General features: G+C 66.9%; 43 protein-coding genes and 1 pseudogene. 13 read left to right on the top strand and 31 right to left on the bottom strand.

The features are described from left to right. From HTA01S_RS24035 to HTA01S_RS24020, 4 genes are all read left to right on the top strand, one after another. Nucleotides 1–289 (top strand): methyl-accepting chemotaxis protein (locus HTA01S_RS24035; protein WP_245638190.1); only part of this gene is annotated, 289 nt, incomplete at its 5' end. Next, entirely contained in the window at nucleotides 286–1,851 is a 1,566-nt protein-coding gene (locus tag HTA01S_RS26200; protein WP_068176476.1) for a methyl-accepting chemotaxis protein, read from the top strand. The genes HTA01S_RS24035 and HTA01S_RS26200, both read left to right, overlap by 4 nt. A gap of 226 nt (nucleotides 1,852–2,077) precedes the next feature. Further along, nucleotides 2,078–3,580, top strand: coding sequence for a M20 family metallopeptidase (locus tag HTA01S_RS24025; protein WP_068176475.1), 1,503 nt, complete (start codon nucleotides 2,078–2,080; stop codon nucleotides 3,578–3,580). A 25-nt stretch (nucleotides 3,581–3,605) separates the two neighbouring features. Beyond that, entirely contained in the window at nucleotides 3,606–4,463 is an 858-nt protein-coding gene (locus tag HTA01S_RS24020; RefSeq protein WP_068176472.1) for an alpha/beta hydrolase, read from the top strand. 15 nt (nucleotides 4,464–4,478) lie between these two features. Here HTA01S_RS24020 and HTA01S_RS24015 read toward each other — a convergent pair whose 3' ends face one another. Then, entirely contained in the window at nucleotides 4,479–5,654 is a 1,176-nt protein-coding gene (locus tag HTA01S_RS24015; protein WP_068176468.1) for an MFS transporter, read from the bottom strand. Between the two features lie 130 nt (nucleotides 5,655–5,784). Here HTA01S_RS24015 and HTA01S_RS24010 point away from each other — a divergent pair, with 130 nt between their 5' ends. After that, entirely contained in the window at nucleotides 5,785–6,798 is a 1,014-nt protein-coding gene (locus HTA01S_RS24010; protein ID WP_068176464.1) for an extracellular catalytic domain type 1 short-chain-length polyhydroxyalkanoate depolymerase, read from the top strand. Here HTA01S_RS24010 and HTA01S_RS24005 read toward each other — a convergent pair. Then, nucleotides 6,785–7,513, bottom strand: a complete 729-nt coding sequence (locus HTA01S_RS24005) for a 16S rRNA (uracil(1498)-N(3))-methyltransferase (protein ID WP_068176461.1) — start codon at nucleotides 7,511–7,513, stop codon at nucleotides 6,785–6,787. The genes HTA01S_RS24010 and HTA01S_RS24005 overlap by 14 nt on opposite strands. Nucleotides 7,514–7,529: 16 nt before the next feature. Next, complete coding sequence (locus tag HTA01S_RS24000) at nucleotides 7,530–8,630, bottom strand: aminoglycoside phosphotransferase family protein (protein ID WP_068176458.1); 1,101 nt, start codon at nucleotides 8,628–8,630, stop codon at nucleotides 7,530–7,532. Nucleotides 8,631–8,917: 287 nt separating this feature from the next. On the opposite strand from HTA01S_RS24000, the gene HTA01S_RS23995 reads away from it, so the two are divergent. From HTA01S_RS23995 to rsmA, 3 genes are read left to right on the top strand one after another with little or no spacing between them, the layout of a single operon-like run. Then, nucleotides 8,918–11,290 (top strand): LPS-assembly protein LptD, encoded by a 2,373-nt coding sequence (locus HTA01S_RS23995; RefSeq protein ID WP_245638189.1) that lies wholly within the window; start codon nucleotides 8,918–8,920, stop codon nucleotides 11,288–11,290. A gap of 3 nt (nucleotides 11,291–11,293) precedes the next feature. Next, nucleotides 11,294–12,691 carry a peptidylprolyl isomerase gene (locus tag HTA01S_RS23990; RefSeq protein ID WP_068176456.1) on the top strand — a complete coding sequence of 466 codons (1,398 nt, stop codon included), beginning with the start codon at nucleotides 11,294–11,296 and terminating at the stop codon, nucleotides 12,689–12,691. A 31-nt stretch (nucleotides 12,692–12,722) separates the two neighbouring features. Continuing rightward, nucleotides 12,723–13,499, top strand: coding sequence for a 16S rRNA (adenine(1518)-N(6)/adenine(1519)-N(6))-dimethyltransferase RsmA (rsmA, locus tag HTA01S_RS23985; protein WP_068176453.1), 777 nt, complete (start codon nucleotides 12,723–12,725; stop codon nucleotides 13,497–13,499). Nucleotides 13,500–13,784: 285 nt separating this feature from the next. Here rsmA and HTA01S_RS23980 read toward each other — a convergent pair. The 5 genes and pseudogenes from HTA01S_RS23980 to bfr form a co-directional block, all read right to left on the bottom strand. Then, nucleotides 13,785–14,219 (bottom strand): annotated as a pseudogene (locus HTA01S_RS23980) (barstar family protein); the annotation flags it as partial. Nucleotides 14,220–14,234: 15 nt separating this feature from the next. Further along, nucleotides 14,235–14,663, bottom strand: coding sequence for a ribonuclease domain-containing protein (locus tag HTA01S_RS23975; RefSeq protein WP_068176438.1), 429 nt, complete (start codon nucleotides 14,661–14,663; stop codon nucleotides 14,235–14,237). Nucleotides 14,664–14,872: 209 nt separating this feature from the next. Further along, on the bottom strand, nucleotides 14,873–17,200 hold the full coding sequence (locus tag HTA01S_RS23970; RefSeq protein WP_068176435.1) for an NADP-dependent malic enzyme: 2,328 nt from the start codon (nucleotides 17,198–17,200) through the stop codon (nucleotides 14,873–14,875). A gap of 295 nt (nucleotides 17,201–17,495) precedes the next feature. Continuing rightward, nucleotides 17,496–17,735 (bottom strand): (2Fe-2S)-binding protein, encoded by a 240-nt coding sequence (locus HTA01S_RS23965; RefSeq protein ID WP_068176433.1) that lies wholly within the window; start codon nucleotides 17,733–17,735, stop codon nucleotides 17,496–17,498. Between the two features lie 151 nt (nucleotides 17,736–17,886). Next, on the bottom strand, nucleotides 17,887–18,363 hold the full coding sequence (gene bfr, locus HTA01S_RS23960) for a bacterioferritin (protein ID WP_068176430.1): 477 nt from the start codon (nucleotides 18,361–18,363) through the stop codon (nucleotides 17,887–17,889). Nucleotides 18,364–18,605: 242 nt separating this feature from the next. Between bfr and HTA01S_RS23955 the strand changes: the two genes are divergently transcribed. Both HTA01S_RS23955 and HTA01S_RS23950 read left to right on the top strand, forming a co-directional pair. Continuing rightward, on the top strand, nucleotides 18,606–18,911 hold the full coding sequence (locus HTA01S_RS23955) for a hypothetical protein (RefSeq protein WP_157572259.1): 306 nt from the start codon (nucleotides 18,606–18,608) through the stop codon (nucleotides 18,909–18,911). An 87-nt stretch (nucleotides 18,912–18,998) separates the two neighbouring features. Further along, nucleotides 18,999–19,466 carry a hypothetical protein gene (locus tag HTA01S_RS23950; protein WP_068176423.1) on the top strand — a complete coding sequence of 156 codons (468 nt, stop codon included), beginning with the start codon at nucleotides 18,999–19,001 and terminating at the stop codon, nucleotides 19,464–19,466. 42 nt (nucleotides 19,467–19,508) lie between these two features. Here HTA01S_RS23950 and HTA01S_RS23945 read toward each other — a convergent pair whose 3' ends face one another. The 5 genes from HTA01S_RS23945 to HTA01S_RS23925 all read right to left on the bottom strand — a co-directional run bounded on the left by HTA01S_RS23945 (nucleotide 19,509) and on the right by HTA01S_RS23925 (nucleotide 21,750). Further along, a complete protein-coding gene (locus HTA01S_RS23945; RefSeq protein ID WP_068176420.1) occupies nucleotides 19,509–19,871 on the bottom strand; it encodes a hypothetical protein in 363 nt (120 codons plus the stop codon). A 16-nt stretch (nucleotides 19,872–19,887) separates the two neighbouring features. After that, nucleotides 19,888–20,292 (bottom strand): GFA family protein, encoded by a 405-nt coding sequence (locus HTA01S_RS23940; protein ID WP_068176418.1) that lies wholly within the window; start codon nucleotides 20,290–20,292, stop codon nucleotides 19,888–19,890. Nucleotides 20,293–20,460: 168 nt separating this feature from the next. Continuing rightward, nucleotides 20,461–20,730, bottom strand: a complete 270-nt coding sequence (locus HTA01S_RS23935) for a hypothetical protein (RefSeq protein WP_068176415.1) — start codon at nucleotides 20,728–20,730, stop codon at nucleotides 20,461–20,463. A gap of 73 nt (nucleotides 20,731–20,803) precedes the next feature. Continuing rightward, nucleotides 20,804–21,328: a DUF1993 domain-containing protein gene (locus HTA01S_RS23930; RefSeq protein WP_068176413.1), complete on the bottom strand. Its 525-nt coding sequence runs from the start codon at nucleotides 21,326–21,328 to the stop codon at nucleotides 20,804–20,806. Nucleotides 21,329–21,357: 29 nt separating this feature from the next. Continuing rightward, the gene (locus HTA01S_RS23925) at nucleotides 21,358–21,750 is read right to left on the bottom strand and encodes a hypothetical protein (RefSeq protein WP_157572258.1); all 393 of its coding nucleotides are present in this window, start codon (nucleotides 21,748–21,750) and stop codon (nucleotides 21,358–21,360) included. 148 nt (nucleotides 21,751–21,898) lie between these two features. Between HTA01S_RS23925 and HTA01S_RS23920 the strand changes: the two genes are divergently transcribed. Then, entirely contained in the window at nucleotides 21,899–22,291 is a 393-nt protein-coding gene (locus HTA01S_RS23920) for a GFA family protein (protein WP_068176483.1), read from the top strand. 15 nt (nucleotides 22,292–22,306) lie between these two features. On the opposite strand, the gene HTA01S_RS23915 is transcribed toward HTA01S_RS23920, so the two are convergent. From HTA01S_RS23915 to HTA01S_RS23880, 12 genes are all read right to left on the bottom strand, one after another. Beyond that, nucleotides 22,307–22,726 carry a DUF3052 family protein gene (locus HTA01S_RS23915; protein WP_068176406.1) on the bottom strand — a complete coding sequence of 140 codons (420 nt, stop codon included), beginning with the start codon at nucleotides 22,724–22,726 and terminating at the stop codon, nucleotides 22,307–22,309. A gap of 77 nt (nucleotides 22,727–22,803) precedes the next feature. Next, a complete protein-coding gene (locus tag HTA01S_RS25705; RefSeq protein ID WP_174545219.1) occupies nucleotides 22,804–23,148 on the bottom strand; it encodes a hypothetical protein in 345 nt (114 codons plus the stop codon). A gap of 55 nt (nucleotides 23,149–23,203) precedes the next feature. Then, the gene (locus HTA01S_RS23905) at nucleotides 23,204–23,722 is read right to left on the bottom strand and encodes a hypothetical protein (RefSeq protein ID WP_068176401.1); all 519 of its coding nucleotides are present in this window, start codon (nucleotides 23,720–23,722) and stop codon (nucleotides 23,204–23,206) included. A gap of 63 nt (nucleotides 23,723–23,785) precedes the next feature. Then, nucleotides 23,786–24,061, bottom strand: a complete 276-nt coding sequence (locus HTA01S_RS24990; protein ID WP_084236553.1) for a barstar family protein — start codon at nucleotides 24,059–24,061, stop codon at nucleotides 23,786–23,788. 250 nt (nucleotides 24,062–24,311) lie between these two features. Continuing rightward, nucleotides 24,312–24,671 (bottom strand): DUF6232 family protein, encoded by a 360-nt coding sequence (locus tag HTA01S_RS23900; RefSeq protein ID WP_068176399.1) that lies wholly within the window; start codon nucleotides 24,669–24,671, stop codon nucleotides 24,312–24,314. A 123-nt stretch (nucleotides 24,672–24,794) separates the two neighbouring features. Next, on the bottom strand, nucleotides 24,795–25,241 hold the full coding sequence (locus tag HTA01S_RS24985; protein ID WP_084236551.1) for a DUF1810 domain-containing protein: 447 nt from the start codon (nucleotides 25,239–25,241) through the stop codon (nucleotides 24,795–24,797). A 1-nt stretch (nucleotide 25,242) separates the two neighbouring features. Then, nucleotides 25,243–25,725, bottom strand: a complete 483-nt coding sequence (locus HTA01S_RS26305) for a DUF4760 domain-containing protein (protein WP_456318564.1) — start codon at nucleotides 25,723–25,725, stop codon at nucleotides 25,243–25,245. A gap of 77 nt (nucleotides 25,726–25,802) precedes the next feature. Further along, nucleotides 25,803–26,063 carry a hypothetical protein gene (locus tag HTA01S_RS25460; RefSeq protein ID WP_157572257.1) on the bottom strand — a complete coding sequence of 87 codons (261 nt, stop codon included), beginning with the start codon at nucleotides 26,061–26,063 and terminating at the stop codon, nucleotides 25,803–25,805. 643 nt (nucleotides 26,064–26,706) lie between these two features. Further along, entirely contained in the window at nucleotides 26,707–27,729 is a 1,023-nt protein-coding gene (locus HTA01S_RS23895; protein ID WP_245638188.1) for a DUF1513 domain-containing protein, read from the bottom strand. A gap of 181 nt (nucleotides 27,730–27,910) precedes the next feature. After that, the gene (locus HTA01S_RS23890) at nucleotides 27,911–29,044 is read right to left on the bottom strand and encodes an imelysin family protein (RefSeq protein WP_068176394.1); all 1,134 of its coding nucleotides are present in this window, start codon (nucleotides 29,042–29,044) and stop codon (nucleotides 27,911–27,913) included. Then, complete coding sequence (locus HTA01S_RS23885; protein ID WP_068176390.1) at nucleotides 29,041–30,546, bottom strand: di-heme oxidoreductase family protein; 1,506 nt, start codon at nucleotides 30,544–30,546, stop codon at nucleotides 29,041–29,043. The genes HTA01S_RS23890 and HTA01S_RS23885 overlap by 4 nt, the downstream gene beginning before the upstream one ends. A gap of 139 nt (nucleotides 30,547–30,685) precedes the next feature. Next, nucleotides 30,686–31,873 carry an imelysin family protein gene (locus HTA01S_RS23880; RefSeq protein ID WP_068176387.1) on the bottom strand — a complete coding sequence of 396 codons (1,188 nt, stop codon included), beginning with the start codon at nucleotides 31,871–31,873 and terminating at the stop codon, nucleotides 30,686–30,688. Nucleotides 31,874–32,126: 253 nt separating this feature from the next. On the opposite strand from HTA01S_RS23880, the gene HTA01S_RS23875 reads away from it, so the two are divergent. Both HTA01S_RS23875 and HTA01S_RS23870 read left to right on the top strand, forming a co-directional pair. Further along, a complete protein-coding gene (locus tag HTA01S_RS23875; protein ID WP_068176383.1) occupies nucleotides 32,127–32,618 on the top strand; it encodes a hypothetical protein in 492 nt (163 codons plus the stop codon). Nucleotides 32,619–32,626: 8 nt separating this feature from the next. Then, a complete protein-coding gene (locus HTA01S_RS23870) occupies nucleotides 32,627–33,922 on the top strand; it encodes a DUF2325 domain-containing protein (RefSeq protein WP_157572256.1) in 1,296 nt (431 codons plus the stop codon). A 16-nt stretch (nucleotides 33,923–33,938) separates the two neighbouring features. On the opposite strand, the gene HTA01S_RS23865 is transcribed toward HTA01S_RS23870, so the two are convergent. From HTA01S_RS23865 to HTA01S_RS23840, 6 genes are all read right to left on the bottom strand, one after another. Then, entirely contained in the window at nucleotides 33,939–34,898 is a 960-nt protein-coding gene (locus HTA01S_RS23865; protein WP_068176377.1) for a 1-phosphofructokinase family hexose kinase, read from the bottom strand. Further along, complete coding sequence (locus HTA01S_RS23860; protein ID WP_068176372.1) at nucleotides 34,895–35,716, bottom strand: ABC transporter ATP-binding protein; 822 nt, start codon at nucleotides 35,714–35,716, stop codon at nucleotides 34,895–34,897. The genes HTA01S_RS23865 and HTA01S_RS23860 overlap by 4 nt, the downstream gene beginning before the upstream one ends. Continuing rightward, entirely contained in the window at nucleotides 35,709–36,776 is a 1,068-nt protein-coding gene (locus HTA01S_RS23855; protein ID WP_068176368.1) for a FecCD family ABC transporter permease, read from the bottom strand. Before HTA01S_RS23855 ends, HTA01S_RS23860 begins: the two co-directional genes overlap by 8 nt. After that, nucleotides 36,773–37,876 (bottom strand): ABC transporter substrate-binding protein, encoded by a 1,104-nt coding sequence (locus tag HTA01S_RS23850; protein WP_068176365.1) that lies wholly within the window; start codon nucleotides 37,874–37,876, stop codon nucleotides 36,773–36,775. The genes HTA01S_RS23855 and HTA01S_RS23850 overlap by 4 nt, the downstream gene beginning before the upstream one ends. After that, a complete protein-coding gene (locus HTA01S_RS23845; protein WP_068176361.1) occupies nucleotides 37,877–38,980 on the bottom strand; it encodes an ABC transporter substrate-binding protein in 1,104 nt (367 codons plus the stop codon). 103 nt (nucleotides 38,981–39,083) lie between these two features. After that, on the bottom strand, nucleotides 39,084–40,478 hold the full coding sequence (locus tag HTA01S_RS23840) for an aminopeptidase P N-terminal domain-containing protein (protein WP_068176358.1): 1,395 nt from the start codon (nucleotides 40,476–40,478) through the stop codon (nucleotides 39,084–39,086). Between the last annotated feature and the right edge of the window lie 143 nt (nucleotides 40,479–40,621).

Here is a 40,621-nt window from a genome sequence, read left to right as displayed (position 1 = left end):
TGCCGGCAGCCGGCTGGTGGCCGAGGCGGGCAGCACCATCGGCGAGATCGTGGCCAATGCCGAAAAGGTGGCGGCCTTCATCAGCGACATCACCACCGCCGCGAACGAACAGTCGCAAGGCATCGGCCAGGTCAACACGGCGGTCGGCCAGCTTGACCAGATGACGCAGCAGAACGCCGCGCTGGTCGAACAGAGCGCGGCCGCCGCCGAGAGCCTGAAGGACCAGGCCATCAAACTCGCAAGCGTGGTCGCCACGTTCCGGCTGGAAACCGCGAGGGGCACTGTATGAACACGCTCGTCAACACCATGCGCCGGTTCCGCATCCGCACCCGCCTGATCGGCATGCTGGTGCTCATGCTGGCCCTCGCCTGCCTCGTGGGGGCGACGGGGGTGTTGTCGATGTGGCAGCAGAGCCAGCGCACCGACCAGTTCATCACCCGCTCGCTGCAGCGGGCGCACGCACTGAGCGACGTCAACCGCCAGGTCGGGGATGTCAATCGGGCGGAAAAGGACATGATCATCTATTACGACGACCGCATCACGCTCAACCAGCACCGCGACCGCTGGACCGCAGCGGTCGCGGCGGCGGAAAAGCAGCTGGGTGCGATGCGCGCCGACGCGAACGGCCGGGAAGCACCGCTGCTCGACGAGGCGCTGGCGCGGCTGACGGCCTACGCGAAGGCGACCCAGGAGATCGTGCTGCAGGTGGAGGACGGCGCCTACGACAACAGCCACACGGCCGACAAGATGCTGGGCAACGCCAAGGAGCACATGCGCGCGCTCGACGCCACGCTGCTCAAGACCGCCGAGGTGCTCGACGCGGACGCCGCCGAGGCGCGCAGCGCGCGCGAGGACGGCGCGGCCCAGGCCACCTGGCTCAACCTGGGCGTGCTCGCCGGGGTGGGCTTGCTGCTGGTGCCGTTCACCTGGCTCAACCTGCGCAGCATCTGCAACCCCCTGGACCGCGCGCGCGAACTGGCCTCGGCCATCGCCGCGGGCGACCTGACGCGCCGCATCGACATCGAAGGGCGCGACGAGACCGCGCTGATGATGGAGGCCCTGCGCTCCATGCAGTCGTCGCTGCAGAACACCGTGGGTCAGGTGCGCAGCGCCACCGACAGCATCAACACCGCGTCGGCGGAGATTGCCTCGGGCAACCAGGACCTGAGCGCGCGCACCGAACAGGCCGCGAGCAACCTGCAGGAAACCGCCGCGAGCATGGAGCAGCTCAACAGCACCATGCGCCAGAGCGCGGACGCCGCGCGCCAGGCCAGCCAGATGGCCGTGGCCAACGCCGAAGTGGCCGCGCGCGGCGGCCAGGTGGTCGGCCAGGTGGTGGCCACCATGGATGAAATCAACCACAGCAGCCAGAAGATCAGCGACATCATCGGCGTGATCGACGGCATCGCCTTCCAGACCAACATCCTGGCCCTGAACGCGGCGGTGGAAGCCGCGCGCGCCGGCGAACAGGGCCGGGGCTTTGCCGTGGTGGCGGCCGAGGTGCGCAACCTCGCACAGCGCAGCGCCGAAGCGGCCAAGGAGATCAAGGGCCTGATCGGCACCAGCGTGGACAAGGTGGCGGCCGGCACGCGCCTGGTGGCCGAAGCGGGCAACACCATCGGCGAGGTGGTGGCCAACGCACAGCGCGTGGCCGACATCATCGGCGAGATCACCGCCGCCAGCGGCGAGCAGAGCAGCGGCATCGGCCAGGTCAACACCGCCGTGAACCAGCTCGACCAGATGACGCAGCAGAACGCCGCGCTGGTCGAGCAGAGCGCGGCGGCGGCCGAGAGCCTGAAGGACCAGGCTTCGCGCCTGTCCCAGGTGGTACACGTGTTCCGGCTGGCCTAGGGCCGCCGAACCGTCCCGCCAGGCGGATGACCGGTGACGGTTGTCCGCCTTTTCCGCTTTTTTTCCGTCTTCCTGGGGCCGTGTGCAGCGCGGTCGACGCCGATGGCCGTGCCTGCCTATACTTCCTGAACCGTGGGCCGACCCGCGTCGGCACCCCCCCGCCATTCCTGCTTCGCCGCCGCTGCGCCGGTGGTGGTCGGGCAGTCCGCACCTGGAGACCGATGACATGAACGCTCGTCTGCCCCTTCCCTTGCCCCCGCTGGACCCGACTGCCTTGCAGGCGCATGTCGACGCGGCCTGGTCCCGCAGCATCGTTCCCGAGCTGGTGCGCTACATCGAGGTGCCGGCCAAGTCGCCCGCGTTCGATGCCGACTGGGCCGCGCACGGCCTGCTCGACCGTGTGCTGCACAGCGCCGCCGACTGGGTGCGCGCGCAGCAGGTCGAGGGCCTCACGCTGGAGATCGTGCGCCTGAACGACGCCCACGGGGTGCCGCGCACGCCGGTGCTGTTCTTTGAAGTGCCGGCCAGCGCTGGCAACAAGGACACGCCAGTTCCAGCCACGGGCCAGACCGTGCTGATGTATGGCCACCTGGACAAACAGCCCGAGTTCACCGGCTGGCGCAGCGACCTCGGCCCCTGGACACCCAAGATCGTGGAGGGCAAGCTCTATGGCCGCGGGGGCGCCGACGATGGCTACGCGGTCTACGCCAGCGTCGCCGCCATCCAGGCGCTCAAGGCGCAAGGCGCGGCGCACCCGCGCATCGTGGGCCTGATCGAAACCGGCGAAGAGAGTGGATCGCCTGACCTGCTGCCCTATGTGGATGCCCTGCGCCCGCGCCTGGGCGACGTGGGCTTGGTGATCTGCCTGGACAGTGGCGCCGGCAACTACGACCAGCTCTGGCTCACCACCAGCCTGCGCGGCATGGCCAGCGGCGTGCTCAAGGTGGAGATCCTCACCGAGGGCATCCATTCGGGCGACGCCTCGGGCCTGGTGCCGTCGAGCTTTCGCATCATGCGCCAGGTGCTGGACCGGCTGGAAGACAGCGCCACCGGCCGTCTGCTGCCGGCCAGTTTCCACTGCGAGGTGCCGGCCGAACGCATCGCGCAGGCCCGGGCCACCGCCGCCATCCTGGGCGACGAGATCCACCAGCGTTTCCCCTGGGCCCACCACGACTGTGGCGGCTCCACCGTGTTCGCCCTGCCCACCACCACCGACCCGGTGGAGGCCCTGCTCAACCGCACCTGGCGCCCCACGCTCTCGGTCACCGGCGCCGAAGGTTTTCCCACGCTGCAGAACGCCGGCAACGTGCTGCGGCCCTACACCGCCTTCAAGCTCAGCCTGCGCCTGCCGCCGCTGGTGGACGCGGCTGCGGCGACGCAGCAGCTCAAGGCCCTGCTCGAAGACAACGCGCCCTACCAGGCCCACGTCACTTTCGAGGGCGAGGGCTCGGCCAGCGGCTGGAACGCCCCCAGCACCACGCCATGGTTCGAGCAGGCGCTGCAGGACGCGTCGCGAGCGCACTTCGGCGCCGGCTGCGGCACCATCGGCCAGGGCGGCACCATTCCGCTCATGAACCTGCTCAGCCAGGGCTTTCCCCGCGCGCAGATGATGGTCTGTGGCGTGCTCGGGCCCAAGAGCAACGCCCACGGCCCCAACGAGTTCCTGCACTTGGACTACGCACGCCGGCTCACCGCCAGCGTGGCCCAGGTGATCGCGCGCATGCCCTGACTCTCTCTACCTTGGCGCCCCGACCATGTCCGACACCACCCAGGCCCCCTTCACCCTGCGCGACGGCCTGAACCTGGCCATCTACGACTGGCCGCTGCCCAGGCGCTCGCGGCCACGTGGTGTGGTGCTCATCGTGCACGGACTGGGCGAACACGCCTGGCGCTACGACCCGGTGGCCCAGCGCCTGAACGAATGGGGCTTCTGCGTGCGCGCCTACGATCAGCGGGGCCACGGCGAGTCCGGCGGGGCCCGGGGCGTGCTGCCCGATGACGACGCCCTGCTGGAGGATCTGGCCGAGGTGCTGGACGACACGCGGCGCCACATCGCCGAGCCCTGGTCCTGTCCGCTGATCCTGCTGGGCCACAGCATGGGTGGGCTGGTGGTCTCGGCCTTCGTGCAGCGGGTCATGGCACCGGTGGACGCGCTGGTGCTGTCCTCGCCCGCGCTCGACACCGGCATTGGCGCCTTCATGAAGACGCTGCTGGCCCTGCTCTACCGCTTCGCGCCCAACCTGGCCCTGGGCAACGGCCTGGACGCCACCCGGATCTCGCACAGCGCGGCCACGGTGGCGGCCTACCAGAAAGACCGGCTGGTGCACGACCGGATCACCGCCCGGCTCGCGCATTTCATTCACAGCAACGGGCCCCGCGTGGTGTCGGCCGCGGCACGCTGGACGGTGCCCACCCTGCTGATGTTCGCCGGCGATGACAAACTCGTGAGCCCCGCCGGCAGCCGGGCATTCGCCGCCGCGGCACCGCCCGTGCGGGTGAGCAGCCAGTGTTTCGAGGGCCTGTACCACGAGATCTTCAACGAGGAAGACCCGTCCCCGGTGTTCGGCACGCTCAAGGCCTGGCTGGACCGGCGTTTTCCCGCCGGCGGCTGATCCCGCAACCCCGGTTCAGGCCGGACGGGGCGCGGCGCGGCGGGCCCACCCCAGCCAGACCAGCGCCAGTCCCGTGAGCGCCACGGGCACCAGCGAACCCAGGTTCAGCATGGCCCATCCCTGGGTGGTGACCAGGGCGCCGGAGGCGAACGAGGTGAGCGCCATGGTGGCGAACACGAAGAAGTTGATGGCGGCCTGGGCGCGGTCTTTTTCCTCGGGCCTGTAGGCCTGCAGCGACAGCGTGGTGCTGCCGGTGAAGAGGAAATTCCAGCCCACGCCGAGCAGGAACAGCGCGATCAGGAACTGGTGCAGTTCCACGCCCGAGAGCGCCACCAGGATGCAGGCGAAGTTGAGCACCACGCCCACGCCCATGATGGTCAGCGTGCCGAAGCGCTTGATCAGGTGGCCGGTGAAAAAGCCGGGCGCGAACATGCCGATCACGTGCCATTCGAGCACCAGCGCGGCGTCGTCGAACGGAAAACCGCAGACCTGCATGGCCAGCGGCGTGGCCGCCATCAGCAGGTTCATCACGCCGTAGCCCAGCGCCGCGCCGGCCGCCGCCACGATGAACACCGGCTGGCGCATGATCACCGACAGCGGGCGGCCCCGATCGGCGTCTGCGGCCCGGGGCGGCACCGGCGGGAAGTGCATGAACGCCATGACCACCATGGAGAGCAGGGCCACCCCCGCCAGCGCCAGGTAGGCGCCGGCAAATGGCACGGCCAGCCAGTCCTTGGTGCGCACCGCCAGGTTGGGCCCCAGCACCGCGCCGGCCAGCCCGCCGGCCAGGACCAGCGAGACCGCCTTCTCGCGAAACGCCGGCGCGCTGAGCTCGGCCGCCGCAAAGCGGTAGAGCTGGCCGTTGGCGCTGTAATAACCCGCGATCACGGTGGCGGCCACCAGCAGCCAGAAGTTCCCGTCCGCCGCGGCCCAGTAGCACAGCAAGGCAGAGGCCAGCGCCACCAGCAGCCCGATCTGGAACGACGCCTGGCGACCGAAGGCGCTTTGCGTGCGCGCCACCAGCGGCGTGGACAGCGCGCCGCCCACCACATAGCCCATCACCGGCAGCGTGGCCATCCAGCCCAAGGGCGCCAGCGAGAGCCCGACCAGCCCGTTGATGGCGATGAAGACCACGTTGTTGGTCAGGAACAGGCCTTGCGCGGCGGCCAGCAGCCAGAGGTTTTTGTTCATAAGGCGCTGTTTATACAGCGGCGCCATGGCCCCTGCGGGCCGGGGTTTTTGCGGTGCATGGTCGGCAGGGGGATGGCGCCGGCCCATTCCTGCGGCAAGATCGCGCCATCACCGTTTGTCGGGAGCGCACATGACATCCACCAAAGCCTGGGGGCTGGCCCTCGCTCTGTTGATCCTGGGAGCCGGGCTGGCGCCACCGCCGGCCAGCGCGCAGGAGCGCCCCGAGCGCATGACGCCGTTGCGCGACTGGCTGCAGCAGCGCCAGGACCGGGCGCCGCAGCCGACCGCGCCGGTGCCGATCACCCGGCCCGGTGAGCACCGCTTCAGCCTGCGCCACGGTGGCCTGACGCGCGAGTACCGCGTGCACGTGCCGGCGCGCTACGACCCGGCCACACCGATGCCGATGGTGCTGTCCTTCCACGGGGGCGGCGGCAACATGGACATCCAGGCCGACGACCGTTATTACGGGCTGGTCTCGCACGCCGAGCAGGCTGGCTACGTGGTGGTGTTTCCCAACGGCACCAGCCGCCTGCGCTCGGGCAAGCTCGCCACCTGGAACGCCGGCCTGTGCTGCGGCCAGGCGCGCGACCGGCAGGTCGATGACGTGGGCTTCGTGCGTGCCGTGGTGGCCGATCTGCGCCAGCGCCTGAACATCGACCCGGGACGCATCTTTGCCCAGGGCATGTCCAACGGCGGCATGCTCTCGTACCGGCTGGCCTGCGAGATGGCCGACACCTTCAAGGCCATCGCCTCCGTGGCCGGCACCGATGGCACGCCCGCCTGCGTGCCCTCGGGCCCTGTGTCGGTGCTGCACATCCACGCGCTGGACGACGACCGCGTGCTCTTCAACGGCGGTTCGGGCAGCGCCTCGGACACCCACGCGGACTTCGTGTCGGTGCCCGACACGGTGGCCAGATGGGCCCGGCTCAACGGCTGCGAGGCCGCGCCGCGGCGTGTGCTGGAGGTGCCGGGCGCGTGGTGTGAAACCCGCTCACCCTGCCGGGGCGGCGCCGAGGTGAAGCTGTGCGTGACCGAAACCGGCGGCCATGCCTGGCCCGGTGGGCGCAAGGTGCGCGGCGAGCAACCGGGCGCCAGCGCGATCTCGGCCAACGAACTGATCTGGGACTTCTTCAGCCGGCGCTGAGCGCTTGCACCAGCGCCGCCAGCGCCGCGGTTTCGGCGCGCAGCACGCGGGGCCCGAGGGTGACCGGCACGAAACCGGCCGCGCGCGCCTGCGCGTCTTCGCTGGCTGACAGGCCGCCTTCGGGGCCGCTGAGGAAAAGCACCCCGGCGTCGGCGGGGGCATCGCCCAGCACCTCGGTCAGGGGGCGGGAGCCGGGCGCGAGCGAGAGCACGCAGCGCAGCGCGGCCACGCCGGCCGACGCCGGCAGCCAGGCCGCCAGATCGGTCACCGGCATCACGGCGGGCACCCGGTTGCCGCCGCACTGTTCGCAGGCGGCGATGGCCACCGACTGCCAGTGCGCCTGTTTCTTGGTCGCGCGCTCGCCGGCCAGGCGCAACACGCTGTGCGCGGTGTGCAGGGGCTGCACGCTGCGCACGCCCAGCTCGGCGGCTTTTTCCACCAGCCAGTCCATGCGGTCGTTGGCGGGCATGCCCAGCGCCAGGTGCACCTGCCGCGCGGGTTCGCGTTCGGTGGCCTGCTGGCCGTCGATGCGCACGGTCACGTCGCTGCGGCCCATGCGGGTGATGGTCGCGCTGAACTCACCGCCCTCGCCGTTGAACAGGGTGATCTCGCCGCCCGGCTGCAGGCGCAGCACCTGCACATGGCGCGCGGCGGTGGCGGGCAGCTCCAGCTCGGCGCCGGGGCGCAGCGGCAAGGGGCAGTGAAAGCGTGGCATTGCGGCAGCGGGCTGTTCAGACCCGCCCGAAAGCGTAGCCCGAGGCGGCCTGCAGGCCTTCGACTTCGTCGATCAGTCTCAGGAACGGCCCCAGCTCGCGGTAGCGGTGCGCGGTGGCACGGATGTAGCCGATGAAGCGCGGCGCGTCGGCCAGGTATTTGGGTTTGCCGTCGCGCAAGGTCAGGCGCGCGAAGATGCCGGCCACCTTCAGGTGGCGCTGCAGGCCCATCCACTCCACCGCCCGGTAGAAGGCGCCGAAGTCGCTGTGCCAGTCTTCAAAATCGAGCAGGCCGGCCTTGCGGGCTTTTTCCCAGTAGCGCACGGTGATGTCGATCACGAAGTCTTCTTCCCAGCTCAGGAAGGCGTCGCGCATCAGGCTGGCGATGTCGTAGGTGACGGGGCCGTACACCGCGTCCTGGAAGTCGAGCACGCCGAGTTGCTGCTGGGGCGTGCGCCCGGGTTTCGCCGCCGGGCCGGGGATCATCAGATTGCGCGGCATGAAGTCGCGGTGCACATAGACCTGGGGGGCTGCCAGGTTGTGCGCGACGATGCTGTCGAAGGTCTTTTGCAGCGTTTGCACCATCGCGCCCTCGGGCGTGATGCCTTTGTGTTGCTGGAGGTACCAGTCGGGGAACAGCTGCAGTTCGCGCCTGAGCAGCGCGTCGTCGTAGGGCGGCAGCACGCCGGGGCGCGAGGCAAGCTGCCAGGCCAGCAAGGTGTCGAGCGCCTGCAGGTAGCGCGCGTGGTTGGCGGCGGGGTTCTGCGGCTCGATCTGTTCCATCATGGTCTGCTGCCCCAGATCGGACAGCAGCATGAAGCCCTGGGCCTCGTCCCAGGCCAGGATGTCGGGCACCAGCAGGCCGGCCTCGTGCATGAGCTGCGCGACCTGCACGAAGGGGCGGCAGTTCTCGCGCTCGGGCGGCGCGTCCATGACGATGCGGCTGTCGCCCGCCTCGGTGTCGATGCGCAGGTAGCGGCGGAAACTCGCGTCGGCCGAGGCTGGACGCAGGCTGTCGGGCCGCAGGCCCTGCGCGCTCACCAGGGTTTGCAGCCAGGCGTGGAAAGCGGTCTCGCGCTGGGGGTCGGCCCACAGCACGGCGTCGGGTTTCGGGGTCATGGGGGTGGGCAGGTTCGGGGCGCTGGCGCCGGGTTTACCCAGGGGGTGGGCATAGGATAATCGCCGCTGATTCTACAAATCCACCGCCGGGTGGCACCAACAAGCGCTGCGCGCAGCCGGTGCCGCCTGATACCATGCGCAGGGCCATGTGCACGCATGGTCTTCAGAGTCGGCCGCCTTTGCCTGAAACCGCCTTGAAACCAGTAACTCCAAACCCTCAGTCTCGCCCCCGGACGATTGGATCTTCGATCGGTGCGGGCCCTGTTCCCACGCCGCTGGCGCAGGCCGTGCACGGGGTGCTGGCGTTGCTGGCGCTGGGTGCCGGTTGCCTGCCTGCGCAGGTCCTGGCGCAGGCCGACGCCGCAACCGCCACGGAAAGCTCCACGCTGCGCCTGAAACAGGGCACCCGGTTGCGTGAAGTCCTGCCCGAGGCCGTGCGGTCCGAGTTGCCCACGTTCGTCTCGGGCGACCAGATCGAGAGCCAGACCGACGCCGTCACCGTGATCGAAGGCTCGGCCGAGCTGAGGCGGCACGACACCGTGATCAAGGCCGACCGGCTGGAATACGACCAGCGCAGCGGCGACGCGCGCGGGACGGGCCATGTGCTCATCAACCGGCAGGGCGACCGTTTCACCGGGCCCGACGTGCAACTCAACGTGAACACCGACAAGGGCTATTTCACCGAGCCCGAGTTCACCCTGTTGCGCAACGAGGGGCAGGGCGACGCGAGCCGGATCGACTTCGTGTCCAAGGACACCACCATCGCGCACAACGCGCGCTACTCCACCTGTCCGCGGACGCCGGGCGAGCGCTGGATGCCCGACTGGCTGGTCCGCGCCACGCGCATCGAACTCGACAACGTGGAAGAAGTGGGCTATGCCAGCGGCGGCGTGCTCGAGTTCAAGGGTGTGCCCATCATGGCCGCGCCCTACTTCAGTTTTCCGACGTCGGACAAGCGCAAGACGGGCGTGTTGCCGCCGTCGATCAATTTCGACAGCCAGAGCGGTGTCGAACTCATGGTGCCGTACTACCTGAACCTGGCACCGAACTACGACGTCACGCTGTACCCCTCGGTCATGAGCAAGCGGGGGGTCGATCTGGCCGGTGAGGCCCGCTACCTGGCCCCGACATTCAGCAGCCGGCTGCGCGCCGCCTACATGCCCTCGGACAAGCTGCGCGACCGGGACCGGTGGGCCTACGCGTTGGCGCACAACCAGCGCCTGGGCGAATCCCTGGGCGCCTGGGGCCCGATCGGCCTGCGCCTGAACCTCAACCGGGTCAGCGACGACAACTACTGGAGCGACTTCCCGCGTTCGAGCACGATCCAGCTGACCACCAGTCGCCTGTTGCACAGCGACGCCGTGCTGGGATGGGGACACGGTCCCTGGTCGGCGAGTGTGGGCGCCTACAAATGGCAGACCCTGCAGAATGCCGGTTCGCCCATCACGCCGCCCTACGACCGCTTGCCGGCGGTGGGGGTGAATTACAGCCGGATCAACCAGAGCCTGCTCGGTTCCGATGGTTGGGATTTCACCGTGCAGACCAACTTCACCCGCTTCCAGCGCTCGGTGGCCGCGGCCAGTGGCACCGTGAAGGCCGGTGGCGATCGCGCGCTGGCCATCACCGACCTCACGCACCGCTGGGAAGCGCCCGGCTGGTTCGTGCAGCCGCGGGCCCGTCTGCACACGACCCAGTACCAATTCGATGGCGCAACCGGTGCCAGCACCACCCTCTCGCGGGCCGTGCCCACGGCTAGCCTGGACAGCGGCCTGGTGTTCGAAAAGCCCTCCAGCTTCTGGGGGCGCGAATACGTCCAGACGCTGGAGCCCCGCGCGTTCTTCACCTGGACACCCTTTCGCGATCAGAGCGGCCTGCCCAACTTCGATTCGGCCAACCGCGACTTCAGCCTGGCGTCCATGTACACCGAAAACGTGTTCAGTGGCAACGACCGCATCAGCGACACCCGTGCGGTCACGCTGGGGGTCAGCTCGCGCCTGATCAACCCCGATACCGGGGCCGAGGTGGTGCGCCTGGGCGTGGCCCAGCGCTATCTGCTGGAAGACCAGAACGTGACCTTGCCGGGCGGCAAGCCCGTCACCGAACGCCTGAGCAACATCCTGCTGTCGGGCCGGGTGCAGTGGGATCCCTTGTGGTCCTTCGATTCGACCCTGCAATACAACCCCAAGAGCCGGGAGTCGGTCCGCACCACTGTGGGTGGGCGCTACACACCGGGTCCGTACCGGGTGCTGAGCGCGGCCTACCGCATTCAGCGCGGCGTCAGCGAGCAGATCGACCTCGGATGGCAATGGCCGCTGTCCGCGCTGTGGGGTGACGCTCCAGCGCGGGTGCCTGGCCGTGCCCTCGGGCCCGGTCAGTGGTACAGCGTGGGCCGGATGAACTACAGCATGCCCGATCGCAAGATCGTCGATCTGATCGCGGGGTTTGAATACGACGCGGGCTGCTGGCTGGGTCGTGTCGTGCTCACGCGCCTGCAGCAGACCACGACCAAGGCCAACCAGAGTATTCTGTTCCAGCTGGAGTTCTCCGGTTTCTCGAAAGTCGGGGCCAGTTCCCTGCAGACCCTGCAGGCGAACGTGCCGAAGTACCAATACCTGCGCGAAGAAATCAGTCCGCCCAGCCGTTTCGAGAACTATGACTGATCTATGACCGATCGCGACACCTTGTATCCAGCCCCCATGGCGGCATTGCGCGCGCTGGCGGGGGTTTCCCTGGGCGTGGCGCTACTGCTGCCGCCCTCTCTTCATGCCCAGTCGCTGCGCCTGTCTAACCAGGTCAAGCCTTCCCTGCGGGTGGCTCAACAGGGCGTGACATTGACGGCGGACTTCATCGTCGCGCTGGTCAATTCCGAGCCGGTGACCAACAACGAGGTGCGCCAGCGCTTGCTGCGCGTGGAGCAGCAATACACCCAGCGGGGGGTGGCCCTGCCGCCGCGCGAAACGCTCGCGCGCCAGGTGCTGGAGCAGCTCGTGAGCGAACGCGCTCAACTGCAGCGGGCCGCCGAACTTGGTATCCGTGTGGATGACGCCGCGCTGGCGCAGGCCGAGATGACCATCGCCGCGCAAAACCAGCTGGACCTGGAAGAGTTCCGCCGCCGTGTGGTGGCCGACGGCATGGACATCAACCGCTTTCGCAACGAGCTGCGCAACCAGCTCCTGTTGCAGCGGCTGCAGGAGCGTGAAGTCGAAGCCAGCGTGACGGTGACCGAGGCCGACATCGACGATTTCCTGCGCGAACAGAACAGTGGCGATCTCGGCAAGCTGGAGCTGAGCCTCGCCCATGTGTTGATCCTGGTCCCGGAGGACGCCAGCCCCGCCCGGGTGGCCGAGTTGCAGGCGCGCGCGCAGATGGTGGCCGACCGTGCCCGCGCTGGCGGTGATTTCGCGGCCCTGGCGCGTGAGTTTTCCGGCGCAGCCGAGCGCGTCAATGGCGGGGAATTCGGTTGGCGCACGGCCGACCGCCTGCCCTCGCTGTTTGTCGACGCCACGCGCGCACTGCCCGCGGGTGGCATCGCGGGCCCCTTGCGCAGCGCCGCCGGTTTTCATGTGCTCAAGGTGCTGGACAAGCGCCAGGGCGGTCTGCCCGATGCGAGCCTGATCCAGACGCGCTCGCGCCACATTCTGTTGCGCCCCAGCGCCCAGCTCAGCCAAGCCGATGCGGTGGCGCGGCTCAACCAGTACCGCGAGCAGATTGCCAGCGGCAAGGCCAGCTTCGAGGAGCTGGCGAAGGAGCACAGCCAGGACGGCTCGGCGCGCTCCGGTGGTGACCTCGGCTGGGTGAGTCCGGGCCAGTTCGTGCCCGAGTTCGAGCAGGCCATGAACGGCCTGCGCCCGGGAGAGATGTCGCAGCCGCTGGTGTCGCGGTTCGGCGTGCACCTGATCCGCGTGGAAGAACGCCGCGAAGCCGCCTTGAGCCAGCGCGATCAGCGTGAGATGGCGCGCGGCCTCGTGCGCGAGAAGAAGGCGGGCGATGCCTTGCGCAACTGGATCCAGGACCTGCGCGGGCGGGCCTTCGTCGAGTACCGCGAAGCGCCCCGGCTTTGAGCCGGGCTGCCGCGACGGCCGGGCCCGGGGCATGAAACACATCGCTCGCAAGCGCTTTGGCCAGCATTTCCTGACCGACCGCGCGATCATCGAAGCCATCGTCGAGGCCATCGCACCCCAGCCGGGCGATGCCATGGTCGAGATCGGACCGGGGCTGGCGGCGCTGACGCAGCCGCTGGTGGAGCGCCTGGGCCGCCTGACCGTGATCGAACTCGACCGCGACCTGGCCGCACGCCTGCGCGGTCATGGTCAGCTCGACGTGATCGAGTCGGACGTGCTGAAGGTGGACTTCACGGCGCTGTCGCATGCGACGGCCGGGGCCCCGAGCGCAGGGCGTCGGCTCCGGGTGGTCGGCAACCTGCCCTACAACATCTCCACACCCATCCTGTTCCATCTGCTGGATCATGTCGGCGTGGTGCAGGACCAGCACTTCATGCTGCAGAAGGAAGTGATCGACCGCATGGTGGCGCGACCGGCCACCTCCGACTACAGCCGCCTGTCAGTGATGCTGCAGTGGCGGTACACGATGGACAACGTGCTGTTCGTGCCGCCCGAGAGCTTCGATCCGCCGCCGCGCGTGGACAGCGCCATCGTGCGTATGGTCCCGCTGGCCGAGCCGCCCGCCATCGACCTCAAGCTCTATGGTGACCTGGTGCAGACCGCCTTCAGCCAGCGCCGCAAGATCCTGCGCAACACGCTTGGCAAATGGCTGGAAGCCCGCAACTTCGCCGGCCAGTTCGACCTGCAACGCCGCGCCGAAGAAGTGCCGGTGGCCGAGTACGTGGCGCTGGCCCAGGCTGTGCAGTAAAAAACACACACGCATGAAAAAGCCGCTGCGGATGCAGCGGCTTTTTCATTCAAGGGCACCGCGGAACCGGCTTTGCCGGGCCGCCAGTGCCGCCCCCTTGAGGGGGACACGCCGAAGGCGACGCGGGGGTGGGCCAGATCAAGCCGCGGCCAACCAGTACCCTGCGTTGAACGGGCTGCTCATGCGCAGCGCCATCGGGCTCACGTCCAACAGCTTGTCGGTGGGCATGGGCTCATCGCTTTCCACTTCGATCGGCTCTTCGCCCTTCGGGGTACGGGCCACCGAGAACGAGTAGAAGCAACGGAACGGGATCTTGCGATCGCTCCAGTAGTCGGCTGCATCGCGGAAGATGTCCAGCAGTTGCTCGCGCGCTTCCTTGTCGAACTTCGCGTGCGCCGGGATGTGTTCCAGCACCACGATGAAACCCGTCTGCGGTCCGGACTTGTGGACCATGTCGGTCATGCAGTCGTAGAGCGCGTCGAAGTTCTTGCCGAAGTGCGAGGGCAGGGTGTACTGCGCCGCGATCAATTCCAGCACGTCCTGCTTGCTCTGGGCCTTGGCCAGGTTGGCGTACAGGAAGTGGTGCCCCAAATGCTCGGCCGCGGCCTGCAGGTCTTTCACGCCATAGGCGCGAATCGACTGAACGATATTGGGTCGTACGTTACGAAGTGGCGTGTCCATCTCCGCGTCTCTTTCTATGGTCAAAGTTGAAAATCCCATCTCACCACCACTGGTTCACCGCACGATCAGCCTGAAGCTGCTGTAGTGATCCTCGGTGTAATAACACGCATCAGGCGCCCTGGGCCGCTGTCCACCGCACACGATCCGCCGGGCGCCTCTGTGGCTCAGACCGGGGGTGGGCACGGTGTACTCACGGTAATAGCCACGCTGCTGTCCTGGCAACAACCGTTCGCGGTTGCCGAACACGGTGCCGTCCTTCTCGTAGCGGAAAGGGCCGCCTCGCTGTATCTGCGCCATCACCTCCCGGCCCTGTACCGGCAGACCGGCGTAGGCCACGGAAGCGACCACCGAACCTGGCAGGTCCTGGGGTGTTCGAGCTTGCACCACAAAGGTGCCTGCCACCGCCGCCAAAACCCCTGCCAGCACCACCGATCCCAGGCGGCCGGCGCCCCATCGACCTGTCCGGATCTGTTTCAGATCCATGAATTTCCCTGCTCCTGATGCAATCAACCCGCCTCCGGCACCGGGCAAACAGGCTGCTTTGCCAAGTGCTGAGGGGCGGGTTAACCCTGTGAATCAAGGACGTTAGTGTGCCTCAGGCGGCCTGGAAATGCAAGCGATTGCTGAATAAACAGGCAAGAGTCCAGGCCAAAAATGTGTTGAAAAGTTAGTGCTTGCTTTTCTCTCAAGCATCAATGCGAAACGTTGGCCTCGGCAACGGTGAGGGCCGTCATGTTCACGATGCGGCGCACCGTGGCACTGGCCGTGAGCACGTGCACGGGTTTGGCCGCACCCAGCAGCACCGGGCCGATGGCGATGTTGCCGCCGGCCGCCGTCTTGAGCAGGTTGTAGGCGATGTTGGCAGCGTCGATGTTGGGCAGCACCAGCAGGTTGGCGTCGCCCTGGAGGGTGGAGTTCGGCATCATGGCCAGCCGGGCTGTGGCGTCCAGTGCCACATCGCCGTGCATTTCGCCGTCCGCCTCCAGCCAGGGTGCCTGCTCGCGCAGCAGTTCCAGGGTGCGGCGCATCTTGATCGCGGTGGGCTGGTTGCTGGAGCCGAAGTTGGAGTGCGACAACAGAGCGGCCTTGGGCTGCAGGCCGAAGCGCAGCATCTCCTCGGCCGCCATCACGGTGATTTCGCACAGCTGTTCGGGGGTCGGATCGTAGTTGACGTGGGTGTCGACCAGGAACACCTGGCGGCCCGGCAGCATCAGCCCGTTCATGCAGGCGTAGATGCGCACATCCTGGGCCGTGCTGGGGCTGCCGCCCTCGCGTTTGCCGATCACCTGGTCAATGTATTCCAGATGGTTGTGGGTGGAGCCCCAGGTGCCGCAGATCATGCCGTCGACCTCGCCCTTGTGCAGCAGCATGGAGCCGATCAGCGTGAGGCGGCGCCGCATCTCGATCTTGGCGAGCTGGGCCGTGACGCCCTTGCGCTCGGTCATGCGGTGGTAGGTCTGCCAGAAGTCGCGGTAGCGGCTGTCCTGCTCGACGTTGACGACGTCGTAGTCCAGGTCTTCCTTCAGGCGCAGGCCGAACTTCTCGATGCGTTGCGCGATGATGGCCGGGCGGCCGATCAGCGTGGGCCGGGCCAGGCCCTCGTCCACCACGATCTGGCAGGCGCGCAGCACGCGCTCTTCTTCGCCCTCGGCGTAGGCCACGCGCTTCTTCAGCGCCGTCTTGGCCGCGGCGTAGATCGGTTTCATGATCGTGCCCGAGGCAAACACGAAGCTCTGCAGGCGCTGGCGGTACGCGTCCATGTCGGTGACTGGGCGCAGGGCCACGCCGCTGTCGGCGGCGGCCTGGGCCACGGCCGGCGCGATCTTCATCATCAGGCGCGGGTCGAAAGGCTTCGGAATCAGGTACTCGGGGCCGAACGCCAGCTGTTCGCCTGCATAGGCGGCGGCCACCACTTCGCTTTGCTCGGCTTGCGCGAGCTCGGCGATCGCGTGCACCGCGGCAATCTCCATCTCATCGGTGATGGTGGAGGCGCCGGCGTCGAGTGCACCGCGGAAGATGTAGGGGAAACACAGGACGTTGTTGACCTGGTTCGGGTAGTCGGAGCGGCCGGTGGCCATGATGGCGTCGCTTCGCACCGCTTTCACGTCCTCGGGCAGGATCTCGGGGTTGGGGTTGGCCAGGGCGAAGATCACCGGCTTGGGTGCCATCGACGCCACCATGGCAGGCTTGAGCACGCCGCCGGCCGATAGGCCGAGGAACACGTCGGCGCCCTCCAGCACTTCCGCAAGCTTTCGCTTGTCGGTCTTCTGCATGTACTGGCGCTTGTCGTCGTCCATGAGCTCCTCGCGGCCCTCGTAGACCACGCCGGCCAGGTCGGTCACGAACACGTTCTCGCGCCTCAGGCCGACCTTGAGCAGCAGGTTCAGGCAGGCCAGCGCCGCCGCGCCCGCGCCCGAGGTGACCAGCTTGACCTGGCCGATGTCCTTGCCAGCGACTTTCAGGCCGTTGAGCATGGCAGCCGCCACCGTGATGGCTGTGCCGTGCTGGTCGTCGTGGAACACCGGGATCTTCATGCGCTTGCGCAGCTCGCGCTCCACATAGAAGCAGTCCGGCGCCTTGATGTCCTCGAGGTTGATGGCGCCGAAGGTCGGCTCCAGTGCGGCGATCACTTCGACCAGTTTGGCCGGGTCCTTTTCGTCGATCTCGATGTCGAACACGTCGACACCGGCGAACTTCTTGAACAGCACGCCCTTGCCCTCCATCACCGGCTTGGCCGCCAATGGGCCGATGTCACCGAGACCCAGCACGGCGGTACCGTTGGTGATGACGCCAACCAGGTTGCCGCGGCTGGTGTACTTGAAGGCGTTGACCGGATCGGCCACGATTTCCTCGCAGGGCGCGGCCACGCCCGGGGAGTAGGCCAGGGCCAGGTCGCGCTGGTTGGTGAGCTGCTTGGTGGCGGCGATCGCGATCTTTCCGGGCACCGGGTGCTCGTGGTACTCGAGGGCGGCACGGCGCAGCTCGGCGCGTTTGTTGTCCTGGGTGTTGTCGGTGCTCATGGATTTGTCTCCTGGCGGGTTGTTATCTTGCAATGTGGAAGCGAATTGCGCATTCTAAATCCGAGTGCGGGAAAACCCCAGTCCGTAATTGTGCGTAAGGGTCGCGGCTGCCGTGACATTTTCGGCCGGAATCGGGGTGGGGTGGTCTTTTCGGCGGGTCTTTGTGGGACGCGCGCGAACGCCACTGGCCGGGGCGTTGCCCGGTCAGCGGCGTACCGGAAGGCTGAAAAAGCGGGGGGTGAGGCGCTGTGGAACCCGCGCTGCTCAGGGGGGCTGAGCGGAAGGTGCCGACCTCTCAGGCCGGCAGGAGCTGTGCCGCCACGGCGCTGGCCTGCTGGCGGGACTCGTTCATCTGGAGGTGGGCGGCCGGGTGGCCGGGGCGGCACTGGGACCAGACCGAGCGTGCGCAGCTTTCACATTTGCCGCACTGCGTGGCCACACCCAGTTCGAGCTGGATGTCGTCAAACGCCATGCCCGATCGCGCCGCGTGGGCGATGGTCTGGTCACTGACGCGGTGGCAAACGCAAACGATCATGGCAGGTGGCTTCCGGGTTGAAGGTGCCTGCAAATGATAATTGATCGTATTTATTAAAACAAGTACCACTGATCGGTGCAGGGGCATGCCCTGCGGGGCCGCCGGGACCGGCCCGCCCCGGCGCCGCGCCGGGGCTCGGGGGAAGGCAGCCTCAGCTCGCTTCGCCCATCTGGCTTTGCAGGTAGTTGGGCAGCCCCACCTTGTCGATGAGGTCGAGCTGGGTTTCGAGGAAGTCGATGTGTTCCTCGGTGTCATCCAGGATCTTCTGCAGCAGGTCACGCGAGACGTAGTCGCGCACGCTTTCGCAGTGGGCCATGCCGTCCTTGATGGTGGTCTGGGCGCCGCGCTCCAGCGCCAGGTCGCTCGCCAGTATCTCGGGCACGGTCTCCGCGATGTTGAGTTTGCCCAGATCCTGCAGGTTGGGCAGGCCGTCGAGCATGAAGATGCGGTCCATTAGCCAGTCGGCGTGCTTCATCTCGCCGATGGACTCCGAATACTCCTTCTTCGCCAGCCTGTCGAAGCCCCAGTGCTTGAGCATGCGGTAGTGCACGAAGTACTGGTTGATGGCGGTCAGCTCGTTCTTGAGCTGGGCCTGCAGATGGGCGATGGCCTGGGGATCACCTTTCATGGCGGGGTCCTTTCTTGTGGTTGGCGGGGGTTCTGGACAGCCGATTGTCTGCGTTCCGGGGCGCGTGTGGGTCGTTCGTGAAGTGCATTTGACGAATGCGAATCATTCTCATATGATCACCAAGACTCCCAGCGCTTACATGGTCCATTCTCTGTGTGCAGCGCCCCGGCCGGGACCCCGTTCCTGCATCAACATAGCACCACGGCGGGCGGCTCCCAACCAAGCAACGAAGGGAATCAATGATGGAAACCTGCACCTGTGAAGCCCGCGACGAGGAACACACCCTGCCCTCGGTCGAGGCCTTGATGGCCGGCACGCTGGCCCTGCTCACCGGCTACGCGCAAAGCGCGCCGGACTGCCCGCACCGCCCGCTGATGGCGCGCAAGCTGGTGTCCAACCTGTTCTTCCTCTCCGAGCACCCGCAGCTTTCGCCGGCCATGCGCTCCACGCTGGCCAACCTGCGCACCCGCTGGCAACTCGACATCGAGCAGGCATCGACAACGCAGCCAGGCGCGCTGTGGCACCCCGCCGCTGCGAGTGTGCAGTGATGCCGCAGTCCGGTCCCTCCACCGCCACCCGCTGCTGGTGATGCCTCTGCCCGCCAGAACGTGTTGCCAACCCAGGAAGGAGCCTCCATGACCCATTCCACACCCGTGGCCCAACACCCGGCCCGCTTCGACAGCGCTACGGCGTGCGAGCTGGTGAGCGAACACGGCGCCCTCACCCGCCTGCTCGCCGGCCTGCAGCACCGCATGGGCGAGCTGCTGCGCGCGCACGCCTTGCAGGTGCAGGCGCTCGAAGGCGAAATCCTGCGGCTGCGCGGGCAACTGGTGGTGGCGCGCACCGGCCTGCTGTGGGGGCTGCCTCGTGGGCGGCGCCTGGCGGGCACCCTGGCCCTGCGGCCTGCCACGGCCATGCGGCCACCCGCTACCGTTGCCGCGCCGGCCCCAGCGCTGCGCGAAGCCAACGCCGTGATCTGCCAGACCGGTTGCGTGGGCCACGCCCACCCCTGGCTGGAAGTGGACGGCCAGTGCCGCCGCACCGGCCAGGCCTGCGAGCTGCGCAGCGAACCCTCGGCATCGCCAGAACTGCCAGACCGCTGAGGGCGCTGGTGCGGGCGGGCCGTCTTGGCCAACGACGACGCCCTACAGCCCCCAGGCGAAACGACCGGCGATGGACTTGCCCTCGATGCGCAGAACCCCGGCATCGTTTCTGACGCCAAGCGAAAAGTCCTGGGGAAGCGTCGAATCTCCAGGGTTCGTGAAGCGGAGCAACAGCACCTTTTGCGCGGTGTCGAAGGCCTCAATGCGGACATGGCGCATGGGGAGTTCCACGCCTCGAACACTGCCGGGCGCCGCAAAGCTGAGGCCTGCCACGGCTGGCCGGCTGTCGTCCCCAATCACGACATCCAGCAGGTACCCTTGCGCTTCGAATGAAACGGAGCTGGTGGCGAACGCACTGCCGAAAGTGGCCAAGACGAAAGCGGCGGCAATGAGGTTGGATCGCATGGAGTTTTGCACCTGTTCACAGATGCCGCGTTTCGGCGGGTTCGTTCCACCAACTGTTGTTGCGCCCGTCGGCGTATTTCAACGGGGCCTCGATCAGCTCGGCGGGTTCCGCATTGTCCAGCGTGGACACCTGGATCGACACATAGTCACCGCCGATCTGCTCCACGTATCCGCGCCCGAACGGCCGCACGCCGCAGCTCTTGCAGAACAGGTGATGGCCACTTCGGGTGCCGAACTGGTAGTCCGACAGCTGCTCCTCGCCGGCCAGGAGGCGAAACGCCTCGGGCTTGATGATCACGGCCCAGCTTCTGGTCTTGGTGCAGATGGAGCAGTTGCATCGGCCGGTGCCGGCGGCGAGGTCGATGTCGGCTTCGAAGCGGACCGCGCCGCAGTGGCAACTGCCCGTGTAGGTCTTGAGCATGAGGACTCCTTGGTGAAGAACGGCACGCCATCGGGCGCGGGTGCCATCTTGCCCGGAGGCTGCTGACAGCGCAGTGTCAGCAGCTGGCGGGGCACCGAAAGCGGCGGTAAAAAGGCCACCATTTCGTAAGCGAGCGCTGGCCATGGCTTGTCCCGCACATGGCGCAGCTCATGGGCGGGCGCGCAGGACAAGCGCGACGACCAGCCACCACAGCAGCGACCATATCGCCAAGAAACTGAGCCAGCCCAGCAGATTGGGGCTGGCCCATCCGCCGGACTCCGCAGGTGAGAAGACGGGCATGCCCAGGGCGTAGAGCGGCCAGAGCGGCAGGTAGAGCGTGCCGGCGATCACCGGGGCCAGCGCCGCAGGCAGTGCATCGCCCGCGGCAACCAGTGCCACGTGGGTCAGGACGAGAACGATGACAGCGATCCAGCGCATGGGTTGGTGTTCTTTCTACGAGGCTGGGCCGGGGTGCAGCGATGTGCCGTCTGACCGGTTGGACACGAACGGGTCAGGGCCCCCTCGGGTACGAGTGATAGCCGTCAAAGTCTTCTTTCCCCAGCGGCACCCCTCGGCTGCGGAGGATCGCATAGGCGGCAGTCACGTGAAAGAAGAAGTTGGGCAGGGCGTACTGGAACAGAAACTCGGTGGCCGGTAGGCGAACAAGTGCTTCACCGGCCTGGCTTTCCAGCAGGCGTGCCTCAGCGCCGGCAAATTGCGGCGGTTGCAACGAGCGCAAGAGTGACGCAGCGCGCGCTGCTCTGTCACGCAGGCCAGCCGCGGTTTCAGGAAACTCCCCATATGGCGGGATCGCTTCACCAGCGAGCGGGAAGGCGGCGCGCAAGCTGAAGTTCGTTGCGATGACCACCTGCCGTTCGAAGGGCAGCATGTCCGGCGCCACCTTGGCCGACAGCAGTTCCGAAATGCTGAGCTCGTGCACTCGCGCAAAGCGCTCGGCCATCTCGACGAAACCCGTCAGGCGGTTGAGGTAGTACAGGAATACGGGAACCGATGCTTCGTACAGCGAGGGGTGCATTGGGGGACTTTCGCAGCGACACAAGTTGCTTATGCGGTGTTTACCACCGTGGCCTTTGTGGATTGCAGCCACCGAAAGGAATAGAGGGCAAATGCAAGGTCTCCGAGGGTAATGAGAAATGTCCTGAGCTGGATGTCCCCACCCACCAAGCACGCGAGGGCCACAAAGAACACGCCAGTCTTGCCAATGGCCGCCAGCGCAACGACGGGCCGGGAAATGAGGGGTTGCAGGGCCAGCCACACATACGTGCCGCTGAACAGAACGACAAAGAAGATGAGCATCCAGAGGTAGAAGACTGAGCCCACGGGCGGCAGCGCCGCAAAGGCGCCCAGCGTCGATGGGAACAGGAGCATCAGGGCGATCAGCAGGTTGAACGCGGCTCCCATCCACAAGACCTTGCGCATCGTTGGTGAGTCGGTCATTGAATACAACTCCACGGTTGTGGTCTCTCTCATGAGGTCTAACATCCGACCTTCCTTGCCCCGGGAAGGCCGACGGCGCAAACCGGTTGCCATGATGCACCAGGCGCTCGACGCCATTCCTCCACGGCGAAACTTTGAGGAGACCCGCATGGACCGATTCACGGGTGGTTGTCTGTGTGGCGACGTGAGGTTGGTGGCGTTGGGGCGCCCTTACCGCGTTGGCCTTTGCCACTGTCTGGACTGCCGCAAACACCACGGGGCCCTGTTCCACGGCTCCGCGGTGTTCCCTCAGGAGGCGGTGACGATTGAAGGCGAAGCACGCGAATACCAGGGGCGGTTCTTCTGCCCCCGCTGCGGCTCGTCGGTCTTCGGGCGCAGTGGGGACGAGGTCGAAGTGAACCTGGGTTCCCTGGATGCCCCGGACCAGCTCACGCCGACCTACGAACTCTGGACCGTCCGCCGCGAATCCTGGCTACCGCCTTTTCCGCTCGCCAAGCGGTACGAACACGATAGGGAAACCACGGGCCGCACGGAGGAGTAGGCCGCATTCCTCTTCTCAGCGAAGCTCTTTGCGAACCACAAGCTTGAGCCCCGACCAGACTTCCGTGACGGCGCAGACCTTGATGTCTACAAACCCCAAGGGAAGCGCCAACTCGCGAATGGTGTCTTCCGTGATGGTGGTGGGAATCTTCGCGGCCTTCTTGGGCCAAGAGACCCATAGTGCTGCGTCAGAGTTCAGCTTCTTGCGCAGGGCGCTCAGGATCTTTGCCAGGTCTTCTCTCTGAGTGACAAACACGTGAGCGATATCTACCGTCGAATCGGGTTGGCTCACGAACTGCACGGCGGGCGGAAGTGGAACCAAGAGACTCGCGTAGTTCTTCGGCGCTTCAATCAGCAGCACGCGATGAGCTTCTTTGATGCCGAGCTTCTTGGAGAGCGGCGTTCCAGAGTAACCAGCGGGGTCTGGGGCTTTCATGCGGCTTCACGTGTGACATGAGCAGCGGCTGGAAGACGTCCGCTCCATGGAAGGGTTCGCCGTCCGGTGGAAGACGCTCATGTTCCCCCACTGACGAACTGCAGCGCCTCGCGGGCCAGAGATAGGCACTCACCCGTTGTGGTGCGACGAAGCGCCAGCCACTCTTTCATGAGGCGACCGTGCCCGGGATCGAACCGCTCGCCAAGGCCGCGAGTTTCGAGCTCTTCGACACGTTGCCGCGGCAACTTCAACACGAGCGCACCCCCGGAGGAAACCATGGCGAAGATCTTGCCGTTCACCTGCAAGGCGGACGAGCCGAAGCCCTTCCTTCCGCGCTGCCCGACTGAGACCCCTGGTTCTCCTGATAGCGCGGCAACGATGGCAGCGAAGCGCTGTTCTACTTCGGACATGGTGATGGACATGATCGCTCCCGCGGCTCAAGACGCCCGACGTTTGACATAGGTGGCAGGTTAGCCGTCATTTCCACTTCGCGTTCTTTAGCGCCGAACGCACTTGGTCCACAACAAGCAGCCCGTTCGCCTCAGGAAGGGGCTCTGGCAGAGCGATGATGAAGTCGTAACCGCGAACGGCGGTGAACACGGAGAGCAGCAGCGTCGCATTCTCGGGCCCGTAGACCATCTCGCTATAAGTGACAGAGCCCGGCAACGATGTCGTCGTCTGAGGAACGATGAAGCGGACGTCCTTCAATTTCTTTGGTTCATCGAACAAGTACCGCTGCATGTTTGCTTGAGTGTTCTCGAACATCTTTTTCTTGTCACCCAAGGAAAGGTCACTTGGCATGGTGGCGATCCTGATGAACACCTTCTCGTTGGCTTCCGAGACGGCCATCACGCCGTCTCGCTCGGTCCTGAACGTCCACTGGCCTGGAAACTCCAGGTCTACGAACTCGGTTTCAAGGGTCGCGGCTCTCGCGCTCGGGAACAGCGCCCAAGTGCATGTGATCGCAGCGAATGCAAGCGCGCGTAGGTGTTTCATGGTGGATGGAGTTGAAAACAAGTCGTCGCCGAAGGCGGTCCACTGAAATGCGGGTTAGAGGGTTTATTCAACGGTCACCTTCACTGTGGTGGAGCGACTGGCTATGTCGCGGAGTGCTTCTAAAAAAAGCCCGCCACGAAATGACCGCAGGGGTGCGGTATTGATGAATCGAAGCTGGCATTCTCCAGGCCAACCTGGACCACCATTCAGCCCGTCCCAGAACGCATCAAGGTTCCGCCCAAAGTAGCCAGCACCTTCTGGTTCAGTCGCACGGACGTAGGCAGACCAGAAGTCCACCTCCGAATGAACCGCGCTGCAATCAACGACGATGGATTGCATGTCTTCCAATTATCTCCAACTGGGTTCCTCCCTCGCCGCTCGACGCCAATAACTCTTCCAGCAGCTTGCCTGCCGCTTGTATTGTTTGACGCGACGCTTCCGAAGATTCCATGCTGGCCCGAACCACGACAGGGTCCCAATCAGATGCCGGATGTACGACCGCAGGCGATTCCCCAACAGCCATACATCAATCAGATTCTTGCCTTTGTGGGAGGAGTCCATATAAGAAGGGCGTCATTACACCGCGGCCTTACCCACGATGAACAATGGCGTCGTTAAGCGCGGCTACCACCTTGCCAAGGTACTCCTTCTGGTATGTTGTCAGCGCCTTCGTTTCCCCGCCGGAAGTTCTTAGCATCACGTGATAGACCGCTCTTTGCTTGTAGAGAAAGTAGATGGATAGCGCGATTACGGGAATGCCAAAGAAGGCGTTTTCTGTTGTTGCCGCGATGCCGATGAGAAGGCAAATGATGCCCCAAAATCGTTGCGGAGGTTCGGTAAGTGAATTCACGGATGTGATGTTTCTCATAGCAAAAGTTTGGCCATCGACGACGAATCGGGTGTTTGTGACCTTTACGCCTTCGTATTCAAAAAATGTCTTCTCGTCCATGTGCGCTTCCTTGTGATTGTGATAGTCCAAGTGATGAGCTTCTAGTGGCAACTAACGATATATGCTCGGCGGCAGGGAAAAGCAGAACGAGTGGCGAGTGTCGCTTCTCCTTATCCGCTGGAGTTACTCGTTGGCTCCATAGGCTTGAAGTAACTCGTGGGTCTTTGTATCTCGCAGCCCTTGATAATACTTCTCAAGAACTTTTGTGAATGCATCATTCTCGGAAACGTTTTCAAATAAGGTCATAGACGACCTGAGTTTTAATAGATCAGGATATCCAAAAATATCTTCCGCCGTCACTCCATCAACCGACAGCAGGACATTGGCACATTCGAGCAGTCTTTTCCCAAGAACAGGGTCGGCTAGGTATTCCCTAGCTTCTGCACGACTTTGAATCCCAAAGAAATCGCCTTTTGTACTAGACCCCAAGCCCCGAATTTGAGGGAATATGAACCACATCCAGTGCCCCTCCTTTTTTCCCTGTCTCAGTTCAGTCAATGCGGAGTCGTAAATATCTGCCTGAGCATCAATAAAGCGGTGCAGTTTTCTTGCTTGGGGTAAATTCGGCATGTTAGCAGACCTTCTTTGCCTCTTCGTACAGCCATTTAAAGTTACTCCAATATGTTGCGCGTGCACCCAGCCGATTGCGATGAGCATCGATCCATGGCTCAAGCACCTCATAGCAATGAATGATGCTTGGGCCCCAGTTGGCAGCAACAAGGTCTACGGGAGCGATGCCCGATCTCACCAGTGCCCCCGCAACATCATAATTTGCTGTCACTCTAGAGGCGTGATCTTTTTCGTCACTGGTCCATTCTTCCATGGGTTTCTGCGATAGCACTGCGCAAACCGTATGTCGCGCCTTCCGCACATTAGGCTCCTGAAGGAAATCCACAAGGGACAATCCGCTTTGGGCTCTTGATGCCTCTTGCATAGAAAGAAGCTGATGAGACATGACTCGAAGCTGTCGGTGGTAGACAAAGAGCGCACCAAAAGTTGCGAGTGCAACTAGGACTTGAAGGACTAATGTTGCAAGCTCGTAATTGGATACAATGTTTCCCGAAAAAATTCATTTTTGACATTAAGGACGGCAGAGAGCACTAGCCCGGGACGTTCATCCCGATGAAGGCACTAGATTGACGCAACCCAGAATCGCTGAGGCTGAATAACAGAATGGTTACTTTCCGCCAGAATTTTGAAGAAGGAGTATGCAGCCAGCCGATGGTTTCCGTCCATTACACGAAATCCTGCCTCTGTTTTGAGCAGCGTCGGCGTGTCGGGAAGGTTCCTAGTGGCGGTTAAATGCGAAAGTACGCGGTCAAATCGCTCCTTGAGATCCGGGATGGAAGTGCTGTAGATATTTATTTCGCCCATGGCGGCAGCACGGATCATCTGAGTGATAGTGTCTCGAGTCCGAGGTTCAAGTTGATTGAACTCAATGTCGCGGTGATGTAGAGACCAATTTAGATCTGTCCAATAGCCCAGGGGCTTTCTCCCAAGAAGATATGGCCATCTGGGTCCCCGAGGCATGTTGTCTCGTCCCTCGAAGGGTGGCCAGCCCTCTGAACGTGCGTATGGCAGTAGCCAGTCGGTCAAAACCTCATCGGGGAAGTTTGGAAGCGTTGCCTTTAGGTCGGCCAGATGGGGTGTTTCCATGCAGCCTAGCCTACGTTTATCAGCGGCGGAACGACGTCTGAAGCAAGCACAGGACTCCTCTTGCGGCTGGTAATACCTTGTTGAGTTGAACCGCACAAGGCAGCGGCGTGTTTTTGTTCTGAATAGGCAGTGTAAGTTTCAACCGCCGATTCGGGCAATGACAGATGCCAACTGACAGGCCTGTTGTGTGCGGTTGACCACGCTGGCGCGTTTGCATGTAGGTCCAATTGTGCGGTGCGAGGTCGTTGAAACGGCCGTGATCGTGCGGGGCCCTCACAAGTTCTGCGATTTGCCGTCCTCCCATAGCGCATCGAGAAAGGCCTGGAAGAAGCCGGCCCGCAACTCGAACAGCGAAAGCCGCCGAGCCCCCGTCAGAAACTCAGCCAGACAAACCAGGCCATCCCTGCCAATGGTTGTCAAACCGCACCCCCGCGCTGACCGACGCGGCCGCGCTGGCCACCACCGGCCCGGGCGCGCCGCCCATTTGCAGCACGCCTTCGCTGCCGCTGGCCCACCAGTGGCCGGCGCGTTTGGCCAGGGCGTAGGCCTCTTGGTGGGGCTGGTCGTGGTGCCAGCGTGCGTCGGCGCCGAACAGGGCGAGGCGGTGGGCGCGGGGGCAGCTCACCACGAAACCGCCGCCCGGGCGGGCGCAGATGTCGCCGCCGTAGCCCATCAGCGTGGGTTGCTCCGTGGCGGCGCGCAGGCTGTTGCCGTCGCACACGGCCAGCACCGGCGCGCGCTGGCGCGTGGGCAGGTCGGGGTGTTCGGCCTGCAGCGCCACGCCCACGCGGCGCGAGACCGGGTCCCAGGCCAGGTGGCGGATGCTGAGCAAGGGGTCGGCCAGGCGCCACTGGGCCAGCAGCGCGCCGCTGCGCGGGTCCAGCGCCACGAGCGAGGCGTCCATGCGGTCCAGCGCGCGTTTGGCGCGGCCGGTTTCGGGCAGGGTGGGGATGCCGCCGTTGGCCACGATCAGGCTGCCGGCGGGCAGCTCGCCCAGGCGCTCGGGCAGGGCCAGCAGTTCGTGCGGGTCCATGCCGTGGGTGGGCCATTCGGCCTGTTTGTCCAGGCTCTTGGCCTGGCGCACGCCGAGCCGTCCTTGCGCGGTGTCCAGATCGGTTTCGGTGGTCCAGAGCGTGGCGCCGTCGGCGCTGGCGATGACGTGGCCGTTGAAGCGGCGGTCGTCGCCCATCCAGTGCCATTGCGTCTGGCCGCTCGTGGGGTGCCAGCGCAGCAGCCAGTCGCCCGGGCGGCGCGCCACGGCCAGCACCGATCCGCCGGCCTCGGCCCACAAGCCGTGCGCCCGCGTCGGCACCACGAACGAGCGCTGCACAGACCAGGACGTGTCACCGATCGACAGCAGGCCGATGTGCTGCTCCGCGTTGCTCTGCCAGGCGGCGAGCAAGGTGGCGCCAGCACGGTCAGCGCGCGCTGCGGGCAGCAGCAGAGCACCCGCCCCCAGCACACAAAGCATCCGGCGCGAAATGCCCGTTCCAGCGGCCACCGCGGAACCGGCTTTGCCGGGCCGCTGGTGGCGTCCCCCCCCAGGGGAGAAGACGCCAACGGCAGCGCGGGGGGGGAGCCCTCTAGTCTCCGTCGGCATCGGAAAACCCCAAAGGAATGTCGAGCGCGGCGGCCACTTCGTTCTGGAACAGCACGGCCACCGCCTGCAGCGTGGCCGTGAGCGCCAGCAGTTCACGCGGTCCGCTCTGGGGCTGCAACTGGGCGAGGCCGCTGTCCACGCGGTCCAGCGCCTGGCCGAAGCGTTGCGCCAGCGCGAGCTGCCCTTTGCCGATCAGCAGGGCTTCCAGCGGCACCAGGGCTTGCCCCGGCGTGGGCGGCGTCTGGCGCTGCGCGGGGCTGAGCCGGGCATGGGCGCGCAGGCTCTGCCACTGCGAGCGCCAGTCGGCCAGGTTGTGTTCAGGCGTCTGGCGCGGGAATCCGATGGCGCCACCCTTGCCCGTGGTCTGGTGCGACTGGATGGGTTTGCCGATGTGCGCCCAGCGCAGCCGCTCCAGGCCGGCGAGCCACTGGTTGACCCACTCGGCCATGGCGATGCCGGTGGCTTCGGGCGAATCGGCCCAGTCCTGCGCGGCCAGGGTGTCCAGCGCGGTCTTGAGTTCGCGCGCTTCGATCGCGATGGCCTGGGCGGACAGGTGCACGTAGCTGCAGGTCGCGGCGTCCAGGCGGGCCGCCGCGGGGGCCGCAGAGCTTGCAAAAAGCAGCCGCTCCAGCGCCGGGAAGCCTTTGGCGGGCGTGCCCACGCGGTCCATGTCGGCCAGGGTCTGCGGCGCTTTCTGCAGCGCCTTGCGCAGCAGCGCGGGGCGGGTGGGCCAGAAGTCGATCTGGCGCTGCGAGCGGCGCTCCACCACCGGGCCCACGGCGGGCGTGGACAAGGCCTGCCAGGCCAGCAGGGTCTGGCGCCACTGCGCGCGCAGCGCGGTCAGCGGGGCCTCGCCCTGGCAATGGCGCGCGGCGCTGTTCACCAGGGCCTGGGCCTGTTCCTCGAAGGCCGCCGCCAGCGGCGGCAGGTGGTGGCTGTACAAGCCCTGCATGGCCTGCTCGGCCGAGTAGTAGGGGAAGGCATTCGCGGGCGCGGTGACCGGGGTCGCCGTCCCGGGCAGCGCCTCGGCGGCGGGGACCGACTGCGCCAGGGCCGGGGCCAGGCCCAGCGCGCACACCAGCAGCGCCAGGGCGTTCAGTGGCGGCCAGCGCTTCACAGCGACTCCACGAACTTCACCAGCGCTTCGCGGTCGCGGCGGTTCATCTTCAGCACCTGTTCCTTGGCGGGCTGTGCTTCGCCGCCGTGCCAGAGCACGGCTTCGAGCACGCCGTTGGCGCGCCCGTCGTGCAGCAGGCGCTGGTGGCCGTTCACGTCCTGGATCAGGCCCACGCCCCAGAGCGGGGGCGTTTTCCACTGCGTGCCGCTGGCCTGGAAGTCGGGCCGGCCATCGGCCAGCGCGGCGCCCATGTCGTGCAGCAGCAGGTCGGTGTAGGGCCAGATGCGTTGGCCCGACACGCGCGCGCTGGTGAGCGCGGGGAACGGGCCTTCGCCGGTCACGTAGCTGGGCCGGTGGCAGGCCGCGCACTGCGCCTGCGCAAACAGCGCCTGCCCGCGCAGCACCTGCGGGTCGTCGGCCTTGCGGCGCGCGGCCGGCGCCAGCGTGGCCTGGTAGAAGATCACCTGGCCGAGCGTTTCGTCGTCGATCTCGGGCACCGCCGCGCTGGCATGGGCCGCGGGCATCAGGCCGTCGTGGCCGCGGCGTTTGCCGCCGCCGTGCGGCGCGCCCTGGCAGTCTTTCTGCGCCGGGGTGCAGCCCTCCTGCGCGAAGGCGCTGCTGGTGATGCCGATGTCGCCGTTGAAGGCGCCGGCCGTCTGGTGCGCGATGCTCGCTACGTTGGCCTTCCAGCCGAAACGGCCGATGCGCTCGGCCCGCGCGAAGGCGTCCCACACGCGGTTGGGCTGGCCCTTGATGGGGCCTGGCGCGGCCGCCTGCTCGCGGGCGTTGCGCAGGATCTCGGCCTCGGGAATGGCTTCGAGCAGGCCGATGCCGGCGATCTGCGGCGCGATGCGCGGGCTCACCTGCACGTCTTTGGCCATGGGGCCGTAGCCCAGGCCGGCCAGGGTGTAGAGCGGCTGGCGCAGCGTGTAGCGCGTGCCGTCGGCAAAGCGGCCGTGGATGGGCCGGCTGCGGATCTCCACCCGGCCCTCGGGCCGCACGCCCTGGACGGCGGCGTTGTTGAACTGGTCGCCGTAGGTCGGCTCGGGCACCACGCCGGCGTGCGGCGCGGGCGTGCCCGGCACCGACAGGCGCATCAGCAGCGCCACCGTGTTGTCGGGCTCCGGGCCGAGGGTTTTGGTCCAGTCGGGCGGCGCGCCGCGCCCGTCCATCACGTGGCAGCCGGCGCAGGAGCGCGCGATGAAATGCGGCCCCAGGCCGTCGCGCGCCGTGGTGGACGCGGGGGCCTCGACCCAGTTGCGTTTGAAGAAGGAGTTGCCGATGACGAAGCGCGTCTGTTCGGCGTCGCCCAGGTTGGCGAAGGGAAACGAAAACGCCTGGCGCCCGGTGGCGTGCACCGTGGTGGCGCCCCCCGTCAACACACCCAGCGGATCGGGGTCGGTGTCAGCGCTGGCCCGCCCATGCAGGGCCAGCATCGCCGCCCCAGCGGCGATGGCCCCCATGGCCAGCGCGACACGCGTGGCTTTGGGAAAGTTGGACATGATGAATCGAGGCGCGAAAAATGCAGACACACTGCGAGAGAGAGGGGAAGTCAACCAGAGTGCGGTGGAACCGGCTTTGCCGGACCACTCGCACTGCCCCCCTTCAGGGGGTGACGCCGCAGGCGGCGCGGGCGGGTGATCAGGGTTCCACGAGAGTGAGCCTTGCGATGCCCACCGCCGATGCCGACTCGACCAGCAGCTTGGACTGCGCCACCAGGCTCGCGATGGTCTTCTCGATGGCCGGGCGGCCGGCCGCACCCTTGGCGATGGCGCGGTCGAACGGCGCCGGGATGGCTTCGGCGCCTTGGACGGAGCTGGCGATCTGGGCCGTGGTCTTCTCGGCCAGGGCCGGGTTCTTTGCCGCCACCAGATCGCGCACGCCCGGGCCTTCCAGCTTGCTGCCATCGCGCCGGGTGAACTGGCCCAGCCACACGTTCTGGATGCCCTTGGCGTTGTTCACCACGTCGCGGTGCGTGTTGTCGGAGAAGCAGGAGTGTTCGTCTTCCTGGTCCTGCGAGTTCAGCGCCACTTCCATGCGCTCGCCCGCGAGTTCACCGCGCGAGAGCGAGCCCAGGCCGACGATGATCTTGCGCACCGATTCCTGGCCGCCCTTCTCGAACTTCGCGCGGTAGTTCTTCGCGCCCGGCGCCCAGGCCGCGGCCATGGCCGAAAGGTCGTCCACCAGCAGCTCGGTGACCACCGTCAGGTACAACGCGCGGCGCTCGGCGTTGTCGGTCTTGCCTTTCACATAGTCCTCAAACGAGCGCTTGCCCGGGCCGGTCTCGCTCTGGTCCTGGCCCCAGAGCAGGAACTCCACGGCGTGCCAGCCGGCGCTGATGTTCTCTTCGCCACCGCGTTCGTTGGCCTTGGCCAGCGCGGCCTTGGTGATCTTGAATTTCGGTGTGTTCACCAGGCCGGCCTTGGGCTTGCCGCTCACGTAGTCCACATAGGCCTCGTCCAGCGGCCAGGCGTTGATCTGGCCTTCGGGGCCCTTGGCGTCGTCGATCGGGCCGCCGTAGAAGCGGAATGCCTCGGTCTGGCCGTAGAACTCGCGGCCTTCCAGCCAGGCCTTGCGCGCCTTTTCCAGGCCCTCGGCCGAGGGCGCGGCGACGAAGGCGGCGATGGCGGCCTGCATGTCCTTGGCGGCGGCCAGGGTGTCGCTGTAGCTGGCGTGCACCAGGGCGGCGTAGTGGGCGGCCACGGCCTTGGCGTCGACAGCGCTCGCGGCGGCGGCAGCAGCAGGCGTGGCGGCGTGGGCGGGCAGGCCCGTGAGGGCGGCGCTGGCGGTCAGGGTGGCGATGGCCAGGGTCAAGGCGCGCAGGGTCATGGAAGTTCCTTGAGTAAAGTAAATGAGAACGATTCTATTTCAAATGGTTTTGGATGTTCCGCTCCTGCCAGGCGTCCGGATCGCGGTGCGCCATTGCCTGGCAGTTTCGTCTCGATGGGGAGCCGGATACGGCTTGCGCTTCGTCAACGGAACGGGCCGGGATCGCCGCGCATCGCTTAAGTTTTAAATAAGAATCGTTATCATCAAACCATTGGCGATCCGCCAGTGTTCGATCCACAGGGGAGGTGTTTGCATGTCACTGTCAAGCGTCGAGACCGGCCAGGGCGGCCATTTCATTCCGTTGAGCGCATGGCCGGGCTGGACCGAGACCATGCGTCAGGCCTCGCGGGCGCACCGCATGGGCCAGGTGTTGCAGGCGCTGGCGTTTTACCGCCTGGCGCTGGGCATGGCGCGCGAGGGCCTGGCCGCGGGCCGGGAGCCGGACGCGGACGCCTGCCTCTCGGCCCTGGTCTGCAGCAGCCGCTGCCTCTCGGCGCTGCAGGCCGACGAGGGCAGCAGCGCGCTGGCGGCCGAGGTGCTGGCCGACGCGCACCTCGCCCTGCTCGGGCTGATCCACCGCGAACCGGCGGGCAGCGCCTGGCGCAAGGCCGCGGTCTGGCACAGCCACGAGACCCACACCGCCCTGCTCGAGCACTGGCAGGCGCACGGCGCCGATCCGGCCATCGAGCGCGCGCTGCGCGCCGGCTGCCTGGTGCTCTGCACCCCCAGCGCTGCGGTGCACTGAGCATGTGCGTGTTCAAGAAACCCGGCCAGGCCGATGCCCTGGGCGACCTGGCGGCGCGTTATGCGGCGCAAGCCGTGGATGGAGCGACCCCCGCTGCCGATGACGCGGACCGCGCGCGCGGTTCGGCGCGCCGCAAGCTCTGGACGCTGGGCAACCACGCGGCCTGCCCCGTCACCGGCGTCTGCCTGCGCCTGCCCGAGCTGCAGAAGCTGGCCCGCAAGGCCGATCTCCCGCTGGACGGCTGCTCGGAATACGAGATGCACATCGCCCTGGTGAGCGAATGCCGCCGGCGCACGCCGCTGGCCGAGATGGTGCAGCGCGAGCTGGACAGCCGCTACGAGCTGTTCATCGGCCAGTCGCTGCGCCTGAAGACCACCGAAGCGCTGGCGAAGTGGTGGGACCGCTCCTGCATGGGCATGGACTGGGCGGGCGTGTTCTGGGCCGTGCTGACCCATTCCCGCTGCACGCCCGAACTCGAATTCGCCGTGCTGGGCCAGGTGCACATGCTGCAGCACCAGGTGGGCATGGCCGCCCGGGTGGACCAGACCCGGCTGCAGACGCTCGTGCAAGAGAACCACCAGCTGGGCGACGAGCTGATCCACGCGCAGCAGCGGCTGCAGACCATGGGGCAGGAACAGGTGCTGCGCAAGGAGCGGCACCAGGCCGCGCTGATGCACCTGCGCGCCGAGCTCATCCGCGCGCAGACCGAGCGGGCGCAGGCGCTGGCCGAGCTGGAGGCGTTGAAACAGCAGACCCCGGAGCTGCCCCAGCGCCAGCGCCTGCTGGACGACAACCGCCAGCTGGCCGAGCACAACCAGCAATTGCGCCGGGCCCTGAACCTCGCCACCCAGGCCGCCTGGCCCGCGCCGGCTACCCCGGGGGCCAGCGGCCCCACGGAGAAAGCCGCCGACGCCCGCGCGCTGCCGCCGGACGAAGGCCTGCCCATCCACGACCGCTCGGTGTTGTGTGTGGGCGGGCGCACCCGCGTGATCCCCATCTACCGCGAACTGATCGAGGACAAGGGCGCCCGCTTTCTGCACCACGACGGCGGCGAAGAGGACAACGCCGGCCAGCTGGGGCCGCTGCTGCAGTCGGCCGACGTGGTGATCTGCCAGGTGGGGTGCATCAGCCACAACGCCTACTGGCGCGTGAAAGAACACTGCAAACGCCACGGCAAACCCTGCCTGTTCGTGGAAACGCCCAGCCGCTCCGCGCTGGAGCGGGTTCTCGGGGGCTGCCGCGAGCCGGCGCCGGCCGCCCTGTGCGAGGTGGGGGGCGACGCGCTGGTGGACAAGGCGCGCTGACGGTGCACAGAAAGCCTCAGTCCACCGGGTGGATCCGCACCTGTGGCAGCAGGCGCTGCACGTCCTCGCGGCTGCACAGGCCGGTGCCGATCGACAGCAGCGTGGCCGAGCCGGCGGCGACCCCGAGCGCAAACGCCTCTGGCAGCGGCTGGCACTGCTGCAGGGCGGCGACCACACCGCCCACGAAACTGTCGCCCGCCCCCACCGCGCTGCTCACGGGAATGTCCAGCGGATCGGCCCGCCAGCTGGATTCGCGGGTCACCAGCAGGGCGCCCAGGTGGCCCAGCGTCAGCGCCACCACCTCGGTGGAGCCGCGTTCGATCAGCCCGCGGGCCGCCGCCAGCCACTGCTCGGGCGTGTCCAGGGCCTGCCCGCTGAGCGCGGCGAGTTCGCGCAGATTGGGCTTGAACAGGTACACCCCTTCGGCCAGGGCCGCCTCCAGCGCCGGCCCGGAGGTGTCGAGCACCATGCGTGCGCCGCGCGTGCGGCACAGGCGCGCGAGCCGGGCGTAGAAGTCCGCCGGCACGCCCGGCGGCAGGCTGCCGCTGGCCACCAGCAGATCGGGGAACGGCGTGAGCGCCTGCAGGTGGTCCAGGCAGGCCTGCCATTCGGCGCCGCTCAGGTGCGGGCCGGGCATGACAAAACGGAACTCGGCGCCGGTGCTGTGTTCGTGCACCGTGAAGCTCACGCGCGTCTCGTCGGCGATGGGCAGGAATACGCTGTGAATGCCCTCTTCGCGCATGCGCTTCTGCAGCCACTGGCCGGCCGAGCCGCCGGTAGGGCAAAGGGCGGTGCACTCGCCCCCCAGGCGGGTCAACACCCGCGCCACGTTGACGCCGCCGCCGCCCGCGTCGTGCAGGGTCTCGCTGCAGCGCAGCTTGTGCGTGGGCACCACGGATTCGGTTTCGGTCGCGAGATCGACCGAGGGGTTCATCGTGAGGCAGAGGACGCGGAGCGGAGGAGCGGACGTGTTCATGCGCCGGTTGTACCGCAAACCGCGTGCGCCACGCCTTCGCGCGCGGCGGGACGGGTGGCGCGCAGGGTGCGCACGTAGGGCTGGCCGTCCCGATCGTGGTGAACGTCCACCGGCACGTGGTACAGGCGGTGGATGAGGTCGCGGCTCAACACCTCGGCCGGGGGGCCGAAGGCCTGCAGGCGGCCGTCGCCGAGCACGATCAGCTGGTCGGCGAACTGCGCCGCCAGGTTCAGGTCGTGCAGCACGGCCACGCTGACCCAGCCCTGTTCGGTGGTCTGCGCCTGGAGGTGCTCCATGAGCTGCATCTGGTGCTTCAGATCGAGCGCGCTGACCGGTTCGTCCAGCAGCATCAGCCGCGGCTGGCGCAGCAGCACCTGGGCAAACAGCACCATCTGCCGTTGCCCGCCGCTCAGGGTGTGCACCGGGCGGTCGGCCAGGTGGGCAATGTCCAGCGCCTGCAAGGCCTCCAGCGCCGCCCTCAGATCGTCGTCCGACAGCCGCATCGACAGCCGCTGCAGGCGCCCCAGCACCACCACTTCGAGCGCGCTCAGGTCCAGGTCGAGCTGGGTGTTCTGCGGCATGTAGCCAATGCCCTGGCGCCAGGCGGTCAGTGCGTGGGGCGTCATCGGCGTTCCATGCAGGCGCACGCCGCCGCGCGTCAGCGGCAGCTCGCCGAACAGAGCGCGCAGCAGGCTGGTCTTGCCGGTGCCGTTGGGGCCGATGATCACGTGCAGTTGCCCGGCGTGCAGTTGCAGGTTCAGCCCCTCGACCAGGGTCAGCTCGCCGATGCGCAGGGTCAGGTCGTGAAGCTCAAGCACGGCCGCGCTTTCGGTGGCCCAGGATGAGCCATATCAGGAAGGGAACCCCGATCAGTGCCGTCACGATGCCGATGGGAAACAGGGCGCCGGGCACGATGGACTTGGACAGCACCGACGAGACCGAGAGCATCAGCGCACCGCACAGCGCCGACTGCGGGATCAGGAAGCGCTGGTCTTCGCCGACCTGCATGCGCGCGATGTGCGGCGACACCAGGCCGATGAAGCCGATGATGCCCACGAAGCTGATGGCGGTGGCCGTCATCAGCGCGACCAGCACCAGGGTCTTCAGGCGCAGCCGCGTGACGTTCACGCCCAGGCTGCGCGCACGCGCCTCGCCCAGGCGCAGGCAGGTCAGTTGCCAGGCGTCGCGGTACAGCAGCAGCGCGCACACCAGGGTCACGCCCGCGGTGATCCCCAGCATCGGCCAGGTGGTGCGCATCAGGCTGCCGAACAGCCAGAAGATGATCTGCTGGTTCAGTTCGGGCGAAGAGAGGAACTGCAGCAGCGACAGCAGCGACTGGAACAGGAACAGCAGCGCGATGCCGGCCAGGATGATGGTCTGGCTGCTGACATGGCGCATCAGCGCCAGCCCGAACAGAAAGCTGGCTGCCAGCATGCAGCAGACGAAGGCGCCAACGGGGATCGCCACCAGGGGCGGCAGGCCCAGGCCGCCGGTGACCAGGGCCAGCGCCGCGCCAAAACCGGCGGCCGCCGCCAGCCCCAGCGTGTACGGGCTGGCCAGGGGGTTGTCGAGCAGGGTCTGCATCTGCACCCCGCCCAGCCCCAGCGCCGCACCCACCACCAGGGCCATGAGCGCGATCGGCAGGCGCATGTCCATCACGATGGCGCGCGTCATCGGGTCGGCCGCGGCGGGCGCCACCAGCGTGCGCAACACCTCGCCCAGCGCCAGCAGCGAGGGGCCGGTGGCCACGTCCAGCGTCAGGCTGCACAGGCCCAGGCCGACGAACAGGAGCAGCCAACGCCAGCGGCGTGCCTCGCGCCCACGCTGGCGCCGCAGGACCTGGACGCCCAGGTCGGGCGCGGCGGTGGTGTCGGTCATTTGCCGTTGAGCACGAAGGTGCCCTGGGGCTGGATGGGCAGGTAGCGGCGGTAGAAGTCGCGGTAGGTGGCGTCCGGATCGATGTCGGCAAACAGCGTCGGGTACAGCGCCTTGGCCAGGTACTGCAGCTGCGCCGCATCCAGCAGGCTGCGCGTGGCACCGTGGTAGACGCCGTGCAGGCGGCCGTCCTGCAGCGCCGGCAGGGCGCCCCAGCCCTTGCGCTGTGCGAAGCCTTGCAGGCGCCGGCGCGCTTCCGCCGCGGGCACACCGAAGCCCATCTGCATGGCGTCGGGGCGGCTGACACTTTCATAGCCCGCGATGAGCACCACCTGCGGTTTCGCGACCAGCAGCTGTTCGGGGTTGATCGGCCCCCAGTCCTTGACGAAAGGCGCGGCCACGTTGTCGCCACCGACCAGATCGATCATGGCGCCCCACATGTTCTTGCCGTAGGTGTAGCTGTGCTCGGCGGGTCCCTTGTCGCCCAGCTCGATGTACGTGCGCGGGCGGGGCAGCTTGGCCTGGGCGATGCGCTGCTGGATCGTCTGCACGACCTGGCGGTAGCCATCGGCGATACCCTGCGCGCGCGCCGTCTCCCCGGTGAGCTGGCCCAGCACCTTGGTGCTGGCCATATGGCGTTCCAGGGTCTGCGCGTTGTAGTCCACCACCACCACGGGAATGCCGGCGGCCTCCAGGCGCGGGATCTCGGACGCCAGGGCCTTGAACTGCCAGTCGGCCAGGATCACCACGTCGGGTTTCGTGGCCAGCACCTTCTCGAGCGAAAAACTCTGGTCCTGCACGTTGCCCACGTCGGGCACGTCGCGCAGCGTGGGCCGCGCGGTCGCGTACTGTTCCCACACGGCGGGCCGCGACTTGACGAACCAGCCCCGCGACAGACCCACCAGGCGGTCGAAGGCCTTGTCGCCGCCGACGGCGAAGTAGTCCTCGACATAGAAGCCCAGCAGCACCCGCTGGGCCGGCAATTCCAGCGTGAGCTTGCGGCCCAGCACGTCTTCGATGGTGCTGGGCGCGGCCCAGGCACCGAGCGCGCTCAGCGCGAGCGTGGCGCCCAGCGCCAGTTGTTTCCACAGGTGGCGTGTCATTTACATCTCCAGCGCGAAGCTGCCCTTGGCCTGCACCGGCAGGTAGCGTTGGTAGAAGCCCAGGTAGTTGGCCTGCGGATCGACGTCCTTGAACAGCGTGGGGTACAGGGCCTTGGCCATGAACTGCACCATGGTGTAGTCCAGCACCGAGCGCGACGCGCCCTGGTAGACCGCGTACAGGCGCTGGTTCTTCACAGCCGGCAGCTCGCTCCACCCGGCGCGCCGGGCAAAGCCCTGCAGGCGCTGGGCCGACTGTTCGGGCGCCACCCCCTGGCCCATGAGCATGGAGGTCGGGTTCTGGGTCGACTCCGTGCCGGCGATGAACACCACCTCGGGCCGTGCGGCCAGCACCTTCTCCGGGTTCATCGGGCCGTACCACTCGACGAAGGGCGTGGCGATGTTGTCGCCGCCGGCCAACGCGCCCAGCGGACCCCACATGCCCTTGCCGTAGCTGAAGCTGTACTCGGCCGGTCCCTTGTTGCCGAACTCCACATAGAAGCGCGGCTTGGGCTGCTTGGCCGCGGCAATGCGCGAGCGCACCTGGTCGATGGCGGCCTGGTATTCGTCGGCGATCTTCTGCGCGCGCGTCGGATCGCCCGCGATCTTGCCGAGCAGCAGCGTGCTGGCGCGGTGGTTGGCCGGCAGCTCCAGGTTGTAGTCCACCACCACCACGGGCACCCCGGCGTCTTCCAGCCGTTTCACGTCCGGGCCCAGGCCCTTGTATTGCCATTCGGCCAGCACCACCACGTCGGGCCTGAGCGCCAGCACCTTCTCCACGGAGAAGGTCTGCGCCTCGACCTCGCCCACGTCGGGCAGCTCCTTGAGCGAGGGCCGGTGGGCCGCGAACAGCGACCAGTTGGCCGGGCGCCAGCCCTCCCAGGCCTCGCGGGAGAAGCCGACCACACGGTCAAAGGCCTTTTCGCCGCCGATGGCCATGTAGTCTTCGAAATAGAAACCCAGCAGCACGCGCTGGGCGGGCAGGTCGACGCGCACGGACCGGCCGAGCACGTCCTTGACGGTTTGTGGGGCCGCCTGCGCGGCGTGGATCAGACCGGCCGTCAGGCCCAGGACGCACAGCCAGCGCGCGGCGGGGGCGATTCGCATGAACACTCCTTCGGAAGGCCGGGCGTGCCGGCGAAGGTCAGCATTCTATATGCGAATGATTCTCAGAAAGTTTTGAAATTCCGATGTCCGGCCCGTCAACACATCAGCGCATCAGCGCTTCGATCTCGTCGGCCTGCACCGGCACGCCGCGCGAGATGAGTTCGCAGCCGGTGTCGGTGACGAAGGCGTCGTCTTCGATGCGGATGCCGATGTTCCAGAACTCGCGCGGCACGCCGTCGCTGGGCCGCACGTACAGGCCGGGCTCGATGGTCAGCGCCATGCCGGGGCGCAGGATGCGGCTGGGGCGGTCCAGGATGGTCTCGCCGCTGAGCGCGTCCTGGCGCTCGCTCACAGTGCCCACCTCACTCGGCTCCACGTAGCTGCCGCAGTCGTGCACGTCCATGCCCAGCCAGTGGCCGGTGCGGTGCATGTAGTGGGCGAAGTAGTGGCGGTGCTGGATCGCGTCCTCCAGCGTGCCGACCTGGTTCTTGTCGAGCAGGCCGAGGTCCAGCATGCCCTGCGTGAGCACCCTCACCGCCGCTTCGTGGGGCGCCACGAAACGCGCGCCGGGTCGGGTGGCTTCGATCGCGGCCACCTGGCTGGCCAGCACCAGGTCGTAGAGCACGCGCTGCGGGCCGCTGAAGCGGCCGTTGGCGGGGAAGGTGCGCGTGATGTCCGAGGCATAACCGTCGAGTTCGCAGCCAGCGTCGATCAGCACCAGTTCACCGTCACGGATCGGCGCGTTGTCGGCCCGGTAGTGCAGCACGCAGGCGTTGGCGCCGGCGGCCACGATGCTGCCGTAGGCCGGGTACTGCGAGCCGTGCTGGCGGAATTCGTGCAGCAGTTCGGCGTCGAGGTGGTACTCGCGCACGTCCTGCCCGGCGCGCAGCATGGCGGCGCTGCGCTGCATGGCGCGGATGTGGGCGCCCGCGCTGATCTGCGCGGCGCGGCGCATGGTGTCGCGCTCGAACGGGTCCTTGAAGAGCCGCATCTCGTCGAGCACGCCGCACAGGTCGCGCTGCGATTCGGGGCACAGCGCGCCGAATCGCACCCGCGCGCGCACCGACTGCAGCCAGCCGTCGATCCGGCCTTCGAGGCCCTTGTGGGTGGCGAAGGGGTACCACACGGTGTGGCGGTTCTCCAGCAGCCGGGGCAGGCGCTGGTCGAGCTCGGTCACCGCAAAGGCCGCGCTCACGCCCAGGTGCTCGGGCGCGGCCTCGGGGCCCAGGCGGATGCCGTCCCAGATCTCACGCTCCAGGTCTTTGGGCTGGCAAAACAGCGTGGTCTCGCCCTCGGCGGTGATCACCAGCCAGGCGTTGGGTTCGGAGAACCCGGTCAGGTAATAGAAGTAACTGTCGTGGCGGAACAGGAAGTCGCTGTCGCGGTTGCGCTGGCGTTCCAGCGCGGTCGGCACGATGGCGATGCCGCCGGGGCCCAGTTGGGCGGCCACGCGGGCGCGGCGTTCGGCGTAGAGGGTGTGGGAGGTGTGTGCGTCCATGGCGGCATTCTCCGTGTTTTGCAACGACCCCACAGTGCCACTGCCCGGTGCGCAGTTCAACCAAGGATGCGGTGGAACCGGCTTCGCCGGGCCACTCGCATCGCCCCCCTTGGGGGGGTGACGCCGCAGGCGGCGCGGGGGGG

The sequence above is a fragment of the Hydrogenophaga taeniospiralis CCUG 15921 genome (genome assembly GCF_001592305.1).
Taxonomy (GTDB): domain Bacteria; phylum Pseudomonadota; class Gammaproteobacteria; order Burkholderiales; family Burkholderiaceae_C; genus Hydrogenophaga; species Hydrogenophaga taeniospiralis.
Note: the sequence above shows the minus strand (reverse complement) of the source record. Positions and strands in the feature narration are given on the sequence as shown.

Excerpts from the sequence above, each read along its gene's own strand:
- HTA01S_RS26200 (WP_068176476.1), top strand. The coding sequence starts at position 286 with ATGAACACGCTCGTCAACACCATGCGCCGGTTCCGCATCCGCACCCGC.
- HTA01S_RS24025 (WP_068176475.1), top strand. The coding sequence starts at position 2,078 with ATGAACGCTCGTCTGCCCCTTCCCTTGCCCCCGCTGGACCCGACTGCC.
- HTA01S_RS24020 (WP_068176472.1), top strand. The coding sequence starts at position 3,606 with ATGTCCGACACCACCCAGGCCCCCTTCACCCTGCGCGACGGCCTGAAC.
- HTA01S_RS24015 (WP_068176468.1), bottom strand. The coding sequence starts at position 5,654 with ATGAACAAAAACCTCTGGCTGCTGGCCGCCGCGCAAGGCCTGTTCCTG.
- HTA01S_RS24010 (WP_068176464.1), top strand. The coding sequence starts at position 5,785 with ATGACATCCACCAAAGCCTGGGGGCTGGCCCTCGCTCTGTTGATCCTG.
- HTA01S_RS24005 (WP_068176461.1), bottom strand. The coding sequence starts at position 7,513 with ATGCCACGCTTTCACTGCCCCTTGCCGCTGCGCCCCGGCGCCGAGCTG.
- HTA01S_RS24000 (WP_068176458.1), bottom strand. The coding sequence starts at position 8,630 with ATGACCCCGAAACCCGACGCCGTGCTGTGGGCCGACCCCCAGCGCGAG.
- HTA01S_RS23990 (WP_068176456.1), top strand. The coding sequence starts at position 11,294 with ATGACCGATCGCGACACCTTGTATCCAGCCCCCATGGCGGCATTGCGC.
- rsmA (WP_068176453.1), top strand. The coding sequence starts at position 12,723 with ATGAAACACATCGCTCGCAAGCGCTTTGGCCAGCATTTCCTGACCGAC.
- HTA01S_RS23975 (WP_068176438.1), bottom strand. The coding sequence starts at position 14,663 with ATGGATCTGAAACAGATCCGGACAGGTCGATGGGGCGCCGGCCGCCTG.
- HTA01S_RS23970 (WP_068176435.1), bottom strand. The coding sequence starts at position 17,200 with ATGAGCACCGACAACACCCAGGACAACAAACGCGCCGAGCTGCGCCGT.
- HTA01S_RS23965 (WP_068176433.1), bottom strand. The coding sequence starts at position 17,735 with ATGATCGTTTGCGTTTGCCACCGCGTCAGTGACCAGACCATCGCCCAC.
- bfr (WP_068176430.1), bottom strand. The coding sequence starts at position 18,363 with ATGAAAGGTGATCCCCAGGCCATCGCCCATCTGCAGGCCCAGCTCAAG.
- HTA01S_RS23955 (WP_157572259.1), top strand. The coding sequence starts at position 18,606 with ATGGAAACCTGCACCTGTGAAGCCCGCGACGAGGAACACACCCTGCCC.
- HTA01S_RS23950 (WP_068176423.1), top strand. The coding sequence starts at position 18,999 with ATGACCCATTCCACACCCGTGGCCCAACACCCGGCCCGCTTCGACAGC.
- HTA01S_RS23945 (WP_068176420.1), bottom strand. The coding sequence starts at position 19,871 with ATGCGATCCAACCTCATTGCCGCCGCTTTCGTCTTGGCCACTTTCGGC.
- HTA01S_RS23940 (WP_068176418.1), bottom strand. The coding sequence starts at position 20,292 with ATGCTCAAGACCTACACGGGCAGTTGCCACTGCGGCGCGGTCCGCTTC.
- HTA01S_RS23935 (WP_068176415.1), bottom strand. The coding sequence starts at position 20,730 with ATGCGCTGGATCGCTGTCATCGTTCTCGTCCTGACCCACGTGGCACTG.
- HTA01S_RS23930 (WP_068176413.1), bottom strand. The coding sequence starts at position 21,328 with ATGCACCCCTCGCTGTACGAAGCATCGGTTCCCGTATTCCTGTACTAC.
- HTA01S_RS23925 (WP_157572258.1), bottom strand. The coding sequence starts at position 21,750 with ATGACCGACTCACCAACGATGCGCAAGGTCTTGTGGATGGGAGCCGCG.
- HTA01S_RS23920 (WP_068176483.1), top strand. The coding sequence starts at position 21,899 with ATGGACCGATTCACGGGTGGTTGTCTGTGTGGCGACGTGAGGTTGGTG.
- HTA01S_RS23915 (WP_068176406.1), bottom strand. The coding sequence starts at position 22,726 with ATGAAAGCCCCAGACCCCGCTGGTTACTCTGGAACGCCGCTCTCCAAG.
- HTA01S_RS25705 (WP_174545219.1), bottom strand. The coding sequence starts at position 23,148 with ATGTCCATCACCATGTCCGAAGTAGAACAGCGCTTCGCTGCCATCGTT.
- HTA01S_RS23905 (WP_068176401.1), bottom strand. The coding sequence starts at position 23,722 with ATGAAACACCTACGCGCGCTTGCATTCGCTGCGATCACATGCACTTGG.
- HTA01S_RS24990 (WP_084236553.1), bottom strand. The coding sequence starts at position 24,061 with ATGCAATCCATCGTCGTTGATTGCAGCGCGGTTCATTCGGAGGTGGAC.
- HTA01S_RS23900 (WP_068176399.1), bottom strand. The coding sequence starts at position 24,671 with ATGGACGAGAAGACATTTTTTGAATACGAAGGCGTAAAGGTCACAAAC.
- HTA01S_RS24985 (WP_084236551.1), bottom strand. The coding sequence starts at position 25,241 with ATGCCGAATTTACCCCAAGCAAGAAAACTGCACCGCTTTATTGATGCT.
- HTA01S_RS25460 (WP_157572257.1), bottom strand. The coding sequence starts at position 26,063 with ATGATCCGTGCTGCCGCCATGGGCGAAATAAATATCTACAGCACTTCC.
- HTA01S_RS23885 (WP_068176390.1), bottom strand. The coding sequence starts at position 30,546 with ATGTCCAACTTTCCCAAAGCCACGCGTGTCGCGCTGGCCATGGGGGCC.
- HTA01S_RS23880 (WP_068176387.1), bottom strand. The coding sequence starts at position 31,873 with ATGACCCTGCGCGCCTTGACCCTGGCCATCGCCACCCTGACCGCCAGC.
- HTA01S_RS23875 (WP_068176383.1), top strand. The coding sequence starts at position 32,127 with ATGTCACTGTCAAGCGTCGAGACCGGCCAGGGCGGCCATTTCATTCCG.
- HTA01S_RS23865 (WP_068176377.1), bottom strand. The coding sequence starts at position 34,898 with ATGAACACGTCCGCTCCTCCGCTCCGCGTCCTCTGCCTCACGATGAAC.
- HTA01S_RS23855 (WP_068176368.1), bottom strand. The coding sequence starts at position 36,776 with ATGACCGACACCACCGCCGCGCCCGACCTGGGCGTCCAGGTCCTGCGG.
- HTA01S_RS23850 (WP_068176365.1), bottom strand. The coding sequence starts at position 37,876 with ATGACACGCCACCTGTGGAAACAACTGGCGCTGGGCGCCACGCTCGCG.
- HTA01S_RS23845 (WP_068176361.1), bottom strand. The coding sequence starts at position 38,980 with ATGCGAATCGCCCCCGCCGCGCGCTGGCTGTGCGTCCTGGGCCTGACG.
- HTA01S_RS23840 (WP_068176358.1), bottom strand. The coding sequence starts at position 40,478 with ATGGACGCACACACCTCCCACACCCTCTACGCCGAACGCCGCGCCCGC.